We start from the raw sequence: 57,671 nt of genomic DNA, 5'->3' as shown, positions 1-57,671 counted from the left end.
AAGGACCACCGGCCGCCCACCGGCTGCTCACCGTCCATGAGGACGTCCAACCGGCGCCGCTGCCAGGCGTAGAAGTGCTGCATCCGGGCGCCTCCGGAGGCGAAGTGCTCGTGGATCTGCTCCCGGGTGGTGAGGAAGGACGGTGTGTCGAGGACGTCCTCGCGGCTGAGCTCGTATCCCCCCTCCCGCAGCTGGTCGCGGCAGTGCCGACCCAGCCAGTCGTCCGCGACGTCGAGAACGCTGACGCCGTCCGGCCGCAGCCGCTGCACGAGCTCGACGAGCCCGGCGCCGCTCGTCCGGTCGGGGGTGGACTCGACGACCTCGACGTCGAAGGACGCCTCGCGGGCGCGGTCCACGAAGCGGGCGACCGCGGCACGGTGCATGACCAGCTTGTGCGCGTGGAAGGGGAACTGGCGGTAGAGCAGGTCGTCCTCGACGACGACGAGCACGGTGCCGCGAGGGACGTCGAGCTGCTCGGTGTGCAGCTGGTGCGGGTAGACCAACCGCACCTGCGTGCCGCCGCTCATGCGGCGCTCACGGCGACGTCCGACACGCTCTCCGCCTCCGGGTCCCACCAGCGCAGGGCCTCGACGGTGAGGCTGCGCCCGGCGCCGGACCCGGCTCCCCGCCCCGAGATCCCGCTCCCGGCTCCCCGCCCCGGGACCCCGTCCCCGCGTCCGCCCGGGCCGTCCTCGCGCTCGCGCGACGCGACGCTCAGCGCGGCGAGAGCCATGCCGGCGCTCTCCGTGGTCAACCGGGTCGCCAGGCTCACGTGCGGCACCCACGGACGCTCGTCAGCGCCCTCCCACTGCCACGTCAGCTCGGCCTGCGCCCGCCGCGCGCTCAGGGGTGCGGACACCAGGTCGGCGATGGTCAGCCGACGCCCTCCGAGCAGGACGAGGCCGGTCACGTCCAGCTGCAGCGGCAGCAAGGGCCCCCACTGCTCCGACGCCAGCGCCAGCACCCGCTGCTCTGGCGGTTGGGGAGAGGACGCGACGGTGAGGTGCGGCCGGTGCGTGGCCCCCCGGTGCCGCGCCAACGAGGCGATCCCGGCGTCCTCCAGCGCCGCCCACCGGGCACGGACCCAGGCGTCGTCCTCCGGGCCGAGCACCAGCTCCAGCGCGTGCGCCCGGCTCACGCGTCCGTCTCCTGTCCTCCGCGCCCCCGCACCGGGGCCGTCGTCGTCGCCCGGCTCACGCGGCCGCTTCCTGCTGGGCCCGACCGACCCCGGCCATCGCCCAGCGCACCGTCGACGTGCTGGCGCGGCCCAGGGGGGAGAGCACGGCGCGCGACAGGACGGTGGAGGTCGGCAGGCCCAGCTCCGAACGGGCCCATGGCGGGAGCAGGGCGACACCGCCCGCGGCGATGGCCCAGTAGCCGGGGCGCGAGGCGAGCGGCAGCGGCGGCTCGGCCAACAGGAATCTCGCGGCCTCCCGCGCGGCCTCGGTGGCCTCCAGCTCGGGCCGGTATGCCTCGAGCACCTCGCGCAGGTCGCGCACCGTCGTGGGTGGGTCCAGGACGCCGAGGTGCCGGGCGGAGACACCCGCCTGCTCGACGTAGCGGTCCGCCTCCTGCGGGGTCAGTGGCGAGCCGGAGAAGGCCTGGTAGCCGTCGAGGAACGAGAGCGCCTCCGCGACGTGCACCCACAGGAGCAGATGCGGGTCGGAGGCGCGGTAGGGACGCCCGAAGGCGTCCTTGCCGCGCACCCGCTCGTGGATCGCCCGGACGTGCCCGATGGTCGCCAGGGCGTGGTCCACGGTGCCGAAGGTGGTCGCGGCCAGGTAGGTGCTGGTGCGCTGCAGCCGGCCCCACGGGTCACCCTTGTATCCCGAGTGCCCCGCCACCCCGGCCATGGCCATCGGGTGCAGCATCTGCAGCAGCAGCGCGGCGACCCCGGCCGGGAACATCGAGGCGTCGGCGTGCACGCGCCATACCGGGTCCTGCGGCGTGAACCAGCGCTCCCCGGGCGTGTCCCAGATGACCGCAGCGCGCTGATGGGCGTCGTCGCCCGCCACCCGGGATCGCAGGGCAGAGCCCAAGGCGCTCTGCAGCCGACCGATCATCCGGCGCACCTCGCATTCGCAGACCGTGGACAGAGGATGAACAAAGACGTGACATCAGCACTATCGCACGGCGCCACCCGCCCGTCCACGCGGCCCGGCCCGAGCCGCCACCGAGGGTCGCCCGACCCGGCGGACGCCCCGGCCGGCTTGTACTGTCGGACGCCATGCGCACCCCCACCTTCCCCGGCACCGACCGCACCTTCCTGCCCGTCAACCTCGGCGGCAACCCCTTCGGCTGGACCGCTACCGCGGAGGCCAGCGAGGCCGTCCTCGACGCCTTCCTCGAGGGCGGCGGCTCGTTCGTCGACACCGCCGACGCCTACTCGTCGTGGGCGGAAGGGCACGAGGGCGGCGAGTCCGAGCGCGTCCTGGGCGACTGGATGGCCGACCGCGGCAACCGCGAGCAGGTCCTGGTCGCGACCAAGGTCGGCAAGAAGCCGGGGCGCGAGGGCCTGACCCGCGACTCCGTCCTCGCCGCCCTGGACGAGTCCCTCGAGCGGCTCCGGACCGACCGCATCGATCTCTACTACGCGCACGCCGACGACGAGTCGGTGGCCATCGAGGACCAGGTCGCCACCTTCGACGAGGCGTTCCGCAGCGGCAAGATCGGCGCGGTCGGCCTGTCGAACTACTCCCCCGGGCGCCTGCGCGAGTTCATGGAGACCGCCGCCGCCCAGGGCGCCGTCCTCCCGACAGCCGTCCAGCCGCGCTACAGCCTGGTCTCGCGGTCCGGGTACGAGAACGAGATCGCCCCGCTCGTGGCCGAGTTCGACCTCGCGGTCTTCTGCTACCCGGCGCTGGCCTCCGGCTTCCTCACCGGCAAGTACCGCACCGAGGACGACTTCGCGGGCAACGCGCGGGGCGGGGCCGCCCGCAGGTATGCCGAGGCCGGGGGTCTCGCGGTCGTGGACGCCCTGGTCGAGGTCGCCGGACGGCACGAGGTCGACCCGGCCTCGGTGGCCCTGGCCTGGCTGCTGGACCGCGGCGTCACCGCCCCCATCGCGTCGGCGTCCCGCCCCGAGCAGCTGGAGCCGCTGCTCGCGGCGACCCGCCTCGAGCTGACCCAGGAGGACCGGGACGAGCTCGACCTCGTCTCAGCGACCCTGTAGGTCCCGGCGACCCTGGAGCTGCGGGCGACCGCGTCGCTCTCGAGGACCCTGTCGCTCTCGGCTGTCGCCCCCCCTGGCACGGAGGCTCAGACCTCGACGTCGTCCACGGCGTCGAGATCGGGCAGGTCGTCGAAGATGGCCGGCGGCTCCCGCCAGGGGTCGTGACGGCCCTGCGCCGCCTCGGTGACCGCCCGCAGCACCCGTTCCGGGGTGCAGGGGATGTCGACGTGGCGCACGCCGAGGTGGGCGAGCGCGTCGACGACGGCGTTCTGCACCGCAGGGGTCGACCCCACAGTGGCGGCCTCCCCGATCCCCTTGGCGCCCAACGGGTTCCGGTCCGTGGGCGTGGTGGTGAGGCTGGTCTCCAGCTGGACGACGTCGGCGGCGGTGGGCAGGGTGTAGTCGGCGAAGGTCGCCGTGACCGGGTTGCCGAGCTCGTCGTAGCGGAACTCCTCGAACAGCGCCTGGGCGATGCCCTGCACGCAGCCGCCGTGCTGCTGCCCGCGCACGAGGAGCGGGTTGACGACGGTGCCGCAGTCGTCGACCGCGACGTGCCGCAGCAGTCGCACGGCCCCGGTCTCCACGTCGACCTCGACGACGCTGACGTGGGTCCCGAAGGGGAAGGTCGACCCGTCCTGGGAGAAGTCGTGGTCGACCGACAGCCCCTCCCCTCGCTCGTGCGCCCGCCCGGCGACGGCGTCCCAGGTGAGCGAGGCCCCCGGCACGCCGCGCACCCCGAAGCTGCCGTCGACCAGCTCGACGTCGGTCTCGGCGACCTCCAGCAGGTCGGCGGCCAGGCGGGTCGCCTGCTCGCGCAGCCGGACCGCCGCCTCCAGCACGGCGCTGCCGCCCAGCTGCAGCGACCGCGCGCCTCCGGTCCCGCCCCCCGAACGCACCTGCGCGGTGTCGGACTGCACGTAGCCGACCCGCTCCAGGGGCAGGCCGAGCTGGTCGGCGACCAGCATCGAGAACGCCGTCGCGTGACCCTGGCCGTGCGCCGAGGTCCCGGCCATCACCGTGACCGAGCCGTCCTCGGCGACCCGGATGCCGGCATACTCCGAGCCGCCGAACCCGGTGATCTCGACGTAGCTGGCGATGCCGATGCCCAGCTGCCAGGCGCCGCCCTCCTCGCGTCGGCGTCGCTGCTCGGACCGCAGCGCGTCGACCCCGGCGGCCTCCAGCGCCGCCTCGAGGGCCCGGGCGTACTCGCCGGTGTCGTAGCGGGCGCCGAACTTGGTCTCGTGCGGGAAGTCGGCCGGGGCCACGAAGTTGCGACGGCGGAACTCCTCCGGGGTCAGGCCGCTCTCCCGGGCCGCGTGGTCCATCGCCCGCTCCACCATCGCCGCCGCCTCGGGCCGCCCGGCCCCGCGGAACGCCCCGGTCGGGCTGGTGTTGGTCATGACCGAGACCGCGTCGTAACGCAGCCGCGGGACGACGTAGGAGCCCTCGGACATGGTCCGGGTCGAGCCGCTGGCGAAGGACCCGCCGAAACCGGCGTAGGCGCCGCAGTCCCCCACCAGCCGCGCGCGCATCCCGGTGATCCTGCCGTCCTCGTCCAGCCCCACCTCGACGTACTGCACCTGACCGCGGCTGGTCATCGAGAGCATCGTCTCGCTGCGCGTCTCCACCCAGCGCACCGGTCGCCCGAGGCGGCAGCTCGCGCGCACCACGGCCGCGTGCTCCGGGATGATCCCGGCCTTGCCGCCGAAGGCGCCGCCCACGTGCGGGGCCCGGACGCGCACCGCGTCCTTCGGCAGCCCGGTCCACCGGACCAGGAGCCGGTGGGCCAGGTGCGGGTGCTGGGTGGCGAGGGCGACGTCCAGGCCGCAGACGCGGACCGACCGTGCGTCGTCGCCGCCGTCACCCCCGTCGCCACCGCGATCCCCGTCGCCACCGCGACCCCCGTCGTCACCGCTACCCCCGTCGTCACCACTGCCGCCGTCGTCACCGGCACCGGCCAGGGACGGCCGCACCAGGATGCCGTGGCCCTCGATCGGGCTGGTCGCCATCCGGTTGTTCTCCATCCGCAGCCGCGCGACCCGGTGGGCGCCGGCGAGGACGTCCTGCTCGCCCTCGGGGTCCTTGACGGCCAGCACCACGTTGGTGCCGAGCTCGGGGAACTGCTGCGGCGCGTCGTCGGCCAGGGCGTCCTCGAGGTCGACGACCGCCTCCAGCTCCTCGTAGTCGACGTCGACGAGGTCGGCGGCGTCGACCGCGGCCACCCTGCTCGTCGCCACGACGAGGGCGACGGGGTCGCCGACGAAGCGCACCCGGCCGGTGGCCAGGGCGGTGCGCGCCACCCGGTCGTGGATCTGGGCGAACGGCGGCACCGGGTCGGTCCCCAGGTCGTCGGCGGTGAAGACCCCCACCACCCCGGGCGTCGCCGCGGCCGCGGAGGTGTCGATGCCGGTGAGCAGCGCGTGCGCCACCGGGCTGCGGACGAAGACCGCGTGCAGCACGTCGGGGTCGTCGAGGTCGAGGTCGCCGACGAAGGTGCCGCGCCCCCTCAGCAGGTCGGGGTCCTCCACCCGGCGCACCTCGGTGCCGAGGATGGACGTCCCGCGCATGAGATCGGTCATCCCCCCATCCTGCCGCGCCGGCGTGGCCCCGGCGACCGGCATGATGGAGGTATGCCTGCCGAGACGCTCGACCTGCTCGACCTGGACTCCCTGCTCGACGACGACGAGCGCGCGGTGCGTGAGTCGGTGCGGTCGGTGTGCGGCGATCACGTGCTGCCGCACGTCGCCGGGTGGTTCGAGGCCGGGCACGTCGACCACGGGGTGGTGCGCGAGCTGGCCGGTGAGTTCGGCCGGCTCGGGCTGCTGGGGATGCACCTCGAGGGCTACGGCTGCGCGGGGATGAGCGCGGTGGACTACGGCCTGGCCTGCACCGAGCTGGAGGCCGCGGACTCCGGCATCCGCTCGCTGGTCTCGGTGCAGGGGTCGCTGGCGATGCACGCCATGCACGCCTTCGGCACCGAGGAGCAGAAGCAGGCGTGGCTGCCCGGCATGGCGGCGGGAGAGACGATCGGCTGCTTCGGGCTGACCGAGCCGGACCACGGCTCGGACCCCGGGTCGATGACCACCCGCGCCCGCCGGGACGGCAGCGACTGGGTCCTCGACGGGGCCAAGACGTGGATCACCAACGCCCCGCTCGCCGACGTGGCGGTGGTGTGGGCCCGCACCGACGACGGGATCCGCGGGTTCGTGGTGCCGACCGCCACCCCCGGGGTCTCCACCCCCACCATCGAGCACAAGATGTCGCTGCGGGCCTCGGTCACCGGCGAGGTCGTCCTCGAGGACGTGCGACTGCCGCAGGACGCGGTCCTGCCCGGCGTGCGGGGTCTCAGAGGCCCGCTCTCCTGCCTGTCCGAGGCGCGCTACGGCATCGTCTGGGGCTCGATGGGCGCCGCCCGCTCGGCGCTGTCCACGGCGCTGGAGTATGCCGGCACGCGCGAGCAGTTCGGCCGCCCCATCAGCGCCTTCCAGCTCACCCAGGCCAAGCTGGCCCGCATGCACCAGTCGTGGGCCACCGGCTCCCTGCTGGCGTTGCACCTCGGCCGGCTCAAGGACCGCACCGGTCTGCGTCCCGAGCAGGTGAGCGTCGGCAAGCTCAACAACGTCACCGCGGCGCTCGAGATCTGCCGCACCGCCCGCACCGTCCTGGGTGCGAACGGGGTCTCCGGCGACTACCCGGTCATGCGCCACATGGCCAACCTCGAGTCGGTGCTGACCTACGAGGGCACCGAGGAGATGCACACCCTCGTCGTCGGCCAGGCCCTCACCGGGCAGCAGGCGTACCGCTAGCCGGACCGGGACGTCGCACCACGGGCATCGCCGGTGACCCCCAGCCGGTCGAAGGCCACCTGCAGCCGGTCGCCCAGCACGTCGGACAGGGACCGGGCGTAGGTATCGGTGATGTGGCTGCCCTGCCGGTAGACGAGGACACCGCCGACCACGGGTGGGCACTCGTCCTGCCCGGGGCACACCCAGTCGTTCATGGTCACGAAGGTCGAGGTCTCGACCTGCTCCACGGCCCCCAGGAGCGGGCCGGTGCCGCTGCCGCTGTTGCCGTCGAAGGTGCAGCGCCCCAGGTCACCGCGGTGGTCGGCGACGCAGGCGTAGACCTGCAGGTCGCCCGGCTGCGGGGTGTCCGCCACCGCGACGACCGGCACCCCGGCGGCACCGACCTCCTGCCAGAGCTGCGCCATACCCTGGGCGAGCACCTCCCCCGACAGCTCGCCGTCCTCGGCGCGACCCTGCGACTTGACCGAGGACGTCAGGACCACGTCCGGCGGGCGGTCCACCAGCCGCTGCGTCACCTCGGCCCCCCAGGACCGGCACGCCTGCGCGTCCGCCTCGTCCTCGAACTCGACCGGGGTGGCGCTCCAGGGGCAGGCCGACCGGTAGTAGACGTCGACGCGCCACCCCCGCTCCTCACCGAGCTGGTCCAGGGCGCCCATCCACTGGGCGATCTTGGAGTCGCCGACGACGGCCACGTGCAGGTCCCCCTCGGGGTCGCCGTAGCTGCAGCGCACGACCTCCTCGGTATCGGCGTCGCACCCCTCGTCGTAGAGCGCGGGCACGTCACGCGTCGCCTCGAGGGGGTCCGGGGTGATCGACGCGGGTGACAGGTCGACCCCGTCCAGGCCGGGCGAGGGCGCCCCGTCGGTGCCGGACGGGACCTCGCGGCCCCCGGACCCGCTCGTACCGGCGGCGCCGTCCTGGTCTCCCGCCGCGCCGCCCGCGCCGTCCTGGTCCCCCGCCGCCCCGTGCGCGCCGTCGTCCGCCGTGCCGGTGCCGTCGTCCCCCGCGACCGCTCCGTCGTCCCCCGTGCGGGTGCCGTCGTCCTGCAGGGCGCCCGCGCCCTCGGCGTCCCCCGCGGCTGCCTCGTTGGTGCGGACCTGCCGGTCGACCTCGCGCACCAGCTGCCAGCCGGTGGCCGCCGCCAGGACCGTGCACAGCGCTCCCACCGCCAGCCCGGCCGCGGGGCGTGCCCAGCGACCGCGGGCGTGACGTACCGGCTGCTCGACGAGCAGGTAGCCCGCCACGGCCGGAGCCACGCACAGGAGCACGACCCCCAGGCCGGTCCAGACGGACAGCTCCCCCAGCCGGGCCTCGGCCACGACGAGCAACGGCCAGTGCCACAGGTAGAGCGAGTAGGACAGCGCGCCGATCCACTGCAGCACCGCCCACCGGTGCACCCGGAGGGGCCCCAGCACCTCCGAGGCCCGCACCCCACCGATGATCGCGGCCGCCGTGCCCAGGGTCGGGACGAGAGCGGCCCAGCCCGGCCAGGCGGTCTGCGCGCCGGTCAGCATCGCGCCGGCCACCACGACCGCAGGACCTCCCCAGGCCAGCACCGTGGCCAACGGGACGGGCACCCTGGACCACCAGGCGCTGCCGAGGGCGACGAGCGCCCCGACCCCGAGCTGCCACAGCCGGGTGGTGGTGACGAAGTAGGCCTCCGGCGGGCTGGTGGCGCTGAGGTGGACCGCCCAGGCGAAGGAGGGCAGGACGACCACCAGACCCAGCAGCAGCGCCACCACCGGGACGGTGCGCAGGCCCCGGCGCCGCGCGAGGCCTGCCGCCAGGAGGAGCAGCAGCGGCCAGACGAGGTAGAACTGCTCCTCGACGGCGAGCGACCAGTACTGCTGCACCGGGGACGCGACCGAGTCCTCGGCCAGGTAGTCCACGGACCGGTCGGCCAGGCGCCAGTTGACGACGTAGAGACCTGAGGTGACGACGTCCCAGCCGGTCTCGCGCCAGCGGACCTGGGGCAGCAGGGTCAGGGTGAGCAGCGCGGTCGTGACGAGGACGAGGGCCGAGGCGGGGAGCAGGCGCCGCGCCCGGCGCGACCAGAAGCGGCGCAGGTCCACCGACCCGGTGCGCAGAACCTCACCGACGAGCAGCCCGGTGATGACGTAGCCGGAGATGACGAAGAAGACGTCGACGCCGGCGAAGCCGCCGGGGAGCCACGGCACCCCCGCGTGGTAGAGCAGGACGAGCACGACGGCCAGCGCCCGCAGGCCCTGGATGTCGGCCCGGTAGCCCGGCGGCACCTGACGACCACCGACCCCGCTCACCCCGGCGAGTGTAGTCAGCCCCGCCCGTGCCGGGCCACGCTGGACCGGGAGACCAGACGGGGCGGGATGAGCAGCTCCGCCTGCGCCGCCCCGCCCTCCAGCGACGTCACGAGGCGCTCCACCGCAGCCGCCCCGACGGCGTCGAACTGCTGCTCCACGGTGCTGAGCGCCGGCTGCAGCCACCCGCTCTCCGGGGTGTTGTCGTAGCCGATGACGCTCACCCGCCCGGGCACCCCGGCACCGGCCCGGTGCAGGGCGGCCATGAGGCCCAGGGCCATCGAGTCGTTCGCCGCGAAGACCGCGGTGACCTCGCCCCACCGCGGGTGCGCCAGCAGCTCCACCCCGGCCCGGTAGCCCGACTCCGGGCTCCAGTCCCCGGCCCACACCGGGCCGGGCTCCACACCGGCCGACCGGAGCCGGTTCGCCCAGCCGGCGGTGCGCTGGCGCGCCTCGCCCCAGTCCTCCGGCCCGCTCACGTGCGCGATCGTCCGGTGCCCGCACTCCAGCAGGTGCTCGGCCACGAGCCGGCCACCCGCCTCGTTGTCGCTGGCGACGAAGGGGACGTCGTCGCCGAGCCGCCCCTCCACCGCGACCACGGGCAGCTGGTCGCGCAGCCCGGCGACCATCCCCGCCTGCTGGTCCGTGGGGGCGATGACGGCCACCCCCTCGACGTCGCGGCGGAGCACCTCCTCCAGGACGGCGTCCACCTGGCCCGCGTCCAGCCCGTGGGCGGACACCAGCTGCGCCGCGTAGCCGCTGCGCCGGGCCGCGGCCTCGATGCTCAGCAGCATGGACATCGGCCCGAAGAGCGGGCCCATGAAGCTGACCACCCCGAGCGACCGCGTGCGACGCACCGCGAGGTTGCGGGCGGTCCCGCTGGGCCGGTAGCCCAGCCGGACCATGGCACGGCGCACCCGGTCCACGGTCTCCGGACGCACCTGGTCGCTGTTGTTGACGACCCGCGACACGGTCTGGTGCGACACGCCGGCCGCGGCCGCCACGTCATACATGGTCGTGCGTCGACCCCGCACCAGCCTCACCTCTCCGTCCGCTCGTCGCCCATCCTGCACCGTTCGTCGCAGGGGCGGCGAACAGGTGTTTTGACAAACCGCATGTTAGCGGTAACCTCCTCGTCTTGTGAGCGGTAACAACACCTACGTCGTCGGCGTCGACTACGGCACCCTGTCCGGGCGGGCCGTCGTCGTCCGGGTGGCGGACGGCACGGTGGTCGGCAGCGCCGCCCACCCCTACGCCCACGGCGTGATGGAGTCCGAGCTCACCGCCGGTCCGTCGGCCGCCGGGGGCGCCGCCGCGACCCTGCCGCCGGACTGGGCGCTGCAGGTGCCCGGTGACTACGTCGAGGTCCTGTCGCACGCCGTCCCGGCCGCGCTGGCCTCGGCCCGCGAGGAGCACGGCGTGCGGCCAGAGGACGTCGTGGGCATCGCGACGGACTTCACCGCCTGCACCATGGTCCCGACGACGGCCGACGGCACCCCGCTCAGCGAGCTGGCCGCGTTCGCGGACCGGCCGCACGCCTACGTGAAGCTGTGGAAGCACCACGCCGCGCAGCCGCACGCCGACCGCATCAACGCGCTGGCCCACGAGCGGGGCGAGCCGTGGATCGGCCGCTACGGCGGGCTCATCTCCTCGGAGTGGGAGTTCGCCAAGGCGCTGGAGCTGCTCGAGGACGACCCCGAGGTCTACGCCGCCACCGAGCGCTGGGTCGAGGCGGCTGACTGGATCGTCTGGCAGCTGTGCGGCAGCTACGTCCGCAACGCGTGCACCGCGGGCTACAAGGGCATCCGCCAGGACGGCCGCTACCCCGACCGCGACTTCCTGGCCGCGCTGAACCCCGACTTCGCGGACTTCGTCGCCGACAAGCTCGACCAGCCCCTCGGTGAGCTCGGGGCCCCCGCCGGCCGGCTGACGGCACAGGCGGCGGCGTGGACCGGCCTGCCGGAGGGCATCACCGTCGCCGTCGGCAACGTCGACGCCCACGTCACCGCCCCGGCCGCCGGCGCCGTCGACCCCGGGCAGATGGTGGCCATCATGGGCACCTCGACCTGCCACGTCATGAACGGCGAGGCACGCCGGGAGGTCCCGGGGATGTGCGGCGTCGTCGAGGGCGGCATCGTGCCGGGGCTGTGGGGCTACGAGGCCGGCCAGTCCGGGGTGGGGGACATCTTCGGCTGGTTCGTGGAGCACGGCGTCCCGCCCGGCTACCACGAGGAGGCGCACCGACGGGGTATGTCGGTGCACGAGCTGCTCACCGACCTCGCCTCCCGGCAGCAGGTGGGTGAGCACGGGCTGGTGGCGCTGGACTGGCACAGCGGCAACCGGTCGGTCCTCGTCGACCACGAGCTGTCCGGCCTCGTCGTCGGGCAGACCCTGGCCACCCGGCCGGAGGACACCTATCGCGCGCTCCTCGAGGCCACCGCGTTCGGGACCCGCGTCATCGTCGAGGCGTTCGTCGAGGCGGGCGTGCCGGTGACCGAGTTCGTCGTCGCCGGGGGGCTGCTCAAGAACGCGCTGCTCATGCAGATCTACGCCGACGTCACCCGGCTGCCCATCTCGACCATCGCGACCGACCAGGGCCCGGCGCTCGGGTCCGCCCTGCACGCCGCCGTCGCGGCCGGGGAGCATGCCGACATCCGCGCCGCCGCGTCCGCCATGGGCCGGGTGGACCGGGCGGTCTACACCCCCGACGAGGAGTCGGCGCGCGCCTACGACGCGCTCTTCGCGGAGTACCGCACGCTGCACGACCACTTCGGTCGCGGTGGCAACGAGGTCATGCACCGGCTGCGCGCGCTGCGGCGCGCCGCCCGCGCCGGACGGGGGACGGCCGCGTGAGCCTGGCCCAGCACCCCGAGCAGGTGCGCACCGAGGTCGCCCGGGTCCGCGAGGTCGTGGCGCGGCTGCACGCCGAGCTGCCCCGCTGGGAGCTCGTGGTGTGGACCGCGGGCAACGTCTCCCAGCGGGTCCCCGGCACCGAGCTGTTCGTCATCAAGCCCTCCGGAGTGGGTTACGACGAGCTGTCGCCGGAGGCCATGGTGGTCTGCGACCTCGACGGCGAGCTCGTCGAGGGCGCGCACCGCCCCAGCTCCGACACCGCGGCCCACGCCTACGTCTACCGGCACCGGCCCGACGTCGGCGGCGTCGTGCACACCCACTCCCCCTACGCCACCGCCTGGGCGGCGCTGGGCGAGGACATCCCGTGCGCCCTGACGATGATGGCCGACGAGTTCGGGGGGCCGGTCCCCATCGGCCCGTTCGCCCTCATCGGGGACGACTCCATCGGCCGCGGCATCGTGGAGACCCTGCGCGGGTCCCGCAGCCCCGCGGTGCTCATGCGCAGCCACGGGCCCTTCACCGTGGGCCGCGACGCGCGGGCCGCCGTCAAGGCGGCGGTCATGGTGGAGGAGGTCGCCCGGACCCTGCACCTCGCCCGCCAGCTCGGGCCTCTCACGCCGCTGGACCAGCGCGACGTCGACGCCCTCTACCACCGCTACCAGAACGTCTACGGCCAGGCGCCCGCCTCGCCGTCCACCGAGCAGCACCAGGAGCAGGCACCAGCATGAGCGCGCAGCCCCGCACCGAGGACGCCGAGATCTGGTTCTGCACCGGCAGCCAGCACCTCTACGGCGAGGAGACCCTCCGGCAGGTCGCCGAGCAGAGCCAGGCCATCGCCCGACAGCTCGACGACGCCGATGCGGTCCCCGTCCGCATCGTCTGGAAGCCCGTGCTGACCGACCGCGACGCGATCCACCGCCTCGCTCTGGAGGCCAACGCGCACGAGGGCTGCATCGGGATCGTCGCCTGGATGCACACCTTCTCGCCGGCCAAGATGTGGATCGCCGGGCTGGCCGCCCTCGACCTGCCGCTGCTCCACCTGCACACGCAGGCCAACGTGGAGCTGCCCTGGTCGACCATCGACTTCGACTTCATGAACCTCAACCAGGCCGCTCACGGGGACCGCGAGTTCGGCTACCTGCAGACCCGGATGGGCGTGCGGCGCAGCACGGTGGTCGGGCACGTCTCCCACGCCCCCGTCCAGCGCCGGGTCGGCGACTGGGCCCGGGCGGCCGCCGGGTGGGCCGCGACGCGCTCGCTGAGGCTGGCCCGGTTCGGCGACAACATGCGCAACGTGGCCGTGACCGAGGGCGACAAGACCGAGGCCGAGATCCGGCTGGGCGTCTCGGTCAACACCTGGGGGGTCAACGACCTGGTGGCCGCGGTCGCCGAGGTGGGCGACCACGAGGTGGACGCCCTCGTCACCGAGTACCTCGACCTCTACGACGTCGCGCCCGAGCTGCGCCCCGGCGGGGAGCGGGCCGGGTCGCTGCGGGACGGCGCCCGCCAGGAGGTGGCCCTGCGCACGCTGCTGGAGTCCCTCGGCGCGACCGCCTTCACGACCACCTTCGAGGACCTGGGCGGTCTCACCCAGCTGCCCGGGCTCGCGGTCCAGCGCCTCATGGCCGCCGGCTACGGCTTCGGCGCCGAGGGCGACTGGAAGACCGCCGTCCTCGTCCGCGCGGCCAAGGTCATGGGGGCCGGCCTGCCCGGTGGCGCCTCCCTCATGGAGGACTACACCTACGACCTCACCCCGGGCGCGGAGAAGGTCCTCGGCGCCCACATGCTGGAGATCTGCCCGTCGCTGACGACCGCCCGGCCGCGCCTCGAGGTGCACCCGCTCGCCATCGGCGACCGCGAGGACCCGGTCCGCCTGGTCTTCCACGCCGACCCCGGACCGGGGGTCGTGGTGGCGATGACCGACATGCGCGACCGCTTCCGGCTCACCGCCAACGCGGTCGACGTGGTCGCCCCCGACGCCCCGCTGCCGCACCTGCCCGTCGCCCACGCCGTCTGGCGCCCGCAGCCCGATCTCGCCACCTCGGCCGAGGCGTGGCTCACCGCCGGCGCGGCCCACCACACCGTCCTCACCACCCAGGTGGGGGTGCCGGTCGTCGAGGAGTGGGCCGCGATGTCGGGCACCGAGCTGCTGGTCATCGACCAGGACACCACCACGCGCGACTTCGCCCGCGAGGTGCGCTGGAACCAGGCCTACCACCGCCTCGCGCAGGGCGTCTGAGGCGACCGCACGGCATACCCACCCGCGACGGACCACCGTCCACCACCCGCACCCGCGGGACCACACCCAAGGAGACACCCATGATGATCCGTAGGTACACCGCCATCGCCGCCGGTGCCACGCTCGCCCTCAGCCTCGCGGCCTGCGGCGGCGAGGGTGCGGGCAGCGGCAGCGCCGACGAGGGCAGCGCGTCCGAGGGCGGAGGGGGCGAGGGCGGCACCGTCGGTGTCGCCATGCCCACCCAGACCTCCGAGCGCTGGATCGCCGACGGCAACGCCGTCGAGGCCGGGCTCACCGAGGCCGGCTACGACGTCGACCTGCAGTTCGCCAACGACGACATCCCCACCCAGAGCCAGCAGATCGACCAGATGATCACCAACGGGGCCGACGCCCTGGTCATCGCCGCGATCGACGGCACCGCCCTCTCCAGCCAGCTCGACGCCGCCGCCGCCGCGGGCATCCCGGTCATCTCCTACGACCGGCTGATCCGGGACAGCGAGAACGTCGACTTCTACGTCACCTTCGACAACTACAACGTCGGCGTGCAGCAGGCCACGGCGCTGCTGGTCGGGCTGGGCATCCTCAACGAGGACGGCTCCGAGGGCGACGCGGAGGGACCGTTCAACATCGAGCTGTTCGCCGGGTCGCTGGACGACAACAACGCCCACTTCTTCTGGGACGGGGCGATGGACACCCTGCAGCCCTACATGGAGGACGGCACCCTCGAGGTGCCCTCGGGCCAGACCGACATCGAGCAGGCGGCAACGCTGCGGTGGCAGCAGGAGACGGCGCAGCGCCGCATGGAGGACCTGCTGACCAGCACCTACAGCGGGGACACCGAGCTGCACGGCGTGCTCTCCCCCTACGACGGCCTGTCGCGCGGCATCATCACCGCGCTGCGCGGCGACGGTCGGGGCGACACCATCGAGGACGGGCTGCCCGTGGTCACCGGCCAGGACGCCGAGATCGCCTCGGTGAAGCTCATCGCCGACGGCGTCCAGCAGTCGACCATCTTCAAGGACACCCGCAAGCTGGCCGACCAGGCCGTCGTCACGGTCGAGGCCTACATGGCCGGCGAGGAGGCCGAGGCCAACGACACCGAGAGCTACGACAACGGCGTCAAGGTCGTCCCCTCCTACCTGCTGGAGTCCGACGTGGTCTACCAGGACAACATCACCGAGCTGCTCATCGACTCGGGCTACTGGACCCAGGAGGAGGTCGACTCCGGCGTCGCCGAGTGACCCTCCTGCCCGACCGCTCCTGACCCGTCGCGTCCGACGACGGGTCAGGGGCGCCCCCCTTCCCCGCCGCGCACCTGCGCGGTGCCCCCCGTGAGGAGCTCCATGAGCGACACCATCCTGGAGATGCGTGGGATCACCAAGACGTTCCCCGGCGTGAAGGCGCTGGAGGACGTGACCCTGAAGGTCCGACGCGGCGAGATCCACGCCATCTGCGGCGAGAACGGCGCCGGCAAGTCGACCCTGATGAAGGTGCTGTCCGGGGTCTACCCGCACGGCACCTACGAGGGCGACATCCTGCTGGACGGCGACCCCGTCCGCTTCGCCTCGATCAACGACAGCGAGTCGCAGGGCGTCGTCATCATCCACCAGGAGCTCGCCCTGGTGCCGCACCTGTCGATCGCCGAGAACATGTACCTCGGCAACGAGCGTCGCGGCCGGGGCGGCCTCATCGACTGGCACCGGACCAACCGGGACGCCACCGAGCTGATGGACCGGGTCGGTCTGCACGAGCTGCCGGTGACCAAGATCGGGCACATCGGCGTGGGCAAGCAGCAGCTGGTCGAGATCGCCAAGGCGCTGTCCAAGGACGTGCGGCTGCTCATCCTCGACGAGCCGACGGCGGCCCTGAACGACAGCGACTCCGCGCACCTGCTGGGGCTGCTGCGCCAGCTCCGCGACCAGGGGGTCACCTGCATCATGATCTCGCACAAGCTGGGCGAGATCGCCGACATCGCCGACCGGACGACGATCATCCGGGACGGCCGGACCATCGAGACCCTGGACATGGGCGAGGCCGGCTCCACCCAGGACCGGATCATCCGAGGGATGGTCGGGCGTGACATGGAGCACCGCTACCCCGAGCGGGAGCCGCACGTGGGTGAGGAGATGCTCCGGGTGGAGCAGTGGCGGGTGCACCACCCCACGCAGACGGACCGCGTGGTCATCGACGACGCGAGCTTCTCGGTCCGGGCCGGGGAGGTCGTCGGGATCGCCGGCCTCATGGGTGCCGGTCGGACCGAGCTCATGATGAGCATCTTCGGCCGCAGCTACGGCCGCGACATCTCCGGGCGTGTCCTCAAGCAGGGCCAGGAGGTCGACGTCTCGACGGTCTCCCGGGCCATCGGCCACGGCATCGCCTACGCCACCGAGGACCGCAAGGCCTACGGGCTCAACCTCATCGACGACATCCGGCACAACACCTCGGCCGCCGGCCTCGACAAGCTGTCCCGGCTCGGCTGGGTCAACGGCCTGGAGGAGCTCAAGGTCGCCCAGGACTACCGGCGCGACCTCAACACCCGCACGCCCAGCGTGCTCAACAGCGTCGGCAAGCTCTCCGGCGGCAACCAGCAGAAGGTCGTGCTGGCCAAGTGGCTGTTCACCGACCCCGACGTGCTCATCCTCGACGAGCCCACCCGGGGCATCGACGTCGGGGCGAAGTACGAGATCTACACGATCATCAACCGGATGGTCGCGGCCGGCAAGGCGGTCGTCGTCATCTCCTCCGAGCTGCCCGAGCTGCTCGGCATCAGCGACCGCATCTACACCCTGGCCTTCGGCCGGATCACCGGTGAGATGCCCGTCGCCGAGGCGACCCAGGAGCGCCTCATGTCCCTCATGACCATGGAGAAGGAAGGTGCCGCCCGATGACCGGGACGCTCAACCTCAAGGAACTGCTCACCAGCAACATCCGCCAGAGCGGCATCCTGCTGGCGCTGGTGGTGATCGTCGGGTTCTTCTCGGTCCTGCAGCCCAACTTCCTCACGCCGGGGAACCTCACCAACATCGTCCTGCAGTACTCCTACATCCTCATCCTCGCGATCGGGATGATCATCGTCATCATCGGTGGGCACATCGACCTGTCGGTGGGCTCGCTGGTGGCCCTGACCGGGGCGACCGCGGCGGTCGTCTCGATCCGCAGCGGCATGCCCTGGTGGGTCGGGGTGCTCGCGGCGCTGGCGGTGGGCGTGCTGGCCGGGTGCTGGCAGGGGTTCTGGGTCGCCTACGTGGGGATCCCGGCCTTCATCGTCACCCTGGCGGGGATGCTCATCTTCCGCGGCCTGACCTTCCAGGTCCTGGACAACGTGTCGCTGTCCCCCTTCGGCGGCACCTACTACCAGATCGCCAACGGCTTCCAGAACGGCATCCTGGGCGGCTACGGGGTCGACGTCTTCACCTTGGTCATCTTCGCCGTCGCCGTGCTCGGGTATGCCGTGAACGCCTGGCGGCAGCGGCGGGCCGCGGTCTCCTACGAGCAGGAGGTCGGCGCGCTGCCGCTCTTCGTGCTCAAGGTCGTCGCCGTCGGTGCGGTGGTCATGTGGTTCGGCTACCAGCTCGCCCAGAGCCGCGGCCTGCCCAACGTGCTCATCCTGCTCGCGGTCCTCGTCCTCATCTACGGGCTCGTCACCCAGAAGACGGTCTTCGGCCGCAACGTCTACGCCATCGGCGGCAACCTCACGGCCGCGAAGCTCTCGGGCGTCAAGGTCAAGAAGGTCAACTTCCTCATCTTCGTCAACATGGGCCTGCTCTCGGGCATCGCCGGGGTCGTCTTCTCGTCCCGCATGAACGGTGCGCAGCCGGGCGCCGGCAACATGTTCGAGCTGGACGCCATCGCCGCCTGTTTCATCGGCGGGGCCGCGGTCACCGGAGGTGTCGGCCGGGTCAGCGGGGCCATGATCGGTGGTCTCATCATGGCCGTCATGTCCAACGGCATGCAGCTCATGGGTGCCGACCAGTCGACGCAGCAGCTGGTCAAGGGACTCGTCCTGCTGCTGGCGGTCGCCTTCGACGTCTACAACAAGCGGCGCGCCGGTAGCTGAGCCGGGCGGCCACCGCAGAGCCGGCTGGGGCTCACCCGCTCACAGCACGACGACGCGGTGGCCCAGGGCCAGCAGGCCCTGCGACCAGAACATCTCCATGGCGTCCACCGAGATGCGGGCGCACCCGTGCGAGGCCGGGACGGGCGGGATGGACATCGACCCGTGAACGGCGTAGTTGCCGGAGTAGTACATGGGCCGGTACATCCTGCCCAGCTCGCCGTCCTGCCAGCCCTCGCTGTGGGTGAGCCACACCTGGAAGTCGCCGGTCGGGGTGCGCGCGTCGTACTCGTGGTCCTCGAACGTGTACGGCTCGCCGTTGCCGGTCGAGGTGTTCAGCGTCATCAGCGTGGCTCCGCCGCGCACCACCAGCAGCAGCTGGGAGGCGAGGTGCACCTCGACGTGGTCGCCGCCGTGGGCCGGCACCGGGCGGTAGCCGGTGGCCAGCGCCGCGCGGGTGCTCGGCCCGACGACGCCGTCACGCCACAGTCCGTGGGCCTTCTGCAGGGCCCACACGGCCTGCTGGGTGAGGTGCCCGAACCCGCCGTCGGGCGCGCCGCACCAGTAGCCGGCGTCGTTCAGCTGCTCCTGCAGCACCCAGACCGCCTCGCCACCGCTGCCTCGCTCGAGGACCGGCGGCGGCGGTGGCTCGACCGGCTCGGGCTCCGGCTCGGGCTCGACGGGCTCCGGCTCCGGTTCGACGGGCTCAGGCTCGACGGGCTCCGGCTCCGGCTCGGGTTCGGGTGGGAGCACGAAGCGGCCCCCGTCATCCTGCAGACCCCCGACGACGGCGCCGGTCATGAGCCCTGCGCCACCCTTGACCAGGGCCCGGCGGGGCAGCGGGGCGGTCCGCAGCCGCCCGGCCACCCACGCATACCTCTGCCTGCGCATGTGTGTCCCCTTCCTCCGTGCTGTCCAGTAGACGCGGCCGCGGCATCGCCAGGTCGCCCGCCGCTCCTGCTGTTGCCGAATCGTGATGTCGGTCGATCGCCCGCGCCCCGTCCCCGGTGCCCGCATATGCTGCACCTCACCCCAGGTTGTCACACCCATCGCACCAGGAGGACCACCATGGCCCGCCCGCACCGACCGCTGCCGACCCTGTCCCGACGGCGCATGCTCGCGCTCGGCGGCGTCGGCGCGCTCGGCGCCTCGCTCGCCGCCTGCGGCGACAACACCGGGCGCGAGGGCTCCGCCGGCCAGGAGGACGGCGGCGGCTCCAGCGGCGGACGGCCCAGCATCGCGCAGTGGTACCACCAGTACGGCGAGGCGGGCACCCAGGAGGCCGTGGAGCGGTATGCCGCCGACTACGAGCCGGCCGACGTCACCGTCTTCTGGAAGCCCGGGGACTACGACCAGACCACCGCCGCCTCGCTGCTCACCGACTCGGGCCCGGACGTCTTCGAGTACGGCAACGGGCCGACCATCGACATGATCCGCGGCGACCAGGTGGCCGACCTCACCGACCTCTTCGGCGACACCCTGGACGACTTCACCCCCTCCCTCGTCGAGCGGATGACCTACGACGGCAAGATCTGGGCGGTCCCCCAGGTGCTGGACATGCAGGTCCTCGTCTACCGCAGGAGCATGCTCGAGGAGGCCGGCATCGATGCGCCGCAGCAGATCCCCGATCTCGTCGCGGCGGCCCGCGAGCTCACCCGCGGCGACGTCAAGGGTCTCTTCCTCGGCAACGACGGCGGCGCCGGGCTGCTCGGCGGCCCGATGCTGTGGGCGGCCGGCCTGGACTACCTCGACGGCGAGCAGGTCGGGTTCCACAGCGCGGGTGCCCCCGAGGCGCTGTCGGTGCTGCGGACCCTGTGGACCGACGAGTCGCTGCTGCTGGGTCAGGCCAAGGACTGGTTCGACGCCGACGCCCTCATCTCGGGTCGGACGGCGATGCAGTGGACCGGGCTGTGGACCTTCCCCGCGATCAGCGAGGCGCTGGGCGACGACTTCGGCGCCATCCCCTGGCCCTCGATGGAGGGCGGGTCCCCCTCGGTCCCCGTCGGGGCCTACGGCTCCTGCGTCTCCACCCGGGCCGGCGACGTGCAGGCCGCCAAGGACTTCGTGCGCTGGCTGTGGATCGACCAGACCGACAAGCAGCTCGACTTCGCCACCTCCTACGGCTTCCACGTCCCCTCCCGGGTCAGCCTGGTCCCCCAGGCCGAGGTGCTGTCGTCGGGCCCTGCCGCGGACGCGGCCGGCTACGTCACCGAGTTCGGCCACGCGCAGACCCCGCTGCTGTGGACGCCGCAGTGCGCGACCGCGTGGAGCGACATGATGAGCCGCATCGTGCGGGACGGGGCCGACCCGCAGGAGGAGCTGGACGCGCTGGTGCCTGTCGTCGAGGCCGAGCTGGAGCGGGTCACCGGCTGATGCTGGCGCGGCTGCGGGGTCGCCACGACGTCAACCTCTGGTTCTGGGTCTTCGTCGGCCCGTTCTTCGCCGGGCTGGTCCTGTTCATCTACGTGCCGATCGGCTGGAGCGTCTACCTCTCCTTCTTCGAGGCCTACAACACCGTCACCCCCACCGAGTTCGTCGGCCTGGCGAACTACCGCGACATGCTCGCCGACCCGGCCTTCCGCGACTCGCTGCTGACCTTCGTCGTCTTCGCCGCCTTCATCGTGCCGACGACCTTCGCCCTGTCCCTGCTCACCGCCCTGCTCGTGGCCCGGACCCGGGTCATGCAGGCGTTCTTCCGGTCCGTCTTCTTCCTCCCGGTCGCCTGCTCCTACGTGGTCGCCGCCCTCATCTGGAAGATGTCGATCTTCTCCGGCATGCGCTCGGGCGCGGCCAACGCCCTGCTCGGGCTCGCGGGCCTGGACCCGATCCCCTGGCTGTCGCTCACGAACCCGCCGTGGTACTGGCTCGTCATCGTCTCGGCCCGGCTGTGGCTGCAGGTCGGCTTCTACATGATCCTGTTCCTCGCCGCGCTGCAACGGGTGCCGACGAACCTCTACGAGGCCGCGGCGATCGACGGCGCCGAGGGGTGGCAGGTGTTCCGGCACATCACCTGGCCGCAGCTGCTGCCGGCGTCCACCGCCGTGCTCCTGCTGCTGCTCATCAACGCGTTCCAGGCGTTCGACGAGTTCTACAACATCCTGGCCGGCTTCGGGGGCTACCCGCCGTACGCCCGCCCACCGCTGGTGTACCTCTACTACACGGCGCTCGGCAGCGGGCAGAACTTCGGCGACGGCAGCGCGGGCGCCGTCATCCTCACGGTGCTCATCGCGGTGGTCGCCCTGGCCCAGACCCGCCTGCTGCGCCTGGGCGGGAGGGACTGAGATGCTGCACGAACGCCGCCGCTACGTCGTGCTGCGCTGGACCCTGCTGCTCCTCGGGACCGTGCTCTTCCTCCTGCCCTTCGCCCTCCTGCTGCGCGGTGCGTTCAGCAGCGAGGGCGACCTGACCTCGGGCACCTGGCACTGGCTCCCGCCGACGTGGGAGTGGGGCAACCTCGCCGCCGTCCTGGACAACCGGACGGTCCCGCTGGGCCGCGCGCTGCTCAACAGCACGCTCATCGCGGTCAGCCAGACCGTCGGGGTCCTCGTGCTGTCCGGGATGGCCGGCTACGGGCTGGCCCGCATCCCCTACCGCTGGTCCGGTGTCGTCTTCTGGCTCATCACGGTGACCCTGCTCATCCCGGCCGCCGTGACCTTCGTGCCCAGCTTCGTCCTCGTCTCCTCCCTCGGGTGGATCTCCACGCTGCGCGGGCTCATCGTGCCCGGGCTCTTCCAGGCGCTCGCGACCTTCCTCTTCCGGCAGTTCTTCCTCTCCTTCCCCCGGGAGATCGAGGAGGCCGCCGCGCTGGACGGGCTGTCCTGGTGGGGCACCTTCTGGCGGGTCGTCGTGCCCAACTCCGGCGGTTTCGCGGCGGCGATCGGCACCATCACCTTCATCGGCTCGTGGAACGCCTTCCTGTGGCCGCTGGTCATCGGCCGCGCCCCCGAGTCGTGGACCGTGCAGGTGGCGCTGTCGACCTACCTCACCGCGCAGACCTCCCAGGTCAGCCTGCTCTTCATGGCCGCCCTGGTCGCGATCCTGCCGCTGCTGCTGATGTTCCTCCTGCTGCAGCGGTGGATCGTCCAGGGCGTCGAGCGGACCGGCATCAGCGAGTGAGACACCCGAGCGAGGCACCCCGGGTGAGACACCTCTAGAAGGTGACGTCGCCGGCCGGCCCCGTCAGCCGGGCGTGCAGGGCGGGCACCGGCCCGTGCGAGACCGGGAGATCGGCACCGAGCAGCCCCAGCACCTGCCGTGCCCGCACCGGGTCGGGGTGCTCGGCCCGCAGCCCCGCCAGCCCGAGCACCGGGAGGTCGTCGTCGAGGGGATGGGCCGCACCGCCCCAGTCGATGAGGAAGGGCTGGACGCCACCCAGGCCCAACGGCGAGGGCACCGCCAGCCGCCAGGCCAGCTCGGTGCCCGCCGGGGTCCGGCGGGCGGCCCCGACCGGTTCGCCGACGTCGATGCCGGCCGCCCCGGCCCGGGCCACCGCCTCGTCCAGGTCGGCCGGGCGGACGGCCCAGGCATACCCCACCGGCGGGTGCCCCGCGCCCAGCCGGCCGACGCCGAGCATGGTGCGCTCCGGTGGCACGTCCGGCTGCTGCGGGTCCGGGGCGAGCAGCTCGAGGTATGCCGTGGTGCCGCCCCGCACCCGCAGCGCCACGAGGGCGTTGTGCGTGCCCCGGCCGGCGTGGGCGCCACCGGGTGCCGCCGCCACCCCGGTGCGCTGCCGCAGCTGCTCGACCGCGGCGTCGAGGTCGGGGACCGCGTAGACGACGTGGTCCAGCGCGGCGGGGCGCCGCTGATGCTCGCCGGACCCCCGCTCCGGGCGCCCGGTCCCGCGGCCCCGCTGCTCGCGGCCACCCCCCGCTGCCTCACCCACGCGACAGCATCCGGTCGACACCGGGACCGCGCAGGTCGTGGGCGCAGGCGCGCCGCCCCGAGACCGTCATGAGCAGGGGCAGGGCCCGGCCCTCGACCACCGGCCCGTCACCCACGACGACCCCGGCGTCGGTCACACGCAGGGACAGGCCCTCGACGCGGTCCTTGCCGCCCCCGAGCCCGACCGGGGTGCGCAGCTGGTAGCGCAGGGCGAGCACCACGGCCTCCTGGGCGTAGACGTGCCGGATCCCCAGCGGGCTCCGGACGTCCTCGCCGTGCACCACCTCCTCGACCAGCCGGCTGGCGCGGGGGGCCGGGGGCGAGGAGGTGCGTCCCATCACCGCGCGCAGCCGCTCCAGGGTCTCCCCCGGGCTCGTGCAGCGTTCGCGCGCCACTCCCCGAGCGTTCTGCCGGTCGAAGTCGAACCCGGCGCGCACCATCGCCAGGAGCAGCCGGGGCGTGGTCGTCCGGGCGTTGTCGACGAGGTGGGCGACGACGTCGTGGACGCTCCACCCCGGGCACAGGGAGGGCTCGTCCCAACGGGGCGTCTCCACGGTCTCCAGGTCGGCCACCAGGGCCTCGCGCTCCCGGTGCACCAGACCCCACACGTCGCTCATGTCGCATCCCTCCGTCGCCTCGACCCGCTCACCCGTCCAGCAGCCCCCGGATGTCCTCCGCGGTGACCACGCCGGAGCCGAACTCGCCCGAGTCGACGACGCTGGTGAACAGGCGTCGCTTGCGCTCCTGCAGGGCCACGACCTTCTCCTCGATGGTGCCGGTGGACACCAGACGGTAGACGTTGACCGTCCGGTGCTGCCCGATCCGGTGGGTCCGGTCGACGGCCTGCGCCTCCGCCGCGGGGTTCCACCACGGGTCGAGGACGAAGACGTAGTCGGCCTCGGTGAGCGTCAGGCCCACCCCGCCGGCCTTGAGGCTGATGAGGAAGGCCGGCTGCGCGCCCTCCCGGAAGGAGGCGATGCGCGCCGCGCGGTCCCGGGTGCGGCCGTCGAGGTAGACGTGCTCGATGCCGGCCGCGTCCAGGGCGTCCCGGACCAGCGCGAGGTAGCTGGTGAAGCTGGAGAACACCAGGGCGCGGTGCCCCTCGGCCGCGAGCGCGGTGAGCCGCTCGACCAGCGCCGTGACCTTGGCCGAGGTCGCGAGCCCCGCGTGCTCGGCGTCGAGCAGGGAGGGGTCGAGGGAGAGCTGGCGCAGCATGGTCAGCGCCCGCAGGATCTTCAGGCGGTTCTTGTCGAGGTCGGCCAGCAGCCCCAGCACCCGCTGCCGTTCCCGCTGCAGGTGCTGGTCGTAGACGCGCCGGTGCGCGGGGTGCAGGTCGATGGCGAGCGTCTGCTCGATCTTGTCGGGCAGGTCGGCGGCCACCTGGCCCTTGGTGCGGCGCAGCATGAACGGCCGGACCCGGCGCCGCAGCCGGGCCAGCTCCTCGGGCGCGGCCCCCGACTCGATGGGCCGGCGGTAGCGCTCGGTGAAGGCCTCCGGGCGGGGGAAGAGCCCCGGCGCCGCCAGCGAGGTCATCGACCACAGGTCCATGAGGGTGTTCTCCAGGGGCGTGCCCGTCATCGCGAAGGTGCGGGCCGCCCCCAGCAGCCGCACCGCGTGGTAGGTCGCCGAGCGGCGGTTCTTGACGACCTGGGCCTCGTCGAGGACCGCGGCGCTCCACGGCAGCGCGTGGTAGTCCTCGGCCTCGAGGCGCAGCAGGGTGTAGGAGGTGATGACGAGGTCGGCCGCGCCGACGGCGGTCGCGAGGTCGGTGCCGCGACGCCGGCGGGTGGCGGTGACCGTGGTGGTCCGCAGGTGCGGGGCGAAGCGTTCGGCCTGCTCGGCCCAGGCGGTCACGACGCTCGTGGGCGCCACCACGAGCACCGGGCCCTCCGCCAGGTCGGCGCGGTGCTCGGCCCGGACCACCATCGCCAGGGCCTGCAGGGTCTTGCCGAGACCCATGTCGTCGGCGAGGATGCCGCCGAGTCCGGCGTCCCACAGGCCGGACATCCAGCGGTAGCCCTCCAGCTGGTAGGGACGCAGCGTCGCCCGGAGGTCCGGCGGCGGCACGACGTGACCGCGGTCGCCGTCACCGAGGGCGAGCAGGGCCTCCACCCGCTCCGCCCACCGGCCGCCCTGCTCGTGGACGACCCCCAGGTCGACCAGCTCCTCCCACAGGCCCGCCTGGTAGGGCGAGAGCCGCAGCAGCGACCCGTCCTCGCCGTCGTCGTCCACGAGCTCACGAGCCTCCTCGATGAGCCGGCGCAGGGTGAGCAGCTCGGGCTGGTCCAGCGGCAGCCAGAGGCCGGAGTCCAGGAGCAGGACGTCCTGGCCCGCCGCGAGCGCGGCGAAGAGCTGCTCGAACGGCACCTCCTGGCCGTCGACGGTGACGCTGACGTGCAGGTCGAACCAGTCGCCCTCGCCGGCCTCGCTGGTGGTGAGCCTCACCACGGGGTCCTCGGCGGCCTGCTCGTAGGTCACCAGCTCGCCGTGCACGAGGACGTCGAGGTCCTCGCGCTCCTGCAGCCCGGGCAGCACCTCGCCCGCGAAGCGGGCGGTCGCCAGCCCGGTGAGGAGGGAGCGCGGGCGCAGCCGGACCGAGCCGGCCTCCCCGTTGGCGAACAGGCCCGGGGAGGCCTCGAGCAGCGGCAGCACGGCCGCCACGGCGTCCCGCTCGGCGGCCTCGTCCCGGGCGAGGTCCTCGGCCCCCGGCTCCAGGCCCACGACCACGGTGTCGGGCGCCCCGTCCACCGTGGGCACGGCATACCCGAAGGTCCACCGCACGTGCAGGACGTGACCGGGCTCGGGGGTGACCTCCAGCCGCAGCCGGGGCGGGCGGTCCGCCGGGGTGACGACGCTGCCGTCGCTGGAGCTCAGCCCCACCCGACGCGAGAGCGCGGGGTAGTAGCCGGTGAGGAAGCGCCCCACCTGGTCGGCCGGCACCTCGAGCGACCCCGCGCCCTCCAGCAGGCCCACCACGGGGTCGGGGACCGGTCCGCGCAGCGGCCACAGCGTGAGGTGGTCCTGCTCATCCACCCGGCCGAGCCCGTGGGCCGGCCGACCCACGAGGAAGCGCCCACCCCCGCCCTCCGCCCCGCCCGCGGCGTCCACCGCCGGCTCCAGGGCCAGGGAGCCGTCGTCCCGCCGCACCACGTCCAGGCCCACCCCGGCCGTTCCCTCCCCCAGCTGCACCCCGGTGAGACCCTGGCCGGGCACCAGCGGGATGCCCGCCGCCACGACCTGCGCCAGGACCGGCCAGGCCACGGCGCCGATGTCCCCCAGCGGCAGCTCCTTGGCGGAGGAGTAGTAGTAGCCGAAGCCCGAGCTGCGGCCCAGCGCCGCCAGCTGGCCGAGCAGCGCCCGGTGCCCCGGGTCGACCTCCGTCGTCGACCAGCGGTTGGTGAGGTCGTCCCAGCCCACGCCCTGGCCGACCCACGGCTTGCTGCGTCCCGGCCGCACCGGGGCCAGGGTGACCCGCGTGGACTCCTCCCGGCCCCCGGGCCCCCTGCTGAGCGACACCTGCAGCCCGAGCCGGTGCCGGGTGCCGCCGGGCCCTGCTGCCGGGCGGACGAGCGGGGCCAGCACGGCCTCCCACCCCGGTATCGCGGAGGTGCCGGAGCGCAACCGCGCGCGGGCGGTCAGCAGGACCGCGACCGCGTGCTTGCAGTCGTGGGCGACCGGGCAGCTGCACTGCCCGCCCCAGGCCACGACCTCCCGGTCGTGCACCCGCACCACGGTCTGGTAGACCCGGCCGCCCGAGCCCACGACGGTGCCGACCAGGGCGGCGCCGTCGGGGCCGGTCACGAGGGTGCGGACGTGGCCGGCGTCGGCGTAGCCCTGGCCCCGGGCCAGCGTCAGCTCTCCCACCTCGGCCCGCAGGTCGGTGTCCGCGACGCGCAGCACCCACCCGGCGGCGGACAGGTCAGGCGGCATGGACCGAGCCTAGGCGCCCGCACCGACGGTCCCCGCCCGTCGTCCACAGCCGGGTGGGTGGACACCCGCCCCGGTCTCACCCTGCTCGTGACGGACGCCTCAGCCGGGCCCGCCCGCGTCGTCGGTCGCCACGCCGGCGCGCCGCAGGACCTCCTGCGCCAGCTCGCCCGGACGCCGCTCGGGCAGCCAGTGCCCGGCGTCGAGCTCGACGAAGCGGTAGTCGGCGTCCACGTAGCGGCCTGTCCGCTCGGCGGCGGCGCGCCCCAGGAACGGGTCGCGGGCTCCCCAGACGAGGGTGGTCGGGACCGCCACCCGGCCCACCGCCCGGCCACCGGAACGCGCGGCGGCGCGGTACCAGCCGACCGGGCCGCGCAGCGCCGCCCGGGTGCCGAGACGTGCGGCGTACCGGCCGGCGTCGTCGCGCGGCAGGCCGGTGCGCGCCAGCGCGCCCCGGCGCAGCGCCCTGGCCATGACCAGCTCGGGCAGCAGGGGCACCTGGAAGCCGGCGACGTACCAGCTGCGGCGGGCCTGGTCGGCGTGCCGGACCGCCCAGGCCAGGGCCCGCGGGTGCGGCGTGGAGGCGACGGTGAGGCTCGCGACGCGCTCCGGGTGCCAGGCGGCGAGCGCCCAGGCGACGGCACCGCCCCAGTCGTGCCCGACGACGTGCACCTGGTCCACGCCGACGTGGTCGAGCAGCCCGACGGCGTCCTCGACCAGCCGCTCCAGCCGGTATGCCGCCACGCGCCGCGGGCGGGCGCCCGCGACATACCCCCGCTGGTGGGGTGCCAGGGTGCGCATCCCGGCCGTCTGCAGCACCGGCGCCACCCGGTCCCACGCGGTGGCGTCCTGGGGGAAGCCGTGCAGGAGCAGGACGGGCGGGCCGTCGGGCGGTCCCCCGGTCACCGCCTCGTGGGTCAGGCCGTCGCGCGTGTGCCGCAGGGTCTCGTCCATGGCCCCATGATGGCGGTGGCCAGGCACGACTGCGATAGACTGGTTCCAGCAGCCCGGATCGTCTCGCCCCGGACTGCCTGATCTCGCAGCCGATCGGCTGCCACGTTCGCGCCGCCTCCGGGCCGGGCGCCGGGTGGGACACCGCACACGTCTCGAAAGTTCTCTGTGACCTCTTCCTTCGCCGACCTCGGCGTGCCCTCGTCCCTCGATGCCCTCCTCGCGGAGCGCGGCATCACCACCCCCACGCCCATCCAGGCCGCCACCCTGCCCGACTCGATGGCCGGTCGGGACGTCCTCGGCCGCGGCCGCACCGGATCGGGCAAGACCTACGCCTTCCTGCTGCCCCTCGTCACCCGGCTCATGGCCGACCCGGGCGCCGCCCGGCGCCGCGGCCGCACCCCCCGCGCGCTCGTCCTGGCCCCGACCCGCGAGCTGGCCGGCCAGATCGCCGCGTCGCTGGAGCCGCTGGCCGCCGCGGCCGGGCTGACCCACCTCACCGTCTTCGGCGGGGTCGGCCAGAACCCCCAGGTGCGCGCCCTGCAGGCCGGCATCGACGTCCTCGTGGCCTGCCCCGGCCGGCTCGAGGACCTCATCGGGCAGGGGTATGCCGACCTGTCCGGCGTGGAGGTGACCGTGCTGGACGAGGCGGACCACATGGCCGACCTCGGCTTCCTGCCGGTCGTCCGCCGACTGCTGGACCGCACCCCCCGGCAGGGGCAGAAGATGCTCTTCTCGGCGACCCTGGACGCGGGCGTCGACGTCATCGCCCAGCGCTACCTCAGCAGCCCGGTCACCCACCACGCCGACTCCGCCCAGTCGCCGGTCGAGGCGATGGACCACCACGTCCTGCACATCGACGCCGGGGAACGGTTGGCGGTGCTGACCGACCTGGGGGCGGCGCCGGGCCGCAAGGTGGTCTTCACCCGCACCAAGCACGGCGCCAAGAAGCTGGCCAAGCAGCTCAACGGGGCCGGGGTGCCGGCCGTCGAGCTCCACGGCAACCTGGCGCAGAACGCCCGCACCCGCAACCTGGACGCCTTCCACTCCGGGCGCGCCAGCACGCTGGTCGCGACCGACATCGCCGCGCGCGGCATCCACGTCGACGACGTGGCCCTCGTGGTGCACGCCGACCCGCCGGTCGAGCACAAGGCCTACCTGCACCGCTCGGGTCGGACCGCCCGGGCCGGCGCGGCCGGCACCGTGGTGACCCTCATGACCGACGACCAGGTCCGCGACGTGCGCTCGCTGACCCGCGCGGCGGGCATCCGGCCGACGACGACCAAGGCGCACTCCAGCCACCCGATCCTGCGTGAGCTGGCCCCCGGCGAGCGGGTGCTCACTCCCGGCGGGCTGGTCGTCGAGGTCCCCGCCCAGGGTGGCCAGGGCTCGGGCGGCCAGGGCTCGGGTGGTCGGCGCCAGGGCGGCGGCCGGTCCGGCGGCCAGGGTGGCCGAGGCGGCGGCAGCGGCAGCGGTCGCTCCGGCGGTCAGGGCCGGGGCAACGGCGGCGGCCGTGGTCGCTCGCAGGGCCAGGGACAGGGCCGGGGCAGCGACGGCCCGGGCGCCGGTGGTCGCTCCGGCGGCCAGGGTGGCCGTGGTGACGGGGGCCAGGGCCGCGGTGGTCAGGGCCGCGGCACCGGTGGGGGTGCCGGGCGCTCCGGTGGGCAGGGCCGCTCGGGTGGTCAGGGCCGCTCCGGTGGCCAGGGCCGCGGCCGCCAGGGCAGCTCCTCGGGCGGCTCGATCGTCGCCTTCTCGACCTCCAGCGGGAGCGGCCGCCGCTGAGCCGTCTCCCCGGAGGCGAGGTCTAGCGTCCCGGCCGGTCGGCCCCGCCGGTGATGCTGAACCCGGCCCGGAGCAGGTCGGCGTCGCGGGAGCTCGGTCCTACCAGCAGGGCGAACTCCCCCGGCTCCACCCTCCGCCGTCCCTCGGCGTCGACGATCGTGCAGGAACCGGCGGGCAGGGTGATCTCCACGTCCCTCTGCTCGCCGGGGTCCAGCCGCACCTGGGTGAACGCCTTGAGCTCCTTGTCGGCCCAGGTCACGCTGGTCACCAGGTCGCTGACGTAGACCTGCACCGTCTCCAGCGCCGGTCGGGCGCCGGTGTTGCGCAGGGTGAGCCGCGCCCGCACCGTGCCCTCGACGTCGACCACGGGCGTGCTCACGTGGAGGTCGGCATACTCCACCGTCGTGTAGGACAGGCCCTCGCCGAAGACGAACATGGGCTCCTGGGTGAGGTCGGCGTAGCGGTCTCCGTGCTGGCCCCGGACCCCGTTGTAGTAGACGGGGAGCTGGCCGGCGTGCCGGGGGAAGGAGATGGGCAGCCGCCCGCTCGGCTCGACGAGCCCGAGCAGGAGCTCGGCGACCGCGCGCCCGCCCTGCATGCCGGGGTTGAACGCCTCGACCAGGGCCGCGACCTGCTCCGCCGCGGGCGGCAGGACGCTCGGCTTGGACTGCACGAGGACCAGGACGACGGGCGTCCCGGTCGTGACCACCGCCTCCAGCAGCGCGGCCTGGGCTCCCTGCAGCTCCAGCGTCGCGGTGGACCGGGACTCCCCGGTGAGGGCGACGGTGTCCCCGAGCACCACGACGGCGACGTCCGCCTCGCGTGCCCGGTCGACCGCCTCCGCGAGCAGCGCGTCGTCCACCGCGGCGGGGTGGAAGACCGGCGGGCGGGGCTGCCCGTCCGGGAAGGTCGCGGGCTCGGCCTCCCCCAGCCCACCGATGTCGGCGCCGCGGGCGTGGGTGACGGTCCAGGCGGGAGGGGCCAGCGCGCGCAGACCGTCCAGCACGGTGACCACGCGGTCGCGGGGGTGTCCCTCCGGTACCATCCACCCGACCTGCCCGGACGCTCCGGCCCAGTCCCCCAGCTGGGCGTGCGGGTCGTCGCCGTTGGGACCGAGCACGGCCACGGTGAGGGGCTCGGTATGCCGTTCCAGCGGAAGGGTGCCGTCGTTGCGCAGGAGCACCAGGCCCCGGCGGGCGGTCTCGAGGTTGACGTCGGTGTGGGCCGGCGAGCCGATGACCTCCTGGCCCGCCGGGTCCGGCAGCCGGGCGTCCTCGAAGAGGCCCAGGCCGATCTTGAGGGTGAGGACCCGCCGGACGGCGGCGTCCAGCCGTCCGACGGCGAGCCGTCCGGTCCGCACCGCCTCCTGGGCGGCGTCGAAGAACTGCGGGGTGGTCATGACGATGTCGTTGCCGGCCTCCACGGCCACGACGGCCGCCTCCACGTCGTCGGCGCAGACCCGCTGCTCCCACACCATGCGCCCCACGTTGTCCCAGTCGGTGACCAGCGTGCCGGTGAAGCCCCACTCCCCTTTGAGGACCTCGTCCAGCAACCAGCGGTGGGCGGTGATCGGGACGCCGTCGATGGCCTGGTAGCCGAGCATGACCGTCCGGCACCCGGCCTCGACCGCCCGCTGGAACGGCGGGAGGAACCAGCTGCGCAGCTGGCGGCGGCTGAGGTCGGCCTCGCTGGCGTCCCGGCCGCCCTGGGTCTGGGAGTAGCCGACGAAGTGCTTCGCGGTGGCCAGGACGGTGCCCGGCCCGCCGTCGCCCTGGTAGCCCCGCACCATCGCCGCACCCAGCTCCCCGATGAGGTGGGGGTCCTCGCCGAAGGTCTCGTCCACCCGGCCCCAGCGGGGGTCGCGGGCGATGCACAGCACCGGGGAGAAGGTCCAGTGCAGGCCGGTGGCGGCGACCTCGGCCGCCGTCACGCGGGCCCCGCGCTCGACCAGCCCGGGGTCGAAGGTGCAGGCCATCGCGAGCTGGGTCGGGAAGATCGTGGCGCCCGGCCAGAACGAGTGGCCGTGGATGCAGTCGTCGGCCATGAGCAGCGGGACGCCGAGGCGGGTCCGGGCGGCCAGCTCCTGGGCGCGCCGGATCCGCTCGGGCGAGGCGTGCAGCAGCGACCCGGCCAGGTGTCCGTGCACCAGCTCCTCCAGGTCGCCCTGGGCGTCGAGCTGCAGCAGCTGACCGACCTTCTCGGCCAGGGTCATCCGGGCGAGGAGGTCCTCCACCCGCTCGGGGACGGACAGGCGGGCGTCGGCGTAGGGGTGGCTCATGGTGGCCCCATCATGCCTGCGGCTCAGACGTTGCGGCGGTACTCCCCGCCCACCTCGAAGAACGCCTCGGTGATCTGCCCCAGCGTGCACACCCGGGCGGCGTCCATGAGCACCGCGAAGACGTTGTCGCCGGCCATGGCCACCTCCTTGAGCCGCGCCAGCGCCTCGGCCGCCTCGTCGGCGTGCGCCTCCTGGTAGGCCTGCACCCGGTCCAGCTGCGACTGCTTCTCCGCCTCGGTCGCCCGGGCCAGCTCCACCTCGACCTCCTCCCGCTCGGCCTCGGGCCGGCGGAAGGTGTTGACGCCGATGATCGGCAGCGAGCCGTCGTGCTTGCGGTGCTCGTAGAGCAGCGACTCGTCCTGGATCTTGCCGCGCTGGTACCCGGTCTCCATCGCGCCGAGCACCCCGCCGCGCTCGCTGATCCGGTCGAACTCGGCGAGCACGGCCTCCTCGACGAGGTCGGTGAGCTGGTCGATGACGAACGACCCCTGGTTGGGGTTCTCGTTCATCGCCAGGCCCCACTCCTTGTTGATGATGAGCTGGATCGCGAGCGCCCGCCGCACGGACTCACCGCTCGGGGTGGTGACCGCCTCGTCGTAGGCGTTGGTGTGCAGGCTGTTGGCGTTGTCGTAGATCGCGATGAGGGCCTGCAGCGTGGTGCGGATGTCGTTGAAGTCCATCTCCTGCGCGTGCAGGGAGCGACCCGAGGTCTGCACGTGGTACTTCAGCTTCTGGCTGCGCTCGTTGGCGCCGTACCGCTCGCGCATCGCGACCGCCCAGATCCGGCGCGCGACCCGTCCGATGACGGAGTACTCGATGTCCATGCCGTTGGAGAAGAAGAAGGACAGGTTGGGCGCGAAGGCGTCGATGTCCATCCCCCGGGCGAGGTAGGACTCGACGTAGGTGAACCCGTTGGCCAGGGTGAAGGCGAGCTGGCTGATGGGGTTCGCCCCGGCCTCGGCGATGTGGTAGCCGGAGATCGACACCGAGTAGAAGTTGCGCACCCCCTGCTCGATGAACCACTCCTGGACGTCGCCCATCATCCGCAGCGAGAACTCGGTGGTGAACAGGCAGGTGTTCTGCCCCTGGTCCTCCTTGAGGATGTCCGCCTGGACCGTGCCCCGCACGTTCTGCAGCGCGTAGGCGCGCAGCTCCTCGGCCTCCGCGCCGGAGGGCTCGCGGCCCTCCCGCTCGCGGAACGCGTCGGTCTGCTGGTCGATGGCGGTGTTGAGGAAGAACGCGAGGACCGTGGGCGCCGGGCCGTTGATCGTCATCGACACCGAGGTGGTGGGGTCGACCAGGTCGAACCCGTCGTAGAGCGCCTTCATGTCGTCGAGGGTCGCGATGGAGACCCCGGAGGTGCCGACCTTGCCGTAGATGTCGGGCCGCTGCTCGGGGTCGTGCCCGTAGAGCGTGACCGAGTCGAAGGCGGTCGACAGCCGGGTCGCCGGCTGACCCTCCGAGAGCAGCTTGAAGCGGCGGTTGGTGCGGAACGGGTCGCCCTCGCCGGCGAACATCCGGGCCGGGTCCTCGTTGTCCCGCTTGAAGGCGAAGACGCCGGCGGTGTAGGGGAAGGACCCGGGGAGGTTCTCCCGGCGCCAGAAGCGGACCAGGGCCCCCGCCTCGTCGTAGGACGGCAGCGCCACCCGCGGTATGCGGTTGCCGCTCAGCGACTCCTTGGTGAGCCGGGTGTGGATCTCCCGGTCCCGGACCGTGACGACCTGCTCGTCGCCGGAGTAGGCCTCGACCCGCGCGGGCCAGCCCTCGAGCATCTCCCGCACCTCGGTGGGGACGTCCCGGCGCGCGGCGTCCAGCAGCTCGTCGAGGCCGTGGTCGCCGCCCGTGCCACCGGCCGCCGCGAGCTCGTCCGCGGTCTGCTCGAGCCGCTCCACCCGGCGGGCCGCGAGGGCGTAGCGCTCGGTGTCGGCGTGGTAGCCGCGCAGGGTCTCGGCGATGTCCGCGAGGTAGCGGACCCGCCGGGGCGGGACCACCTGACGGATCATCGAGGAGTGCCGGACGTCGACCGGCGGCAGCGCGCCCTCGCCCACCGGCAGGCCGTCCTCGGCGAGACGATCCCGCAGCGCCTGGTACAGCGCGGTGACGCCGTCGTCGTTGAAGGTGGCCGCCGAGGTGCCGAAGACCGGCATGTCCTCGGGCCGGGCGCCGAAGGCCTCCCGGTTGCGCACCAGCTGGCGGCCGACGTCGCGCAGCGCGTCCATCGCCCCGCGCCGCTCGAACTTGTTGATCGCCACGACGTCGGCGAAGTCGAGCATGTCGATCTTCTCCAGCTGGCTGGCGGCGCCGAACTCCGGCGTCATGACGTAGAGGGAGGTGTCGACGAACGGCACGATGCCGGCGTCCCCCTGGCCGATCCCGGGCGTCTCCACGACGACCAGGTCGAAGCCGGCCGCCTTGAGCACGTCGATGGCGGCGGGCAGCGCCTCGGGCACCTCGGACTCCCCGCGCGTGGCCATGGACCGGAACATCGCCTGACGGCCGCCGATGGCGCCCATCCGGATGCGGTCGCCCAGCAGGGCGCCGCCGCCCTTGCGGCGGGTCGGGTCGATGGCGATGATCCCGATCCGCAGCCGGTCGCCCTGGTCGATCCGGAAGCGCCGCACCAGCTCGTCGGTCAGCGAGCTCTTGCCCGAGCCGCCGGTGCCGGTGATCCCGAGGACGGGCGCGCTGCTCTCCCGGGCGGCGGCGGCATACCGCTCCCGGTCGGCGGCCGGGAGGGAGCCCAGCTCGGCACCGGTGATGGCCCGCGCCACGGCGGTGCGGCTCCCGGCGAGCACGTCGTCGACCGCCGCCGGGCCGACCTGCCACATGTCGTAGTCCGCGTCGGTGATGACCTGGTTGATCATCCCCGGCAGGCCGAGGCGCTGGCCGTCCTCCGGGGAGAAGATCGTCACGCCGGCCTCCCGCAGCCGGGTGATCTCCTCCGCGACGATGACGCCCCCGCCGCCGCCCACCACCTTGACGTGCCCGGCGCCGGCCTCGCGCAGCTGCTCGACGAGGTACTCGAAGTACTCGACGTGCCCACCCTGGTAGGAGGAGACCGCGACCGCGTTGGCGTCCTCGTCGAGGACGGCCTCGACCACCTCGGCGACCGACCGGTTGTGCCCGAGGTGGACGACCTCGGCGCCCTGGCTCTGCATGATCCGGCGCATGATGTTGATCGAGGCGTCGTGGCCGTCGAAGAGGCTCGCCGCGGTGACGATCCGGACCGGGTGCTCCGGGCTCCGGAGCGCCGGGGGCCCGCTGGTCGCGTCGGCGGCGCTGGCCGCGCCGTGGTCGTTCTTCACCGTGCATCTCCTCGTCGAGCGGGTGCCGTGCTCCTCGATGGTAGTGGAGGACGGGCGCGTGATTGACGCGCCCGTCAAGGTGAGGCCCCCTCCGCGCGCCGCATCGTTACGCAGACGTGACGCCAGAGCCTTGATCGGCGGGGCCGGGGATGTTGGGATGACCACAGGGCCGGGGTCGCCCCTGGGCCGTGGCCTGTTCCCTGTGAGAAAGGACGGCGCGACGATGCGCAGCAAGACGACCCGGAGGTTGGCGATGGCCACCTCACTCGGCCTGGCCGGCGTGACGCTGGCGGCGTGCGGCTCCGGCGGCGGCTCCGGCGGCGGGGAGGACGTCGACGAGGCGCTCTCCTCGGTGGACGTGGCCTGCGAGCCGTACGAGGAGTACGGCGACCTGGAGGGCACCTCCGTGAGTGTCTACACCTCGATCGTCTCCCCCGAGGACCAGGCCCACATCGACGCCTTCATCCCCTTCGAGGACTGCACCGGCGTGACGGTGGAGTACGAGGGGTCCCGGCAGTTCGAGACCCAGCTGCCCGTGCGGCTGGAGTCCGGGAACGCCCCGGACATGGCCTACGTCCCGCAGCCGGGCCTCGTGGAGCGCCTCGTCACCGACTTCCCCGACTCGGTCTTCCCGGTCGGGGAGCAGGCGGAGGCGAACGTCGACGAGTACTACAACGAGTCCTGGAAGGGCTACGGCACCGTCGACGGCACCTACTACGCCGCCCCGCTGGGCGCCAACGCGAAGTCCTTCGTGTGGTACTCGCCCGGCGCCTTCGAGGAGAACGGCTACGAGGTGCCCGAGACGTGGGACGACCTCATGGCCCTGTCCGAGCAGATCGCCTCCGACCACCCGGACGCCAAGCCGTGGTGCGCCGGCATCGAGTCCGGCAACGCGACGGGGTGGCCCGCCACGGACTGGCTCGAGGACATGATGCTGCGGACCGCCGGCCCCGACGTCTACGACCAGTGGGTCGAGCACGAGATCCCCTTCAACGACCCCCAGGTCGTCGAGGCGCTGGACATGGCCGGCCAGGTCCTCAAGGACGAGAACATGGTCAACGGCGGACTGGGCGGTGTCGAGTCCATCGCCACGACGCCGTTCGGCGAGGCGGGCCTGCCGATCCTCGACGGGTCCTGCTTCCTGCACCGCCAGGCGTCGTTCTACCAGGCCAACTGGCCGGAGGGGACGAACGTGGCCGAGGACGGCGACGTCTTCGCCTTCTACCTGCCGGGTAACGACACCGAGACCCAGCCGCTGCTCGGCGGTGGCGAGTTCACCCTGATGTTCGCCGACCGCCCCGAGGTGCAGGCGCTGCAGGCCTACCTCGCCAGCCCGGAGTGGTCCAACGCCAAGGCGAAGGTCTCCCCTCCCGGGTGGGTGTCGGCGAACTCCGGGCTGGACCCGGCCAACCTGAAGTCCCCCATCGACCAGCTGGCCTACGAGCTGCTCACCGACGAGGCGACGACGTTCCGGTTCGACGGCTCCGACCTCATGCCGGCCGCCGTCGGCACCGGGAGCTTCTGGACCGGGATGACCAACTGGATCACGGGTGAGGACACCCAGTCCGTGCTCGACTCGATCGAGAACAGCTGGGACTGACCGGTCGACGGTGACGGGGGCGGGCGGCAGATCTCATCGCCCGCCCCCGCGCCGTCCTGGTCCCCACCAGGAGGTACGTACGCCATGGAGTTCCTGCTCAACACCGGCACGCCGGTCGAGAAGTTCATCGTCATGGGCATCGCCATCCTGCTCTTCGTGGCAGTCATGGCCATCGTCCTGTTCCTCACCGACCGGCCGCGGATGCCGCAGTGGATCACCGTGCTGGCCTTCCTCGGGCCCGCCGCCGTGCTGGTCGTCTTCGGCCTCGTCTACCCGGCCATCCGCACCATCATCAACTCGTTCCGCAGCGACAACGGCCAGGAGTGGGTCGCCCTCGCCAACTACGGTGACGTCTTCGGCAACTCGGCCCTGCGCCTGGTCCTGCTGAACACCGTGCTCTGGGTCATCCTCGTCCCGCTGGTCTCCACCGCCGTGGGCCTGGTCTACGCCGTCCTCGTGGACCGGACCCGTTTCGAGAAGCTCGCCAAGACGCTGGTGTTCCTCCCCATGGCCATCTCGATGGTCGGGGCGAGCATCATCTGGAAGTTCGTCTACGACTTCAAGCCCACCGACCGCCCCCAGACGGGCCTGGCCAACCAGCTGCTCGTCTGGCTCGGCTTCGACAGCCAGCAGTTCCTGCTGACCTGGCCCTGGAACACCTTCTTCCTCATCGCGGTCATGGTCTGGATCCAGTCCGGCTTCGCGATGACGATCCTGTCCGCCTCCATCAAGGCCATCCCGGACGACATCATCGAGGCCGCCAAGCTGGACGGGGTGACGAACTGGCAGATGTTCCGCTCGGTCACCGTCCCCTCCATCCGGCCGGCCGTGGTCGTGGTCATCACCACCATCGCCATGGCCACCCTGAAGGTCTTCGACATCGTCTTCACCATGACCGGGGGCAACTTCGACACCTCGATCGTGGCCAACGAGTTCTACACCCGCAGCTTCGTGCGGGGCGAGGGCGGGATCGGCGCCACCCTGGCCGTGCTGCTGTTCATCATGGTCATCCCGATCGTCGTCTACAACGTCCGCCAGATGAAGCTTGCAGAGGAGCAGCGATGAGCCAGGCGACCACCGTCCCGGACGTCCCCGGACCGGCACCGACGAAGAGCAGCGGACCGCGCAAGCTCACCAAGGCCGAGCAGCGGGCGGTGGACGCCAAGACGCGGCTGTCCTCGCCGTGGGCCAGCGTCATCGCGATCGTCATCGCGATCCTCTGGTCGGTCCCGACCCTCGGTCTGTTCGTGACCTCGTTCCGGCCCGAGATCGACATCCGGACCTCCGGCTGGTGGACCTTCTTCCGCGACCCGGCCGTCACCTGGGCCAACTACGACGCCGTCCTCTACGGAGGCTCGACGAACTTCATCGACGTCTTCGTCAACACGATCGTCATCACCCTGCCCGCCGTGATCATCCCCATCACGCTGGCCCTGCTGGCCGCGTACGCCTTCGCCTGGCTGGACTTCCCCGGGCGCAACATGCTGTTCGTGGCGGTCTTCGCGCTGCAGATCGTCCCGATCCAGATCACCATGATCCCGCTGCTGACGCAGTACAACAACTGGGGCATCGTCGGGTCCTTCTGGCCGATCTGGCTGTCGCACACGATCTTTGCCCTGCCCCTGGCCATCTTCCTGCTGCACAACTTCATGATGGACATCCCCCGGTCCCTCATCGAGGCGGCACGGGTCGACGGGGCCGGCCACGTCAAGATCTTCTTCCAGGTGCTGCTGCCGCTCCTCGTCCCGGCCATCGCCGCCTTCGGCATCTTCCAGTTCCTCTGGGTCTGGAACGACCTCCTGGTCGGTCTGGTCTTCGGCTCCGCCCAGGAGGTCGCCCCCCTCACCGTCCGGCTGGCCGACCTCACGGGCACGCGGGGCACGGCGTGGCACCTGCTCTCGGCGGGCGCCTTCGTGGCCATGGTCGTGCCGGTGACGGTCTTCCTCCTGCTGCAGCGGTACTTCGTGCGCGGCCTGCTGGCCGGGGGCGTCAAGGGCTGAGGGTTGCCCGGCCACCAGCCCGGCGCGGGAGGCGGCCCGCGCCGGCCCCGGCCTGGGTCACCGTGAGACAGGTGTGGCTGGCCGTCCTGGCCACCGGCGCCGGGCTGCTGCTCGCCCTCGCCGCCGCGGACGGCGGGCAGCGGCTCCCGGGCGGGCTCCCCCTCGTCCTGGCCCTCGTCGTGGCGGCCTACGCCCTGAACTGGGCGGTCTACGTCCCGTCCTTCCTGCGCCGGACCGAGCGCTTCTTCGACCTCACCGGGTCGCTCACCTTCGGGCTGGTGACGGTGCTCGCGCTGGTCCTCACCGACGAGCGGGACGCGCGCACCTGGGTGCTCGCCGGCATGGTGCTGGTGTGGGCCGCGCGGCTGGGGGCCTTCCTGTTCCGGCGGATCACCCGGGCCGGCACGGACGGCCGCTTCGACGAGCTCAAGGAGAGCTGGTCCGGCTTCCTCATGGCGTGGACGGTGCAGGCGCTGTGGGTGACCTTCACGGCCGGTGCAGCACTGGCGGCGATCACCTCCGGCGACCGTGCCCCGCTGGGTGTCCTGGCGTGTGCCGGGGTGGTGGTCTGGGTGGTCGGCCTCGCCGTCGAGGCCCTCGCGGACGCCCAGAAGGCGGCCTTCCGGGCCGACCCGCGCCACGAGGGCGAGTTCGTCCGGGGCGGTCTGTGGTCGTGGTCGCGCCACCCGAACTACGTCGGAGAGGTCCTGGTGTGGACCGGGGTGGCCCTGGTCGCGGCGGGACCGCTCGTCGGCTGGCAGCACGTCACGCTCCTCTCCCCCGTGCTCGTCTACCTGCTGCTGCGCCTCGGCAGCGGGGTGCCCGCCCTGGAGCGACGCGCCGACGAGCGGTGGGGCGGCCGCGACGACTACGAGGCCTGGAAGGCGCGCACCCCGGTCTTCTTCCCCGTCGGGTCGGGTCGGGCCGCCCGGGAGGAGCACCGTCGGTAGGTTGGTCCCATGAGCGCGAGCGCACCTGGACGTCAGCAGGCCCTGGACCGGATGGCGGAGGCCGGCGTGAGCCAGCCCGCCCGCGACACCTTCGCCCGGCACTACGACCACCTCGCGGCCGGCGAGACCGGCCTCATCGCGGAGGCGGACGTCGAGCCGGCGATGCCGGCGGCGCACCTCGAGGAGGTCGAGGTGGGCGAGGACGAGGCCCGCGAGGCCCTCGCCGCCACCGCGGTCATCACCCTGAACGGGGGCCTGGGGACCTCCATGGGCCTCGCCGGGCCCAAGTCGCTGCTGCCGGTGCGCGACGGGCTCACGTTCCTCGACATCACCGTCCGGCAGGTCCTCGCCCTGCGTGAGCGCTTCGGCGTCCGACTCCCCCTCGTGCTCATGAACAGCTTCTCCACCCGCGAGGCGTCCCTGGAGGTGCTGGAGCGCTACCCCGACCTGGCCGCGGACGGCATACCCCTCGACTTCGTGCAGAGCCAGGAGCCCAAGCTGCGCGCCGACGACCTCACCCCGGTCACCTGGGAGACCGACCCGCGGCTCGAGTGGTGCCCTCCCGGGCACGGAGACCTCTACCCCTCGCTGCTGGCCAGCGGCCTGCTGGACCAGCTGCTCGACGGCGGCTTCCGGTACGCCTTCGTCTCCAACGTCGACAACCTCGGGGCGGTCGCCGACGGTCGGGTCGCGGCGTGGTTCGCGGCCAGCGGCGCGGGCTTCGCCGCCGAGGTGTGCCGCCGCACCGAGATGGACAAGAAGGGCGGGCACCTCGTCCGCCGCCGCGCCGACGGCCGGCTCGTGCTGCGCGACACCGCGCAGACCGCCGAGGACGAGATGGTCCACTTCATGGACGGCGACAAGCACCCCTACGTCAACACCAACAACCTGTGGTTCGACCTCGCCCGGCTGCGCGACATGCTGACCGAGCGCGACGGGGTCATGGAGCTGCCGCTCATCCGCAACGCCAAGACGGTCGACCCGACCGACCAGGGCTCCACCCCCGTCATCCAGATCGAGTCGGCGATGGGCAGCGCGGTCGAGCTCTTCGACGACGCCGCCTCCATCGCGGTCACCCGGGACCGCTTCGTCCCGGTCAAGACGACCAACGAGCTCGCGCTGCTGCGCTCGGACGCGTATGCCGTGGACGGCACGTCCTTCCGGCTCGGCCGGACCGTCGACCCGGCGCCGGTCGTCGACCTGGCGAAGACCTACTACGGCATGATCGGCGACTTCGACGAGCGCTTCCCGCACGGCGTCCCCTCGCTGGTGGACGCCGAGCGCCTGGAGGTGGAGGGCGACTGGCGTTTCGGCGCCGGGGTCCGGGTGAACGGGGTGGCCCACCTCGGCCCCGAGGGCGGGGAGGTCGAGGACGGGACGACGCTGGGACGGTCGTGAGGAGCGTCCGCGACGCCCTGGGCGGCGTCGCCGAGCTGCCGGACGGTCCGGTCGGGCGGGTCGTGTCGCTGGTGCCCTCGCTCACCGAGGCCCTGGCGGCCACCCGCCGGTCGGCCCTGGTCGGCGCTACCGAGTGGTGCACCCACCCACCGGACCTCGACGTGCCGCGCGTGCGCGGCACCAAGAACCCCGACCGGCGGGCGGTCGCCGCGCTGCGCCCCGAGCTGGTGGTGTGCGTGCAGGAGGAGAACCGGGAGCTGGACGTCCGACGGCTGCGCGCCGAGGGCGTGCCCGTCTGGGTGGGCGTCGTGGAGTCGGTCGAGGACGCGCTGCGGGTGCTGCGCACCCTGCTCGACGACGTGCTCGGCTGGGGCGTGCCGGGATGGCTGGCCGAGGTCGAGGAGCGGTGGGCGCCCGCGCCGCCGTCGGCACGGGGTGGCGGCACGGCGGGCCCACGACCGAGGGTGGCCGTCCCGATCTGGCGCGACCCGTGGATGGTGGTGGGCGGGCGCACCTTCACCGACGACCTGCTCGCGCGCGGCGGGGTGGACAACGTCTACGGGCGCTCCGAGGACCGCTACCCGGGGGTCGACGTGGCCGACCTGGACGGCAGCGGGGCCGACCTGGTGCTGCTCCCCGACGAGCCCTACGTCTTCACCGACGAGGACGGCCCCGAGGCCTTCGCCCGGACCCCGACCCGGCTGGTGAGCGGGCGGCTGCTGACCTGGTACGGCCCCTCGATGCTGGCCGCCGGCACCCTGCTCGCCGAGGTCCGCGCCCAGGCCCTGGCCGGGCCGGCCGAGCCGGCCGGGTCCTAGCCCCGGGGCCTCGGGCCGGCCCCGGGCCGGCGCTAGGCGGTGCCGCCCTCCACGAGGTGCGTCGGCAGGACCCGGGAGGACACCGGACGGCCCGCCAGCAGCTCGCGCAGCATGACGGTGGCCTCCCGCGCCATCCGGTCCCCCGGGTTGGCGACGGTGGTGAGCCGGGGCACGGTGAGCTGCGCGGCCGGGGAGTCGTCGTAGCCGACCACGGCCACGTCACCCGGCACCGCACGACCGGCCGCCTGCAGCTCGCTGACGGCCGCGGCCGCCATGAGGTCGGAGGCGACGAAGACGCCGTCCAGGTCGCGGTGCGCCGCCAGGAGCCGGCGCATGGCCAGGCGGCCCCCCTCGGAGGAGAAGTCGCCGTGCTCGACCGCGTCGTCGGCCAGCCCCGCGGCGCCCAGCGACTCCCGCCATCCCGCCAGCCGGTCCCGGCTCGCCGCCATGTCCACGGGGCCCGCGACCGTGCCGATCCGGCGGCAGCCACGGGCGACCAGCCGGTCGGTGGCCTGCCGGCCCCCGTCGACGTTGTCAAGGTCGACGAAGGGCAGCCCCTGCTCCGGCCCGGGTGGCCGACCGATCATGACCGTCGGCAGACCGATCTCGCTCAGCGCCGAGGTCACCCCGTCGTCGAGGTGCGCGCTCAGGACGATCGCGCCGTCGGTGTGGCCGCCCCGCAGCCACCGCTCGAGGCGGTCGGTGTCCCGGCCGGCCCGCCCGAGCACGAGCACCATCTGCAGCGGGGTCTCCTCCAACCCCTCGCTGATGCCGCGCAGCATCTCCATGATGACCGGGTCGGAGAACACCCGCTGGTCGGTCTCCGGGACGACGACCGCCACCGAGTCCGGCGCCCTCTTCACCAGGGCCCGGGCCGCCCGGTTGGGCCGGTAGCCGAGCTCGGTCACCGCCCGGGACACCGCCTCCCGGGCGGTGGCCCGCACCCGGGGGTCGGCGTTCACCACCCGCGACACCGTGGCCCGGGACACCCCGGCCCGCGCCGCGACGTCCTCCAGGGTGGGCGCCCGACGGGTGCTCACCGGCGTGGTCCTCGCGCTGACGCCGCTGCTGGCATGGGTTCCTCCCTGGCTAGCCGATGGCCCCAGATCCTGCCACGTCGGCGAACCAGCGGGCACTGGCCTTCGGCGTGCGCTCCTGGGTGTCGTAGTCCACCCGGACGATCCCGAAGCGCCTGGTGTAGCCGTAGGCCCACTCGTAGTTGTCCATGAGCGACCACACGAAGTAGCCCCGGACGTCGGCGCCGCCCTCGATGGCCTCGTGGACGGCGCGCAGGTGGCCGTCCAGGTAGGCGACGCGGTCCTGGTCGTCGACGAACCCGGTCCCGTCCGGGTCGTCCGGCATCGCGGCGCCGTTCTCGGTCACGTAGAGCCGGGTGCCGGCCGGGCCGGTGTGGTCACGCTGCAACCACAGCAGCAGGTCACGCAGGGCCTGCGGCCGGATCTCCCACCCCATGTCGGTGACGGGGGTGCCGCGGCGCACCACGACCACGTGCTCGGACCCCACGTTGGGCGAGGGCGCGTCGTAGGCGCGGGCCTGCCGGGCGGCCTCCGGCGCCGCCTCCGGGTCCGGGCCGGTGACCATGGACCCGGTGTAGAAGTTGACGCCGAGGACGTCGATCGGGGTCGAGATGTCGGCCAGGTCGCCGTCGTGCACCAGGTCCTGCGGCCAGAGCTCGCCCAGGTCCTCGAGCACGTCCTCGGGGTAGGCGCCGCGGGTCAGCGGCTCCACGAAGAAGCGGTTGGCCAGACCGTCGAGCCGGCGCGCGGCGTCCCGGTCACCGGCCGAGGCGGGATCCTGCGGTTGCATCTCGGTGAAGTTGAGCGTCAGCCCGAGCTCCAGGTCGGGGTCCCGCTGGCGCAGCGCCTGCACCGCACGGCCGTGTGCGAGCAGCAGGTGGTGCGCGGCGCGGAGGCCGTCCTGCGGGTCGGTCCGGCCCGGGGCGTGCACGCCCGCGGCATACCCGAGGAAGGCCGAGCACCACGGCTCGTTCAGGGTGGTCAGCTGGCGCACCCGGTCACCCAGCCGCTCGTGCACGGCGAGCGCGTAGTCGACGAACCGGTCGACGACGCCCCGCGCGGGCCAGCCGCCGGCCTCCTCGAGGGCCTGCGGCAGGTCCCAGTGGTAGAGCGTCACCCACGGGACGATGTCGGCGGCCAGCAGCTCGTCGACCAGCCGGGAGTAGAAGTCCAGCCCCTTCTCGTTCACCGTGCGGCCGTCCGGGCAGACCCGCGCCCAGGACACCGAGAAGCGGTAGGCGCCGAGGTTGAGGGACCGCATGAGGGCCACGTCCTGCGGCATCCGGTGGTAGTGGTCGCACGCCACCGCGCCGGTGTGCCCGTGGACCACCGCGCCCGGCGTCGCCGAGAACGTGTCCCAGATGCAGTCGCCCCGGCCGTCCTCGTGGGCGGCACCCTCGACCTGGTAGGCGGCCGTGGCCGACCCGAGAAGGAAGCCGGACGGGAAGGTGATCGGTGTGGTCATTGCTTGACGGCTCCTTGCATGATGCCGGAGACCAGCTGGCGCCCGGCGAGGACGAAGAGGATGAGCAGGGGCACCGTAGCGAGCACCGCTCCCGCGAGGACCAGCGAGTAGTCCACGTAGTGCGCGGCCTGCAGCTGCTGCAGCGCGACCGGGAGGGTCGGGTTCGAGGGGCCCAGGACGATGAAGGGCCAGAAGAAGTTGGTCCAGGTCGCCACGAAGGTGAACAGGCCCAGCATGGCCGCGGCCGGGCGGGCCGCCGGCACGCCGACGTGCCAGAAGGTGCGGAACATGCTGGCGCCGTCCACCCGGGCCGCCTCGATGAGCTCGGTCGGCACGGCCTGGCGGAGGTACTGCGTCATCCAGAACACGCCGAACGCGGTGACCAGGCCGGGCACGATGACCGCGGTGAGCTCACCGGTCCAGCCCAGCTCGGCCATCACCTGGTAGAGCGGCACGACACCGAGCTGGGTCGGGACCGCCATGGTGGCGACGACGAAGACGAGCAGCGGCCCGGCGCCGCGGAACCGCAGCTTGGCGAAGGCATACCCCGCCAGGGTCGAGAAGAAGACGACCGAGGCGGACACCGTGGTCGAGACGATGATCGAGTTGACCGTCGCCCGCCAGAACTCGACGGTGTCGAAGACGCTGGCCGCGTTGCGCAGGAAGTTGCCTCCCGGCAGCAGCGGGAAGGGGGTCCGGGTGAGCACCGTCGAGTCGTGGCTGGCGATGACGAAGGACCACCACAGCGGGAACATGCTCCCGGCCACGACGGCGGCGAGCAGTCCGTACACGACCCAGGAGGGGCGGTCGCCGGAGCGGCGACGCCGACCGGAGGACCGGACGGCCGGGCCCGGGGACGTGGTGTCGGGTGGTGCCGGGACGGGGGTGGTGCTCATCGGCTCTCCTCGCTCGCGATCCGGCGGCTGATGACGAAGTTGACGACCCCGATCACGACGATGAGCAGGAACAGCAGCACCGCCACGGCCGAGGCGCGACCGAAGTCGGCGCGGGTCCATCCCAGCTCGTAGAGGTAGAGGGTCAGGGTCTGCCACTGGCCGTCGGCGCCGCCGCGGCCGAACTGGTCGTACATCTTCGGCTCGTCGAAGATCTGCAGGCCCCCGATGGTGGACGTGATGATGACGAAGATCATCGTCGGCCGCAGCAGCGGCACGGTGATCGAGACGAAGCGGCGCAGGCTGCTGGCCCCGTCGATCGCGGCCGCCTCGTAGAGGTCCCGCGGGATGGCCTGCATGGCCGCCAGCAGGATGAGGGCGTTGTAGCCGGTCCAGCGGAAGTTGACCATGGTCGCGATGGCGACGTGGCTGGCCAGCCGGTCCGAGTGCCAGCGGACCGGCTCCATGCCCACCGTGTCCAGCAGGGCGTTGATGAGCCCGAACCGGTCGGCGAAGAGGTTGGAGAAGATGAGCGCGACCGCGACCGGCGCGACGACGTAGGGCAGCAGCACGCCCATCCGCCAGAAGGTCGCGGCCCGGAGATGGTGGTCGAGCAGGCCGGCGATGGCCAGGGCGGCGAGGACCTGGGGGACCGAGGACAGCACGAAGATGCTCACCGTGTTGACCAGGGCCCGCCAGAAGTCGTCGCTGGTGAGGACGCTGACGAAGTTCTCCGCCCCGACGAACTCGCCCTGGCCCATGATCTGGTCCCAGTCGTGGACCGCCACCCAGCCGGTGTAGACCAGCGGGAAGAGGCCGGTGACGAAGAACAGGAGGAAGAACGGGGCGATGTAGAGGTAGGGCGAGACCCGGTGGTCCCACCGCCCCCACCGGCCGGTGCCGCCCCCGCGCCGGCCCGGGCGGTCGGCGACGGGGGCCGGCGCCGGGGCCGGGGCCGGGGCCGGCGTGGGAGTGGTGACCGTCATGTCAGCGGAGCTCCTCGACGGCAGCCGCGAACTTGTCCCAGCTGCTGTCCGGGTCGTCCGTCTTGTCGACGTCGACGCGGGTGATGGCGTCGGCCATGGCGGTGTTGATCTCGAAGTACCTCGGCCCCTTGAACGGCGTCACGGTCACCGCCTCGGCGCGCTCGGCGAATATCTGCCCGGTCGGCGCGTCGTTGAAGAAGGCGTTGCTCGACTCCGCCAGGGTGTCCGAGTCCAGCGCCCCCTGCTGGCTGGGGAAGGTGCCCTTGGCCTCGAAGGCCTTGATCTGCTGCTCCGGCGCCGTGAGCCAGGCGGCGAGCTTCGTGGCCTCCTCGACGTGGTCGCCCTGGGCGGGGACGGTGAGGTAGGACCCGCCCCAGTTGCCGCCACCGCCGGGGAAGACGTTGGCGACGTCCCAGCCCTCGACACCCTCGGCGTTGCCCTCGATGACGCCCATCATCCAGGCCGGGCAGAGCATCGTCGCGAACTCCTCGCCCTGGAAGGCCGAGGCCCAGTCGGCGCTCCACTGGCCCAGGCCGGCGGACAGGCCGTCGTCCACCGAGGCGGCGAGGACCTGGTCGTAGAGCTCGCGCACCTCCGGGTTGTCGAGCGCGATGATCTCGCCCTCCGGGGTCTCGTACGGCTGCTCGACCTGGTTGATCATCCCCTGCCAGAGCGCCCCCGCGGAGTCGTACCACGGGATGCCCGTCTCGTCGACGAACTGCTGGCCGACCTCGAAGTAGGTGTCCCAGTCGCCCTCGAGCAGCTCGGCCACCTCCTCGCGGTCGGTGGGCATCCCGGCCTGCTCGAAGAGGTCGGCGCGGTAGCAGACCGCCTCGGGGCCGATGTCGGTGCCGTAGCCGAGGAGCATCCCGTCCTCGAGGGTGACGGCCTCCGTCTTCCAGTCCAGCCACCGGCCCTCGACCTCCTCCGAGGACAGGTCGACGAACTTGTCGGGGTACTGCTGGAACTCGGTGACCCAGTCGACCTCGATGGCCTCGACGTCCGCGGCGCCGGAGTCGGCACCGAGGCTGTTGCGCAGGGCCGCCCGCGCGTTGTCGGCCGTGTCGGCCTTGATGTGCTCGACGGTGACCCCGGGGTTCTGCTCCTCGTACTCGGTGAGGAGGTCCTCGTAGCCGAACTCGTTGAAGGTGGCGACCGAGAGGGTGATGTCCCCGCCCCCGTCGCCGGCCTCGCCGTCGCCGCCGCCGTTCTCGTCGCTGCCCCCGCCGCACGCGCCGAGCGCCAGGGTGGCGGCGGCGGTGGTGGCGAGAAGCATCCTGCGTCGCGTGCTGTGCATGCCAACTCCTTTGGTGGGGCGCTCCGCACCGCGTCGTGAGAGCGCTCTCACGTACTGTGCACGCCAGCGGAGCGGCTGTCAAGGTTCTGCTCGCGGTCGAGACGGCTCCGTGACCTGCCCCGTGGGAGGGAGGCTCAGGTGAGCCGCACGTTGATCTGCTGGATCTGGGTGAAGCCCTCGAGCATGCCCTCCAGGGAGAACTCCCGGCCCTGGCCGCTGGCCTTCATCCCGCCGTAGGACTGACCCACCTGCTGACCGCCCCCCTGGTTGACCTGCACCCACCCGGACTCGACCCGCTGGGCGGTGCGCAACGCCATACCGAGGTCATGGGCGAAGACGAACGCGGCCAGCCCGTAGTGGCTGTCGTTGGCCATGGCCACCACCTCGTCCTCGTCCCGCCAGGGGATGACCGACAGGACCGGGCCGAAGATCTCCTCCCGGGCGATCCGCCACCCGTTGTCGACCTGGCTGAGGATCATCGGGGCGTGGTAGAACCCGGGCTCGCCGACGGTCAGCGCGTCGCGCCCGTCGTAGGCCACCCGGATGCCGTCGGTGGCCAGCGCGTCGTCGACGTAGCCCTGAACCCGGTCCCACTGACGCTGGTTGATGATGCACCCGATGTCGGTGGCCTCCTCCCGCGGGTCGCCGACCCGCAGCCCGCGGACCCGGTCCACCAGCCGGTCGAGGAAGCTGTCGTGGACGGACTCGTGCAGGAACAGCCGGGACCCGGAGGTGCAGCTCTGCCCCTGGCGGGCGAAGCGGGTCGCCAGCAGCACCTGCTCGACCACCTCGTCGGTGTCGGAGTCGGGGAAGACGATGCACGGGCTCTTGCCACCCAGCTCGAGGCTGACGTGCGCCAGCCGCTCCCCCGCGGCGGCCGCCACGCCGGACCCGGTCGCGGTCGACCCGGTGAAGGACACCTTGTCCACCCCGCGGTGCTCCACGAGCGCCTGGCCGACCTCCGGGCCGTAGCCGGTGAGCACCCCCAGGACCCCCGGGGGCAGGTGCCGCTCGCAGACGCGCGCCAGCTCCAGGATCGTCGTGGGGGCGTCCTCGGCGGCCTTGAGGATCATCGCGTTGCCGCTGACCAGGGCCGCCGGCAGCTTGAAGGCGGCGATCATGAGCGGGCTGTTCCACGGCAGGATGCCGGCCACGACCCCGACCGGCACCCGACGGGTCAGCGAGAGGGCGTCGGTGCCGCTCGGCAGGGTGACCCCCTTGAGCTCGCCGGCGAGCCCGGCGAAGTAGCGGAAGGCGGAGGCCAGCAGCAGCGCCTCGGGACGCGCCTGGGTGCGCAGCGCGTTGCCGGTGTCCAGCGCGGTCAGCGCGGCGAGGTCCTCGACCGCGTCCTCCAGGTCGTCGGCGATCCGGAGCAGGGCGCGCTGCCGCTCGGTGAAGGGCAGTGCCGCCCAGCCCGGCTGCGCCCGCCGGGCCGCGGCCACGGCGCGGTCGACGTCCTCCGCTGCGGCCCGGGGCGTGGTCGCGATGACCCGGTGGCGGTCGATCGGGGTGATGACCTCCAGGGTCCGTCCGTCGGCGGCCTCGACCCACTCGCCGCCGACGAGCATCCGGTATGCCGTGGGCCGGCTCGCCTCGGCGGTGGGGACGGTGTGGGTGCTCATCTCGGCTCCTCGGTGGTGGTCCGGCGGTGGGTCTGCAGGGGTCGTGCTCGGTCTCTGGTCGGGCGGTGGTCAGACGTGGATGGCCGCGGGGATGCCGTCGGCGAACACCTCGGGCTCCTCGGGGAGGGTGAGCGCCCGGCCGTGGCGGACCCGGTGGGCGCTCCAGGCCGCGGCGCAGGCGTCGAGGAGGTCGTCCAGGCCCGCGCCCCGCGGCGGGGCGTCCGGGGCCTCGATGCCGACCGACGCGAGCGCGGCGCGCCGCTCGCGGGCACCCTCGGGGGTGCGCTTGCGCGTCGTGAGCGTCGCCCCGGTCATGAGGGCGAAGCTCGCCTCCGGATGCACCTCGTGGACCGGGCAGGGGGGCCCGGCCCGGACCCAGGCGTCCACCTCCAGGACGCTGGCGCGCAGGGCGTGCGCCTGCCGGGACAGGCCCATCCCGGCGCGCTCCCGGTTGCGGAGGTTGGCCACGGCGTAGTCGGCCTCCTCCAGCGCGGCCCGGGTCGGGGTGGTGAAGACCGAGGAGGCCTTGGCACCTCCCAGCAACCGGCGGGTCCGCACGTCCGCCTGCCGCCGGGTTCGGTCCGGCAGCCCGATGGGGATGTCCACGCCGACCACCGCGACGTCCTCGCCGAGCTGCAGCAGGAGCGCTACCGTCGGTGCCACGACCACCCGCGCCGGGCCCCGGCCCTGCGGCGGCAGGAACGCCCCGACCCAGCCGGCCCGGCACGCGTCCACGCCGACGACCCCGCGCGCCGGTCCGGGCGCCTGAGGACGGCTCGCGGGCCCGGCGGGGCTGCTGGGCTCTCCCGGGACCATGACGGCAGACTAGTTGCTCGGTGGCGGCGCGGTGGTGTGAGAGCGTAGGCCCCATGGCGCGGCGCATCGTCGTCCTCAACGGACCCAACCTCAACCTGCTCGGCACCCGCGAGCCGCACCTCTACGGCACCGCCACCCTCGCCGACCTCGAGGCACTGTGCGCCGAGCGGGCCGCCGCCCACGGGCTCGAGGTGACGTGCCGGCAGACGAACCACGAGGGCGAGCTGGTCACCGCGCTGCAGGAGGCCGGCGCCGACCCGGAGGTCGTCGGGGTGGTCCTCAACGCCGCCGCCTACACGCATACCTCGGTCGCGCTGCTGGACGCCGTCAAGGCCACCGGGGCGCGTGTCGTCGAGGTCCACCTGTCGAACCCGCACTCCCGCGAGCCGTTCCGGCACACCTCCTACATCTCCCCCGTGGCCGAGGCCGTCATCGCCGGTGCGGGGGTGCGCGGTTACGGCTACGCCGTGGACCACCTGGCCTCGACCGACGGCTGACGACCCGCCCGCACCACGACGACACCGACGACGAGGAGACGGCATGGCCGGAGGATCCGCCGCGGCGGCACCGGAACGTGAGACGTGGACCAGCTCGACCGGCTTCATCCTGGCGGCCGTCGGGTCGGCCGTCGGTCTCGGCAACATCTGGCGCTTCCCCGGGGTGGCGTACGAGAGCGGCGGCGGCGCCTTCCTCATCCCCTACCTCGTGGCGCTGCTGACCGCCGGCATCCCCATCCTCTTCCTGGACTACGCCATCGGGCACCGCTACCGCGGGGCGGCACCGCTGTCGTACCGTCGGATGGCCCGGCCGGCGGAGGCGCTCGGGTGGTTCCAGATCGTGCTCAGCTTCGTCATCGCGGTCTACTACGCGGCGGTCATCGCCTGGTCGCTCAGCTACTTCGTCTTCGCCTTCGACCTGCGCTGGGGCGAGGACACGGCCGTCTTCTTCACCGGGGAGTACCTGCAGGTGGGCGACCCGGAGGTCTCGACCACCCTGGTGCCCGGGGTGGCGGTGCCGCTCGTGCTCGTGTGGGTCGTCGTGCTGGCCATCATCGCCCTGGGGGTGAGCAGGGGGGTCCAGCGGGTCAACGTCGTCTTCATCCCGCTGCTCGTCGTGGCCTTCGTGGGTCTGGTGGCGCGGGCGCTGACCCTGCCGGGCGCCGCCGACGGGCTGAACGCCCTCTTCACCCCCGACTGGGCGGCGCTGGCCGACCCCGGCGTGTGGATCGCCGCCTACAGCCAGATCTTCTTCAGCCTGTCCATCGCCTTCGGCATCATGGTCACCTACGCGTCCTACCAGCGGCGCCGGGCCAACATGACCAGCTCGGGCCTCGTCGTCGCCTTCGCCAACTCCAGCTTCGAGATCCTCGCCGGCATCGGCGTCTTCGCGACCCTCGGCTTCCTCGCCCACCAGCAGGCGAGCACCGTGGACCAGCTCGAGGGCCTCTCCGGACCGATCCTGTCGTTCGTGACCTTCCCCGCGGTCATCAGCGAGATGCCCGGCGGCAACCTCTTCGGCGCCGTCTTCTTCGGTGCCCTCGTGCTGGCCGGCTTCACCTCGATCATCTCGATCCTGCTCGGGGTGGCGGCCTCGGTCTCGGAGAAGTTCGGCCTCGCGCACCGCACGGCCTCGATCGTCGTCTGCGGGGTGTGCGCGGTCATCTCGATCGGGCTGTTCTCCACCACCTCCGGCCTCATCGCGCTGGACACCGTCGACCAGTGGGCGAACAACGTGGGCATCGTCGTCTCGGCCATCGTCATGACGGTCCTGGTGGCGTGGGTCTTCCGCACCGCCCCCGTCCTGCGCGCCCACCTCAACCGGGTGTCCACCTTCCAGGTGGGCCGCGTGTGGTACGTCCTGGTCGGCGGTCTGGCGCCGGTGCTGCTGACCTACATGCTGGTCGAGCGGGTACGCACCCTGCTCACCGAGGGCTACGAGGGCTACCCGACGTGGTACCTCGCCCTCTTCGGCTGGGGCGCCATCGCCCTGGTCGTGGTGGGGGCGCTCATCCTGACCCTGGCGCCGTGGCGGGACCGCGACGACACCGACTTCCACGCCTGGCCCGAGCTCGAGGAGGAGCGGCGATGACGACGTCCGCGGTGCTGATGATGGTCGTCGCGATGCTCGTCGTCTGGGGCGGTCTGGTCGCGAGCATCCTCTTCTTGCGGGCACGCCCCGAGGTGGACGACGCGCGGCTCCCGGACCCGGACGGCGACGCGCCCGCGACGGACGGCCGTTGACCCGGGTGGTCTAGCCCTCGAGCAGGGCGCGGGCGGCGTGGTAGCCGCCGAGCCCGCTCACCCCGCCGCCGCGCCGTGACCCGGCACCGGCCAGCAGCACCCCGGGGTATGCCGTGTCCACGCCCCAGCGGCGGGCCGCCGTGTCGAGGGGTGCGTCGTCGTCGGCCCAGGGCCAGTCCAGCGGCGCGTGGAAGATGTTGCCGCCCGGCATCGCCAGGCTCTCCTGCAGGTCCCTCGTCGTGCGCGTCTCGATGCACGGGCGGCCGTCGGGACCGGTGAGGACGACGTCCTCGACCGGTTCGGCGAGCACCGAGGACAGCGAGTCCAGCACCCGGCGCTGGAGGTCGGACCGGGCGTCCTCGCCGCGCCCGTCGAGCAGCCGGTCGGGTGTCTGCAGGGTGAAGACCGTCATGGTGTGCGCCTGCGGGTGCTCTGCGCGCAGCCGCGGCGACAGGATGCTGGGGTCGGTCAGGGTGTGGCAGTAGATCTCGGCCGGGACCGGGTCCGGGAGCGTGCCCGCCTCCGCCGCGGCGTGGGCCTGCGACAGCTGGGTGTAGCTCTCGTTGACGTGCAGGGTCCCGCCGAAGGCCGCCTCCGGCGCGACCGCGGAGTCGCGCAGGCGGGGCAGCCGGGTCAGGAGCAGGTTGACCTTGACCTGGGCCCCCTCGACCCGGTCCCCCGGCACGCCACCGGCGACCTCGTCGAGCACGGCAGGGGCGGCCGCCCAGAGGACGTCCCGCGCCGTGGCGCGGTGGACGGTCCCGTCGTCGTCCTCCCAGGTCACGGCCCCCTCCTCCACGGCCGTCACCCGGGCCCCGGTGCGCAGCTGCGCCCCGGCCGAGCGGGCGGCCCGCTCCAGCTGGCCGGAGACCTCGCCCATCCCACCCACCGGGACGTCCCAGTCCCCGGTGCCGCCGCCCACGACGTGGTAGAGGAAGCAGATGTTGTGCCGCAGGTGCGCCGAGTGCGGGTGGGCGAAGGTGCTGATGAGGCCGTCGGTGAGCACGACGCCGCGCACGAGGTCGTCGGTGATGCTCGCCTCGATCACCTCGCCCAGGGGACGCTCGAGGAAGTCCCGGACCAGGCCGGGGTCGCCGATCCGACGGGCCATCTCGCGACGGCGGAGCAGCGGCGCGGTGACGGTCGGCCACACCGCCTGCGCCAGCTGCTCGACGCGCCGGTAGAAGCCCTCCCACCGGGGGGCGTCGGCGGCCGCGCCGACCGCCGCGAAGGACGCGGCGGTCGCCCTGGGGTCGCCGTGGTCGACCAGCAGGCCGGCCCGTGACCCCGGGAGCGGGGTGTAGGAGGAGTAGCGACGCCGCGCCAGCCGCAGCGACAGCGACAGGTCACGGGTGATCTCCCGCGGCAGCAGGCTCACCAGGTAGGAGTAGCGCGAGAGGCGGGCGCCCGTCCCGGGGAAGGCCTCGGCGGACACCGTCGCGCCACCGAGCTCCGGTGACCGTTCGAGCAGCAGCACCGACCGCCCGGCCCGGGCGAGGTATGCCGCGGCGGTGAGGCCGTTGTGACCACCACCGACCACCACGGCGTCGTGGGTGGACGTCATCACCCGATGGTAGCCGCGGTCGGTCGCGCGGCCACCCGTCAGTCGCGCGGCCTCCAGTCCGGTCGCCGGTCGTCCGAGCGCGGTCGACAGTCCGGGCGTCGGTCGCCCCCCTGCCGGGGACGACGTTCGCCCTGGGGTCCTCGCCGGTTGCCGGAGGGGCCACCCTGGCGTCGTCCACCGGGGCCACCGCGACCAGGTCCTCGCCCGGCAGGGCGCTTGGGTCGCATGACCTCGTCCAGCCGGCTCTGCGGCACCGGCTCGGCGTCGGGCACCGACCCGCCGGCGGTCTCGATGACGGCATGGTCCTCCGGGGCGACCGTCTGCGGGTCGGTCTCGACACCGGCGGCGTCCAGCATCCGGGAGACCTGACGCTTCTGGTGCGGCAGGGCCAGGGTCACGACGACCCCGTCCTCGCCGGCGCGGGCGGTGCGCCCGGACCGGTGCAGGTAGTCCTTGTGGTCGGCCGGCGGGTCGACCTGGAGGACCAGCGAGACGTCGTCGACGTGGATGCCTCGAGCGGCCACGTCGGTCGCCACGAGGACGGGGAGGGTCCCGGACTTGAAGGCGTCGAGCACCCTCGTCCGCTGGGCCTGGTTGAGCCCGCCGTGGAGCGCTGCCGCGAAGACGCCGGACTCGCGCAGCTGGAGGGCGACGCGGTCGGCGCCGAGCTTGGTGCGGCAGAAGACGACGGTCCGGCCGGGCCGGTTGGCGATGGCCGCGGTGATCGGCCGCTTGTGGTGCGGGTGCACCAGGAAGACGTGGTGGGCCATCGTCGTGACGCTCGCCCGCACGTCGTCCGTGGAGTGGGTCACCGGGTCCTTGAGGTACGTCTTCGCCACCTGGTCCACCCCGTGGTCCAGGGTGGCGGAGAACAGCAGCCGCTGGCCGTCGGTGGGCGTGAGGTCCAGGATCTGGCGGATCGCCTCGACGAAGCCCATCTCGGCCATGTGGTCGGCCTCGTCCAGGACCATCACCTCGACCTCGGACAGGTCGGCGGCGCTACGGTCGACGAGGTCGATGAGCCGGCCGGGGGTGGCCACGAGCACGTCGACACCCTTCTCCAGCGCCCGCAGCTGCGGGGTGTAGGACATCCCGCCGGCGACGAGGACGAACCTGCGGTCCACGGCCCGCATGAGCGGGGCCAGCGCGTCGACGATCTGCATCGCGAGCTCGCGGGTCGGGGTCATGATGACCGCGCGGGGCCGGTGCGGGACGGCCCGGGGCCGCCGGGCCAGCCGGTCCAGCAGCGGGAGCCCGAAGGCCATGGTCTTGCCCGACCCGGTCTGACCGCGGCCGAGCAGGTCGCGGCCGGCCATGGCGTCCGGGATGGTCGCAGCCTGGATGGGGAAGGGCGTGGTGATGCCGACGCGGGCCAGCGTCGCCACCAGCTGCTCGTGCAGCCCCAGCGGGGCGAAGCCGTTGTCCGCCTCGACGGCGGCGTCCGCGTCCTCGGCCCGCGCCACGAAGCGCCGCTCCTGGTATGCGGCGTCCGCCTCGTCCCGCTCGACCTCGGCCTCGGCGAAGGTGTCGTCCGGACGCGCCTGGTCCTCGCGCTGCCAGGGGCGCGAGCCGCGGCGGTCACCGCCACGGTCCTCCCAGCGAGCCCCACGACCCCGGTCGTCCCGACGGTCACCACCACGGTCCTCCCAACGGGCCCCACGACCCCGGTCGTCCCGACGGTCACCGCCACGGTCCTCCCAACGGGCCCCACGACCCCGGTCGTCCCGACGGTCACCGCCACGGTCCTCCCAGCGGTCCTGACGACCCCGGTCCTCCCGACGTCGCCCGGCGTCCCAGCTGCGCCCCTCGTGGTGCCCGCGACCGGGACGGCCCTCGCGCTCCTCGCGGTGGGAACGCCAGGTGCGCTCCTGGTAGCCCCGGCTCTCGCGCTCGGCCCGCTCCGGACGTCGGTACCCGCGGTCCTCCTGACGACCGGCGTAGGACCCGCCGCGACCACCGCGCTCGTCGCGGTCACGACGGGGACGGTCCTCCCAGGCACGCCCGCGGTCCTCGCGCTGGTCCGGCCGGGGCCCGCGCCCGACGGCCTCACGGCGAGGGCGGTCCTGACCGGACTCGCGGCGGTCGGCACGGTCACCACGACCCCGAGGGTCGCGCTCGTCCCGGTCGCGCCAGCGCTGCTTGTCGGACCCGCGGTCCTCGGCACCCCGCCCCGGCGTGGTGCGCCGGTCACCGCGGCCACCCTTGAGCTGTGCACGGGACTGCTTCTCCCTGGCCTGGCGGGCCACCTTCTTCTGGGCCGCGCTGTGGCGGGGCTTCTTCTTGCCGGACGCGCCGGCGCTGCTGGGCTTGGCCATATCGGCTACCTCTTCACAGGGGGTCGAGGTGGGTTCTCGCCTCGACGCCTGTGGCGTGACCGGACCTACCTCCAGGCGCTCGACGTGGCGCCCGATCGTCCCCCAGGGACGGATCGCCCTGAGGAGTCACCCGGGCGAGAGCCGCCGCGGGGAAGGACCAGTCTATCGCGCGCCGGGCCACCCGGGCGCCACGCCTCCCGGACCCGGGCGAGCGCGCCGGCCCGGGTCAGGCGTCGATGCGTTCGCGGTCCAGGTCGTGCGCGGACTCCACGATGAAGTCCTTGCGTGGCGCGACCGAGGACCCCATGAGCAGGTCGAAGACCTGGTCCGCGCGCTCGGCGTCCTTGAGGGTGATCTTGCGCAGGGTCCGGTGCCGCGGGTCCATGGTCGTCTCGGCGAGCTGGTCGGCGTCCATCTCACCCAGCCCCTTGTAGCGCTGCATCGGCTGCTTGACCACCCGCCCCCTCTTCTCCAGCCCGGCCACCGTGCGCCGCATCTCGGCCTCCGTGTAGGTGTAGAGGAACTCCCGCTCCCGGCCCTTGCCCCGGCCACCGCTCACCTCGATGCGGTGCAGCGGGGGCATGGCGGCGTAGACCCGGCCGGCGTCCACCAGGGGCCGCATGTAGCGGAAGAAGAGGGTCAGCAGGAGCGTGCGGATGTGCGCGCCGTCGACATCGGCGTCGGTCATGATGATGACCTTGCCGTAGCGCACCATGTCGAGGTCGAAGGACCGGCCCGAGCCCGCGCCGATGACCTGGATGATGGCGGCGCACTCGGCGTTGGACAGCATGTCCTGGACCGAGGCCTTCTGGACGTTGAGGATCTTGCCGCGGATCGGCAGCAGCGCCTGGTGGTCGCTGCTGCGGGCCAGCTTGGCCGTCCCGAGGGCGCTGTCCCCCTCCACGATGAACAGCTCCGTGCGCTCCGTGTCGTTGCTGCGGCAGTCGGCCAGCTTGGCCGGCAGGGAGGAGGACTCGAGGGCGTTCTTGCGGCGCTGCGTCTCCTTGTGCAGCCGCGCGGAGATGCGCGACTTCATCTCGGCGACGACCTTCTCGAGCAGCAGCGCGGCCTGGGCCTTGTCGCCGCGGTGCTTGCTGGCGAGCCGCTCGGTCAGCGCCTGCTCGACGGTCCGGGAGACGATGGAGC

General features: G+C 73.2%; 44 protein-coding genes (2 of these 44 only partly in view). 21 read left to right on the top strand and 23 right to left on the bottom strand.

Going from position 1 to position 57,671, the window contains the following annotated elements; genetic code table 11:
* The 3 genes in view from EUS26_RS09350 to EUS26_RS09340 are tightly spaced (at most 55 nt apart) and all read right to left on the bottom strand, a layout consistent with a single transcriptional unit that may run on beyond the window.
* Window positions 1–527: the start of a cryptochrome/photolyase family protein gene (locus EUS26_RS09350; RefSeq protein ID WP_130013436.1), read on the bottom strand. Its footprint begins 961 nt before the window's first position; only the first 527 of its 1,488 coding nucleotides appear in the window; its start codon is at window positions 525–527; its stop codon lies off the left edge, out of view.
* Window positions 524–1,138 carry a 2'-5' RNA ligase family protein gene (locus EUS26_RS09345; protein ID WP_130013434.1) on the bottom strand — a complete coding sequence of 205 codons (615 nt, stop codon included), beginning with the start codon at window positions 1,136–1,138 and terminating at the stop codon, window positions 524–526. Before EUS26_RS09345 ends, EUS26_RS09350 begins: the two co-directional genes overlap by 4 nt.
* 55 nt (window positions 1,139–1,193) lie before the next feature.
* Window positions 1,194–2,063, bottom strand: a complete 870-nt coding sequence (locus tag EUS26_RS09340) for an oxygenase MpaB family protein (protein ID WP_130013432.1) — start codon at window positions 2,061–2,063, stop codon at window positions 1,194–1,196.
* A 164-nt stretch (window positions 2,064–2,227) separates the two neighbouring features.
* Between EUS26_RS09340 and EUS26_RS09335 the strand changes: the two genes are divergently transcribed.
* Window positions 2,228–3,172, top strand: coding sequence for an aldo/keto reductase (locus EUS26_RS09335; RefSeq protein WP_130013430.1), 945 nt, complete (start codon window positions 2,228–2,230; stop codon window positions 3,170–3,172).
* An 86-nt stretch (window positions 3,173–3,258) separates the two neighbouring features.
* On the opposite strand, the gene EUS26_RS09330 is transcribed toward EUS26_RS09335, so the two are convergent.
* Window positions 3,259–5,751, bottom strand: coding sequence for a xanthine dehydrogenase family protein molybdopterin-binding subunit (locus EUS26_RS09330; RefSeq protein ID WP_238148888.1), 2,493 nt, complete (start codon window positions 5,749–5,751; stop codon window positions 3,259–3,261).
* A gap of 51 nt (window positions 5,752–5,802) precedes the next feature.
* Between EUS26_RS09330 and EUS26_RS09325 the strand changes: the two genes are divergently transcribed.
* On the top strand, window positions 5,803–6,978 hold the full coding sequence (locus EUS26_RS09325) for an acyl-CoA dehydrogenase family protein (RefSeq protein WP_130013426.1): 1,176 nt from the start codon (window positions 5,803–5,805) through the stop codon (window positions 6,976–6,978).
* On the opposite strand, the gene EUS26_RS09320 is transcribed toward EUS26_RS09325, so the two are convergent.
* Together EUS26_RS09320 and EUS26_RS09315 are read right to left on the bottom strand one after the other, a co-directional pair.
* The gene (locus EUS26_RS09320) at window positions 6,975–9,257 is read right to left on the bottom strand and encodes an acyltransferase family protein (protein ID WP_165368564.1); all 2,283 of its coding nucleotides are present in this window, start codon (window positions 9,255–9,257) and stop codon (window positions 6,975–6,977) included. The genes EUS26_RS09325 and EUS26_RS09320 overlap by 4 nt on opposite strands.
* A 14-nt stretch (window positions 9,258–9,271) precedes the next feature.
* Entirely contained in the window at window positions 9,272–10,267 is a 996-nt protein-coding gene (locus EUS26_RS09315) for a LacI family DNA-binding transcriptional regulator (protein WP_130013568.1), read from the bottom strand.
* Window positions 10,268–10,394: 127 nt separating this feature from the next.
* On the opposite strand from EUS26_RS09315, the gene araB reads away from it, so the two are divergent.
* The 6 genes from araB (at window position 10,395) to mmsB (ending at window position 18,403) form a co-directional block, all read left to right on the top strand.
* A complete protein-coding gene (araB, locus tag EUS26_RS09310; protein WP_130013423.1) occupies window positions 10,395–12,107 on the top strand; it encodes a ribulokinase in 1,713 nt (570 codons plus the stop codon).
* Complete coding sequence (locus EUS26_RS09305) at window positions 12,104–12,835, top strand: L-ribulose-5-phosphate 4-epimerase (protein WP_130013421.1); 732 nt, start codon at window positions 12,104–12,106, stop codon at window positions 12,833–12,835. Before araB ends, EUS26_RS09305 begins: the two co-directional genes overlap by 4 nt.
* On the top strand, window positions 12,832–14,346 hold the full coding sequence (araA, locus tag EUS26_RS09300; protein WP_130013419.1) for an L-arabinose isomerase: 1,515 nt from the start codon (window positions 12,832–12,834) through the stop codon (window positions 14,344–14,346). Before EUS26_RS09305 ends, araA begins: the two co-directional genes overlap by 4 nt.
* A gap of 83 nt (window positions 14,347–14,429) precedes the next feature.
* Window positions 14,430–15,587: a multiple monosaccharide ABC transporter substrate-binding protein gene (gene chvE, locus EUS26_RS09295; RefSeq protein ID WP_130013566.1), complete on the top strand. Its 1,158-nt coding sequence runs from the start codon at window positions 14,430–14,432 to the stop codon at window positions 15,585–15,587.
* 102 nt (window positions 15,588–15,689) lie between these two features.
* Complete coding sequence (mmsA, locus tag EUS26_RS09290) at window positions 15,690–17,234, top strand: multiple monosaccharide ABC transporter ATP-binding protein (protein WP_130013417.1); 1,545 nt, start codon at window positions 15,690–15,692, stop codon at window positions 17,232–17,234.
* Window positions 17,231–18,403: a multiple monosaccharide ABC transporter permease gene (gene mmsB / locus EUS26_RS09285; protein WP_130013415.1), complete on the top strand. Its 1,173-nt coding sequence runs from the start codon at window positions 17,231–17,233 to the stop codon at window positions 18,401–18,403. Before mmsA ends, mmsB begins: the two co-directional genes overlap by 4 nt.
* Window positions 18,404–18,442: 39 nt before the next feature.
* Here mmsB and EUS26_RS09280 read toward each other — a convergent pair whose 3' ends face one another.
* The gene (locus EUS26_RS09280) at window positions 18,443–19,291 is read right to left on the bottom strand and encodes a L,D-transpeptidase family protein (RefSeq protein WP_165368563.1); all 849 of its coding nucleotides are present in this window, start codon (window positions 19,289–19,291) and stop codon (window positions 18,443–18,445) included.
* A gap of 177 nt (window positions 19,292–19,468) precedes the next feature.
* Between EUS26_RS09280 and EUS26_RS09275 the strand changes: the two genes are divergently transcribed.
* Genes EUS26_RS09275 through EUS26_RS09265 form a run of 3 tightly spaced genes read left to right on the top strand, consistent with a single transcriptional unit; the run spans window position 19,469 to window position 22,516 of the window.
* A complete protein-coding gene (locus EUS26_RS09275) occupies window positions 19,469–20,773 on the top strand; it encodes an ABC transporter substrate-binding protein (RefSeq protein WP_130013413.1) in 1,305 nt (434 codons plus the stop codon).
* Complete coding sequence (locus EUS26_RS09270; protein WP_130013411.1) at window positions 20,773–21,681, top strand: carbohydrate ABC transporter permease; 909 nt, start codon at window positions 20,773–20,775, stop codon at window positions 21,679–21,681. The genes EUS26_RS09275 and EUS26_RS09270 overlap by 1 nt, the downstream gene beginning before the upstream one ends.
* Window position 21,682: 1 nt before the next feature.
* Window positions 21,683–22,516, top strand: coding sequence for a carbohydrate ABC transporter permease (locus EUS26_RS09265; RefSeq protein ID WP_130013409.1), 834 nt, complete (start codon window positions 21,683–21,685; stop codon window positions 22,514–22,516).
* 34 nt (window positions 22,517–22,550) lie between these two features.
* Here the strand turns inward: EUS26_RS09265 and EUS26_RS09260 are convergent, their stop codons facing one another.
* From EUS26_RS09260 to EUS26_RS09245, 4 genes are all read right to left on the bottom strand, one after another.
* Window positions 22,551–23,282: a VOC family protein gene (locus EUS26_RS09260; protein WP_202865099.1), complete on the bottom strand. Its 732-nt coding sequence runs from the start codon at window positions 23,280–23,282 to the stop codon at window positions 22,551–22,553.
* Window positions 23,275–23,898 carry a maleylpyruvate isomerase family mycothiol-dependent enzyme gene (locus tag EUS26_RS09255; RefSeq protein WP_130013407.1) on the bottom strand — a complete coding sequence of 208 codons (624 nt, stop codon included), beginning with the start codon at window positions 23,896–23,898 and terminating at the stop codon, window positions 23,275–23,277. Before EUS26_RS09255 ends, EUS26_RS09260 begins: the two co-directional genes overlap by 8 nt.
* A gap of 28 nt (window positions 23,899–23,926) precedes the next feature.
* Complete coding sequence (locus EUS26_RS09250) at window positions 23,927–27,211, bottom strand: DEAD/DEAH box helicase (RefSeq protein ID WP_130013405.1); 3,285 nt, start codon at window positions 27,209–27,211, stop codon at window positions 23,927–23,929.
* A 99-nt stretch (window positions 27,212–27,310) separates the two neighbouring features.
* On the bottom strand, window positions 27,311–28,162 hold the full coding sequence (locus tag EUS26_RS09245; protein ID WP_130013403.1) for an alpha/beta fold hydrolase: 852 nt from the start codon (window positions 28,160–28,162) through the stop codon (window positions 27,311–27,313).
* 165 nt (window positions 28,163–28,327) lie between these two features.
* Here EUS26_RS09245 and EUS26_RS09240 point away from each other — a divergent pair, with 165 nt between their 5' ends.
* A complete protein-coding gene (locus EUS26_RS09240) occupies window positions 28,328–29,941 on the top strand; it encodes a DEAD/DEAH box helicase (protein ID WP_130013401.1) in 1,614 nt (537 codons plus the stop codon).
* Window positions 29,942–29,963: 22 nt separating this feature from the next.
* Here EUS26_RS09240 and EUS26_RS09235 read toward each other — a convergent pair whose 3' ends face one another.
* Window positions 29,964–32,219: an exo-beta-d-1,3/1,6-glucosidase gene (locus EUS26_RS09235; RefSeq protein WP_130013399.1), complete on the bottom strand. Its 2,256-nt coding sequence runs from the start codon at window positions 32,217–32,219 to the stop codon at window positions 29,964–29,966.
* Between the two features lie 23 nt (window positions 32,220–32,242).
* Complete coding sequence (gene icmF / locus EUS26_RS09230; protein WP_238148887.1) at window positions 32,243–35,524, bottom strand: fused isobutyryl-CoA mutase/GTPase IcmF; 3,282 nt, start codon at window positions 35,522–35,524, stop codon at window positions 32,243–32,245.
* A gap of 253 nt (window positions 35,525–35,777) precedes the next feature.
* Between icmF and EUS26_RS09225 the strand changes: the two genes are divergently transcribed.
* The 6 genes from EUS26_RS09225 (at window position 35,778) to EUS26_RS09200 (ending at window position 42,290) form a co-directional block, all read left to right on the top strand.
* Entirely contained in the window at window positions 35,778–37,124 is a 1,347-nt protein-coding gene (locus EUS26_RS09225) for an ABC transporter substrate-binding protein (RefSeq protein WP_238148886.1), read from the top strand.
* Between the two features lie 84 nt (window positions 37,125–37,208).
* Window positions 37,209–38,189 (top strand): carbohydrate ABC transporter permease, encoded by a 981-nt coding sequence (locus EUS26_RS09220; RefSeq protein ID WP_130013395.1) that lies wholly within the window; start codon window positions 37,209–37,211, stop codon window positions 38,187–38,189.
* Window positions 38,186–39,124, top strand: a complete 939-nt coding sequence (locus EUS26_RS09215) for a carbohydrate ABC transporter permease (RefSeq protein ID WP_130013393.1) — start codon at window positions 38,186–38,188, stop codon at window positions 39,122–39,124. Before EUS26_RS09220 ends, EUS26_RS09215 begins: the two co-directional genes overlap by 4 nt.
* A 71-nt stretch (window positions 39,125–39,195) precedes the next feature.
* Entirely contained in the window at window positions 39,196–40,074 is an 879-nt protein-coding gene (locus EUS26_RS09210; RefSeq protein ID WP_337590212.1) for a DUF1295 domain-containing protein, read from the top strand.
* A gap of 9 nt (window positions 40,075–40,083) precedes the next feature.
* Window positions 40,084–41,472 carry a UTP--glucose-1-phosphate uridylyltransferase gene (locus tag EUS26_RS09205; RefSeq protein WP_238148885.1) on the top strand — a complete coding sequence of 463 codons (1,389 nt, stop codon included), beginning with the start codon at window positions 40,084–40,086 and terminating at the stop codon, window positions 41,470–41,472.
* The gene (locus tag EUS26_RS09200; RefSeq protein WP_130013389.1) at window positions 41,469–42,290 is read left to right on the top strand and encodes a helical backbone metal receptor; all 822 of its coding nucleotides are present in this window, start codon (window positions 41,469–41,471) and stop codon (window positions 42,288–42,290) included. Before EUS26_RS09205 ends, EUS26_RS09200 begins: the two co-directional genes overlap by 4 nt.
* A gap of 32 nt (window positions 42,291–42,322) precedes the next feature.
* Here EUS26_RS09200 and EUS26_RS09195 read toward each other — a convergent pair whose 3' ends face one another.
* The 7 genes from EUS26_RS09195 to EUS26_RS09165 all read right to left on the bottom strand — a co-directional run bounded on the left by EUS26_RS09195 (window position 42,323) and on the right by EUS26_RS09165 (window position 50,406).
* Entirely contained in the window at window positions 42,323–43,330 is a 1,008-nt protein-coding gene (locus EUS26_RS09195) for a LacI family DNA-binding transcriptional regulator (RefSeq protein WP_130013388.1), read from the bottom strand.
* A gap of 49 nt (window positions 43,331–43,379) precedes the next feature.
* The gene (locus EUS26_RS09190; RefSeq protein WP_130013386.1) at window positions 43,380–44,792 is read right to left on the bottom strand and encodes a GH1 family beta-glucosidase; all 1,413 of its coding nucleotides are present in this window, start codon (window positions 44,790–44,792) and stop codon (window positions 43,380–43,382) included.
* A complete protein-coding gene (locus EUS26_RS09185) occupies window positions 44,789–45,688 on the bottom strand; it encodes a carbohydrate ABC transporter permease (RefSeq protein WP_130013384.1) in 900 nt (299 codons plus the stop codon). Before EUS26_RS09185 ends, EUS26_RS09190 begins: the two co-directional genes overlap by 4 nt.
* A complete protein-coding gene (locus EUS26_RS09180; protein WP_130013382.1) occupies window positions 45,685–46,671 on the bottom strand; it encodes a carbohydrate ABC transporter permease in 987 nt (328 codons plus the stop codon). The genes EUS26_RS09185 and EUS26_RS09180 overlap by 4 nt, the downstream gene beginning before the upstream one ends.
* A 1-nt stretch (window position 46,672) precedes the next feature.
* Window positions 46,673–47,968: an ABC transporter substrate-binding protein gene (locus tag EUS26_RS09175; RefSeq protein ID WP_130013380.1), complete on the bottom strand. Its 1,296-nt coding sequence runs from the start codon at window positions 47,966–47,968 to the stop codon at window positions 46,673–46,675.
* 134 nt (window positions 47,969–48,102) lie between these two features.
* Window positions 48,103–49,590, bottom strand: a complete 1,488-nt coding sequence (locus tag EUS26_RS09170; protein ID WP_130013378.1) for an aldehyde dehydrogenase family protein — start codon at window positions 49,588–49,590, stop codon at window positions 48,103–48,105.
* 69 nt (window positions 49,591–49,659) lie between these two features.
* On the bottom strand, window positions 49,660–50,406 hold the full coding sequence (locus EUS26_RS09165) for a DUF429 domain-containing protein (RefSeq protein ID WP_130013376.1): 747 nt from the start codon (window positions 50,404–50,406) through the stop codon (window positions 49,660–49,662).
* 53 nt (window positions 50,407–50,459) lie between these two features.
* Here EUS26_RS09165 and EUS26_RS09160 point away from each other — a divergent pair, with 53 nt between their 5' ends.
* From EUS26_RS09160 to EUS26_RS09150, 3 genes are read left to right on the top strand one after another with little or no spacing between them, the layout of a single operon-like run.
* Complete coding sequence (locus EUS26_RS09160; protein ID WP_130013374.1) at window positions 50,460–50,903, top strand: type II 3-dehydroquinate dehydratase; 444 nt, start codon at window positions 50,460–50,462, stop codon at window positions 50,901–50,903.
* A 43-nt stretch (window positions 50,904–50,946) separates the two neighbouring features.
* The gene (locus EUS26_RS09155; protein WP_130013372.1) at window positions 50,947–52,494 is read left to right on the top strand and encodes a sodium-dependent transporter; all 1,548 of its coding nucleotides are present in this window, start codon (window positions 50,947–50,949) and stop codon (window positions 52,492–52,494) included.
* The gene (locus EUS26_RS09150) at window positions 52,491–52,646 is read left to right on the top strand and encodes a methionine/alanine import family NSS transporter small subunit (RefSeq protein WP_130013370.1); all 156 of its coding nucleotides are present in this window, start codon (window positions 52,491–52,493) and stop codon (window positions 52,644–52,646) included. The genes EUS26_RS09155 and EUS26_RS09150 overlap by 4 nt, the downstream gene beginning before the upstream one ends.
* 10 nt (window positions 52,647–52,656) lie before the next feature.
* Here the strand turns inward: EUS26_RS09150 and EUS26_RS09145 are convergent, their stop codons facing one another.
* The 3 genes from EUS26_RS09145 to EUS26_RS09135 all read right to left on the bottom strand — a co-directional run.
* Window positions 52,657–54,210 (bottom strand): phytoene desaturase family protein, encoded by a 1,554-nt coding sequence (locus EUS26_RS09145; RefSeq protein ID WP_130013368.1) that lies wholly within the window; start codon window positions 54,208–54,210, stop codon window positions 52,657–52,659.
* A gap of 38 nt (window positions 54,211–54,248) precedes the next feature.
* A complete protein-coding gene (locus EUS26_RS09140) occupies window positions 54,249–56,525 on the bottom strand; it encodes a DEAD/DEAH box helicase (RefSeq protein ID WP_130013366.1) in 2,277 nt (758 codons plus the stop codon).
* Between the two features lie 226 nt (window positions 56,526–56,751).
* Window positions 56,752–57,671: the 3' portion of a DNA gyrase/topoisomerase IV subunit B gene (locus EUS26_RS09135; RefSeq protein ID WP_130013364.1), read on the bottom strand. It continues 1,192 nt past the right edge of the window; the window shows 920 of its 2,112 coding nt (coding positions 1,193–2,112); its start codon lies off the right edge, out of view; its stop codon occupies window positions 56,752–56,754.

The sequence above is a fragment of the Serinicoccus sediminis genome, from assembly GCF_004153545.1.
Lineage (GTDB): Bacteria > Actinomycetota > Actinomycetes > Actinomycetales > Dermatophilaceae > Ornithinicoccus > Ornithinicoccus sediminis_A.
Note: the sequence above shows the minus strand (reverse complement) of the source record. Positions and strands in the feature narration are given on the sequence as shown.

Excerpts from the sequence above, each read along its gene's own strand:
- EUS26_RS09220 (WP_130013395.1), top strand. The coding sequence starts at position 37,209 with ATGGAGTTCCTGCTCAACACCGGCACGCCGGTCGAGAAGTTCATCGTC.
- EUS26_RS09175 (WP_130013380.1), bottom strand. The coding sequence starts at position 47,968 with ATGCACAGCACGCGACGCAGGATGCTTCTCGCCACCACCGCCGCCGCC.
- EUS26_RS09155 (WP_130013372.1), top strand. The coding sequence starts at position 50,947 with ATGGCCGGAGGATCCGCCGCGGCGGCACCGGAACGTGAGACGTGGACC.
- EUS26_RS09265 (WP_130013409.1), top strand. The coding sequence starts at position 21,683 with ATGCTGCACGAACGCCGCCGCTACGTCGTGCTGCGCTGGACCCTGCTG.
- EUS26_RS09165 (WP_130013376.1), bottom strand. The coding sequence starts at position 50,406 with ATGGTCCCGGGAGAGCCCAGCAGCCCCGCCGGGCCCGCGAGCCGTCCT.
- EUS26_RS09315 (WP_130013568.1), bottom strand. The coding sequence starts at position 10,267 with ATGTATGACGTGGCGGCCGCGGCCGGCGTGTCGCACCAGACCGTGTCG.
- mmsB (WP_130013415.1), top strand. The coding sequence starts at position 17,231 with ATGACCGGGACGCTCAACCTCAAGGAACTGCTCACCAGCAACATCCGC.
- EUS26_RS09250 (WP_130013405.1), bottom strand. The coding sequence starts at position 27,211 with ATGCCGCCTGACCTGTCCGCCGCCGGGTGGGTGCTGCGCGTCGCGGAC.
- mmsA (WP_130013417.1), top strand. The coding sequence starts at position 15,690 with ATGAGCGACACCATCCTGGAGATGCGTGGGATCACCAAGACGTTCCCC.
- EUS26_RS09215 (WP_130013393.1), top strand. The coding sequence starts at position 38,186 with ATGAGCCAGGCGACCACCGTCCCGGACGTCCCCGGACCGGCACCGACG.
- EUS26_RS09340 (WP_130013432.1), bottom strand. The coding sequence starts at position 2,063 with ATGATCGGTCGGCTGCAGAGCGCCTTGGGCTCTGCCCTGCGATCCCGG.
- EUS26_RS09190 (WP_130013386.1), bottom strand. The coding sequence starts at position 44,792 with ATGACCACACCGATCACCTTCCCGTCCGGCTTCCTTCTCGGGTCGGCC.
- EUS26_RS09150 (WP_130013370.1), top strand. The coding sequence starts at position 52,491 with ATGACGACGTCCGCGGTGCTGATGATGGTCGTCGCGATGCTCGTCGTC.
- EUS26_RS09280 (WP_165368563.1), bottom strand. The coding sequence starts at position 19,291 with ATGCGCAGGCAGAGGTATGCGTGGGTGGCCGGGCGGCTGCGGACCGCC.
- EUS26_RS09275 (WP_130013413.1), top strand. The coding sequence starts at position 19,469 with ATGGCCCGCCCGCACCGACCGCTGCCGACCCTGTCCCGACGGCGCATG.
- EUS26_RS09185 (WP_130013384.1), bottom strand. The coding sequence starts at position 45,688 with ATGAGCACCACCCCCGTCCCGGCACCACCCGACACCACGTCCCCGGGC.
- EUS26_RS09205 (WP_238148885.1), top strand. The coding sequence starts at position 40,084 with ATGAGCGCGAGCGCACCTGGACGTCAGCAGGCCCTGGACCGGATGGCG.
- EUS26_RS09330 (WP_238148888.1), bottom strand. The coding sequence starts at position 5,751 with ATGACCGATCTCATGCGCGGGACGTCCATCCTCGGCACCGAGGTGCGC.
- EUS26_RS09140 (WP_130013366.1), bottom strand. The coding sequence starts at position 56,525 with ATGGCCAAGCCCAGCAGCGCCGGCGCGTCCGGCAAGAAGAAGCCCCGC.
- EUS26_RS09170 (WP_130013378.1), bottom strand. The coding sequence starts at position 49,590 with ATGAGCACCCACACCGTCCCCACCGCCGAGGCGAGCCGGCCCACGGCA.
- EUS26_RS09225 (WP_238148886.1), top strand. The coding sequence starts at position 35,778 with ATGGCCACCTCACTCGGCCTGGCCGGCGTGACGCTGGCGGCGTGCGGC.
- EUS26_RS09270 (WP_130013411.1), top strand. The coding sequence starts at position 20,773 with ATGCTGGCGCGGCTGCGGGGTCGCCACGACGTCAACCTCTGGTTCTGG.
- EUS26_RS09325 (WP_130013426.1), top strand. The coding sequence starts at position 5,803 with ATGCCTGCCGAGACGCTCGACCTGCTCGACCTGGACTCCCTGCTCGAC.
- EUS26_RS09145 (WP_130013368.1), bottom strand. The coding sequence starts at position 54,210 with ATGACGTCCACCCACGACGCCGTGGTGGTCGGTGGTGGTCACAACGGC.
- EUS26_RS09160 (WP_130013374.1), top strand. The coding sequence starts at position 50,460 with ATGGCGCGGCGCATCGTCGTCCTCAACGGACCCAACCTCAACCTGCTC.
- EUS26_RS09335 (WP_130013430.1), top strand. The coding sequence starts at position 2,228 with ATGCGCACCCCCACCTTCCCCGGCACCGACCGCACCTTCCTGCCCGTC.
- chvE (WP_130013566.1), top strand. The coding sequence starts at position 14,430 with ATGATCCGTAGGTACACCGCCATCGCCGCCGGTGCCACGCTCGCCCTC.
- EUS26_RS09255 (WP_130013407.1), bottom strand. The coding sequence starts at position 23,898 with ATGAGCGACGTGTGGGGTCTGGTGCACCGGGAGCGCGAGGCCCTGGTG.
- EUS26_RS09245 (WP_130013403.1), bottom strand. The coding sequence starts at position 28,162 with ATGGACGAGACCCTGCGGCACACGCGCGACGGCCTGACCCACGAGGCG.
- EUS26_RS09235 (WP_130013399.1), bottom strand. The coding sequence starts at position 32,219 with ATGAGCCACCCCTACGCCGACGCCCGCCTGTCCGTCCCCGAGCGGGTG.
- EUS26_RS09180 (WP_130013382.1), bottom strand. The coding sequence starts at position 46,671 with ATGACGGTCACCACTCCCACGCCGGCCCCGGCCCCGGCCCCGGCGCCG.
- araA (WP_130013419.1), top strand. The coding sequence starts at position 12,832 with ATGAGCGCGCAGCCCCGCACCGAGGACGCCGAGATCTGGTTCTGCACC.